This window comes from Actinoplanes sp. NPDC049668 (genome assembly GCF_044465445.1).
Classification (GTDB): Bacteria; Actinomycetota; Actinomycetes; order Mycobacteriales; family Micromonosporaceae; genus Actinoplanes.
Window position 1 is genome coordinate 123298 of record NZ_JBITLR010000004.1, and the last position, 56140, is coordinate 179437.

52 protein-coding genes (2 of these 52 running past the window's edge) are annotated in these 56140 nt (G+C 72.0%); 18 read left to right on the forward strand and 34 right to left on the reverse strand.

From position 1 onward, the window contains the following. The 14 genes from ACIBSW_RS17950 to ACIBSW_RS18015 form a co-directional block, all read right to left on the reverse strand. A protein-coding gene (locus ACIBSW_RS17950) for a cytochrome P450 (protein WP_354725982.1) crosses the window boundary here: on the reverse strand, positions 1–61 show its start. It extends 1070 nt beyond the left edge of the window; only the first 61 of its 1131 coding nucleotides appear in the window; it begins with the start codon at positions 59–61; the stop codon falls past the left edge of the window. After that, positions 58–1290, reverse strand: a complete 1233-nt coding sequence (locus ACIBSW_RS17955) for an acyl-CoA dehydrogenase family protein (RefSeq protein ID WP_354725984.1) — start codon at positions 1288–1290, stop codon at positions 58–60. Before ACIBSW_RS17955 ends, ACIBSW_RS17950 begins: the two co-directional genes overlap by 4 nt. Further along, on the reverse strand, positions 1290–3464 hold the full coding sequence (locus ACIBSW_RS17960) for an iron-containing redox enzyme family protein (protein WP_354725986.1): 2175 nt from the start codon (positions 3462–3464) through the stop codon (positions 1290–1292). Before ACIBSW_RS17960 ends, ACIBSW_RS17955 begins: the two co-directional genes overlap by 1 nt. A gap of 24 nt (positions 3465–3488) precedes the next feature. Further along, positions 3489–4415, reverse strand: a complete 927-nt coding sequence (locus tag ACIBSW_RS17965; protein WP_354725988.1) for a 3-oxoacyl-ACP synthase — start codon at positions 4413–4415, stop codon at positions 3489–3491. After that, positions 4412–5428 carry a C45 family peptidase gene (locus tag ACIBSW_RS17970; RefSeq protein WP_354725990.1) on the reverse strand — a complete coding sequence of 339 codons (1017 nt, stop codon included), beginning with the start codon at positions 5426–5428 and terminating at the stop codon, positions 4412–4414. The genes ACIBSW_RS17965 and ACIBSW_RS17970 overlap by 4 nt, the downstream gene beginning before the upstream one ends. After that, positions 5425–6030, reverse strand: coding sequence for a GNAT family N-acetyltransferase (locus ACIBSW_RS17975; RefSeq protein ID WP_354725992.1), 606 nt, complete (start codon positions 6028–6030; stop codon positions 5425–5427). The genes ACIBSW_RS17970 and ACIBSW_RS17975 overlap by 4 nt, the downstream gene beginning before the upstream one ends. Positions 6031–6085: 55 nt before the next feature. Further along, positions 6086–6346: an acyl carrier protein gene (locus ACIBSW_RS17980; protein WP_354725994.1), complete on the reverse strand. Its 261-nt coding sequence runs from the start codon at positions 6344–6346 to the stop codon at positions 6086–6088. Further along, entirely contained in the window at positions 6336–7841 is a 1506-nt protein-coding gene (locus ACIBSW_RS17985) for an AMP-binding protein (RefSeq protein ID WP_354725996.1), read from the reverse strand. The genes ACIBSW_RS17980 and ACIBSW_RS17985 overlap by 11 nt, the downstream gene beginning before the upstream one ends. After that, positions 7838–11089 carry an amino acid adenylation domain-containing protein gene (locus tag ACIBSW_RS17990; RefSeq protein WP_354725998.1) on the reverse strand — a complete coding sequence of 1084 codons (3252 nt, stop codon included), beginning with the start codon at positions 11087–11089 and terminating at the stop codon, positions 7838–7840. The genes ACIBSW_RS17985 and ACIBSW_RS17990 overlap by 4 nt, the downstream gene beginning before the upstream one ends. Further along, positions 11086–13302: a class I tRNA ligase family protein gene (locus ACIBSW_RS17995; RefSeq protein WP_354725999.1), complete on the reverse strand. Its 2217-nt coding sequence runs from the start codon at positions 13300–13302 to the stop codon at positions 11086–11088. Before ACIBSW_RS17995 ends, ACIBSW_RS17990 begins: the two co-directional genes overlap by 4 nt. Continuing rightward, complete coding sequence (locus tag ACIBSW_RS18000) at positions 13302–14333, reverse strand: FAD-binding oxidoreductase (RefSeq protein ID WP_354726001.1); 1032 nt, start codon at positions 14331–14333, stop codon at positions 13302–13304. The genes ACIBSW_RS17995 and ACIBSW_RS18000 overlap by 1 nt, the downstream gene beginning before the upstream one ends. After that, complete coding sequence (locus ACIBSW_RS18005; protein WP_354726003.1) at positions 14330–15637, reverse strand: SidA/IucD/PvdA family monooxygenase; 1308 nt, start codon at positions 15635–15637, stop codon at positions 14330–14332. Before ACIBSW_RS18005 ends, ACIBSW_RS18000 begins: the two co-directional genes overlap by 4 nt. A gap of 372 nt (positions 15638–16009) precedes the next feature. Further along, entirely contained in the window at positions 16010–17851 is a 1842-nt protein-coding gene (locus ACIBSW_RS18010) for a histidine kinase (RefSeq protein ID WP_354726005.1), read from the reverse strand. Between the two features lie 28 nt (positions 17852–17879). Continuing rightward, positions 17880–18485, reverse strand: coding sequence for a response regulator transcription factor (locus ACIBSW_RS18015; RefSeq protein WP_354726007.1), 606 nt, complete (start codon positions 18483–18485; stop codon positions 17880–17882). 105 nt (positions 18486–18590) lie between these two features. Here ACIBSW_RS18015 and ACIBSW_RS18020 point away from each other — a divergent pair, with 105 nt between their 5' ends. The 3 genes from ACIBSW_RS18020 to ACIBSW_RS18030 are packed head-to-tail and all read left to right on the forward strand — an operon-like array spanning position 18591 to position 21390. After that, positions 18591–19997 (forward strand): MFS transporter, encoded by a 1407-nt coding sequence (locus ACIBSW_RS18020; protein WP_354726009.1) that lies wholly within the window; start codon positions 18591–18593, stop codon positions 19995–19997. Next, a complete protein-coding gene (locus ACIBSW_RS18025; RefSeq protein ID WP_354726011.1) occupies positions 19994–20830 on the forward strand; it encodes an NAD(P)H-binding protein in 837 nt (278 codons plus the stop codon). Before ACIBSW_RS18020 ends, ACIBSW_RS18025 begins: the two co-directional genes overlap by 4 nt. Before the next feature lie 50 nt (positions 20831–20880). Beyond that, positions 20881–21390, forward strand: a complete 510-nt coding sequence (locus ACIBSW_RS18030; RefSeq protein WP_354726013.1) for a PadR family transcriptional regulator — start codon at positions 20881–20883, stop codon at positions 21388–21390. A 6-nt stretch (positions 21391–21396) separates the two neighbouring features. On the opposite strand, the gene ACIBSW_RS18035 is transcribed toward ACIBSW_RS18030, so the two are convergent. Further along, on the reverse strand, positions 21397–22269 hold the full coding sequence (locus ACIBSW_RS18035; protein WP_354726015.1) for a hypothetical protein: 873 nt from the start codon (positions 22267–22269) through the stop codon (positions 21397–21399). Between the two features lie 202 nt (positions 22270–22471). Between ACIBSW_RS18035 and ACIBSW_RS18040 the strand changes: the two genes are divergently transcribed. The 4 genes from ACIBSW_RS18040 to ACIBSW_RS18055 are packed head-to-tail and all read left to right on the forward strand — an operon-like array spanning position 22472 to position 25408. After that, a complete protein-coding gene (locus ACIBSW_RS18040; RefSeq protein WP_354726017.1) occupies positions 22472–23275 on the forward strand; it encodes a prolipoprotein diacylglyceryl transferase family protein in 804 nt (267 codons plus the stop codon). After that, the gene (locus ACIBSW_RS18045; protein ID WP_354726019.1) at positions 23272–23613 is read left to right on the forward strand and encodes a hypothetical protein; all 342 of its coding nucleotides are present in this window, start codon (positions 23272–23274) and stop codon (positions 23611–23613) included. The genes ACIBSW_RS18040 and ACIBSW_RS18045 overlap by 4 nt, the downstream gene beginning before the upstream one ends. Next, a complete protein-coding gene (locus tag ACIBSW_RS18050; protein ID WP_354726021.1) occupies positions 23610–25154 on the forward strand; it encodes a radical SAM protein in 1545 nt (514 codons plus the stop codon). The genes ACIBSW_RS18045 and ACIBSW_RS18050 overlap by 4 nt, the downstream gene beginning before the upstream one ends. Then, positions 25151–25408, forward strand: a complete 258-nt coding sequence (locus ACIBSW_RS18055) for a hypothetical protein (protein WP_354726023.1) — start codon at positions 25151–25153, stop codon at positions 25406–25408. Before ACIBSW_RS18050 ends, ACIBSW_RS18055 begins: the two co-directional genes overlap by 4 nt. Before the next feature lie 73 nt (positions 25409–25481). Here the strand turns inward: ACIBSW_RS18055 and ACIBSW_RS18060 are convergent, their stop codons facing one another. From ACIBSW_RS18060 to ACIBSW_RS18070, 3 genes are read right to left on the reverse strand one after another with little or no spacing between them, the layout of a single operon-like run. After that, positions 25482–25835, reverse strand: coding sequence for a hypothetical protein (locus ACIBSW_RS18060; protein ID WP_354726025.1), 354 nt, complete (start codon positions 25833–25835; stop codon positions 25482–25484). Further along, complete coding sequence (locus ACIBSW_RS18065) at positions 25835–26722, reverse strand: methyltransferase domain-containing protein (protein ID WP_354726027.1); 888 nt, start codon at positions 26720–26722, stop codon at positions 25835–25837. The genes ACIBSW_RS18060 and ACIBSW_RS18065 overlap by 1 nt, the downstream gene beginning before the upstream one ends. Further along, the gene (locus ACIBSW_RS18070; protein WP_354726029.1) at positions 26722–26991 is read right to left on the reverse strand and encodes a hypothetical protein; all 270 of its coding nucleotides are present in this window, start codon (positions 26989–26991) and stop codon (positions 26722–26724) included. Before ACIBSW_RS18070 ends, ACIBSW_RS18065 begins: the two co-directional genes overlap by 1 nt. 89 nt (positions 26992–27080) lie before the next feature. On the opposite strand from ACIBSW_RS18070, the gene ACIBSW_RS18075 reads away from it, so the two are divergent. The 4 genes from ACIBSW_RS18075 (at position 27081) to ACIBSW_RS18090 (ending at position 29162) form a co-directional block, all read left to right on the forward strand. Continuing rightward, complete coding sequence (locus ACIBSW_RS18075; protein WP_354726031.1) at positions 27081–27716, forward strand: TetR/AcrR family transcriptional regulator; 636 nt, start codon at positions 27081–27083, stop codon at positions 27714–27716. Between the two features lie 75 nt (positions 27717–27791). Next, positions 27792–28082 (forward strand): GlsB/YeaQ/YmgE family stress response membrane protein, encoded by a 291-nt coding sequence (locus ACIBSW_RS18080; RefSeq protein ID WP_354726033.1) that lies wholly within the window; start codon positions 27792–27794, stop codon positions 28080–28082. A gap of 21 nt (positions 28083–28103) precedes the next feature. Next, the gene (locus ACIBSW_RS18085; protein ID WP_354726035.1) at positions 28104–28637 is read left to right on the forward strand and encodes an SUKH-4 family immunity protein; all 534 of its coding nucleotides are present in this window, start codon (positions 28104–28106) and stop codon (positions 28635–28637) included. A 42-nt stretch (positions 28638–28679) separates the two neighbouring features. Next, a complete protein-coding gene (locus ACIBSW_RS18090) occupies positions 28680–29162 on the forward strand; it encodes a DUF1877 family protein (RefSeq protein WP_354726036.1) in 483 nt (160 codons plus the stop codon). Here ACIBSW_RS18090 and ACIBSW_RS18095 read toward each other — a convergent pair. After that, complete coding sequence (locus ACIBSW_RS18095) at positions 29156–29935, reverse strand: glucose 1-dehydrogenase (RefSeq protein ID WP_354726038.1); 780 nt, start codon at positions 29933–29935, stop codon at positions 29156–29158. The two genes, ACIBSW_RS18090 and ACIBSW_RS18095, sit on opposite strands and share 7 nt — an antisense overlap. Positions 29936–29986: 51 nt before the next feature. Further along, entirely contained in the window at positions 29987–32257 is a 2271-nt protein-coding gene (locus ACIBSW_RS18100) for a bifunctional diguanylate cyclase/phosphodiesterase (protein ID WP_354726040.1), read from the reverse strand. Between the two features lie 140 nt (positions 32258–32397). Between ACIBSW_RS18100 and ACIBSW_RS18105 the strand changes: the two genes are divergently transcribed. After that, on the forward strand, positions 32398–32883 hold the full coding sequence (locus ACIBSW_RS18105; RefSeq protein WP_354726042.1) for a hypothetical protein: 486 nt from the start codon (positions 32398–32400) through the stop codon (positions 32881–32883). Here ACIBSW_RS18105 and eis read toward each other — a convergent pair. The 6 genes from eis to ACIBSW_RS18135 all read right to left on the reverse strand — a co-directional run bounded on the left by eis (position 32880) and on the right by ACIBSW_RS18135 (position 38784). Next, complete coding sequence (eis, locus tag ACIBSW_RS18110) at positions 32880–34070, reverse strand: GNAT family N-acetyltransferase (RefSeq protein ID WP_354726044.1); 1191 nt, start codon at positions 34068–34070, stop codon at positions 32880–32882. The two genes, ACIBSW_RS18105 and eis, sit on opposite strands and share 4 nt — an antisense overlap. A 41-nt stretch (positions 34071–34111) precedes the next feature. After that, positions 34112–34894: a YhjD/YihY/BrkB family envelope integrity protein gene (locus ACIBSW_RS18115; protein WP_354726046.1), complete on the reverse strand. Its 783-nt coding sequence runs from the start codon at positions 34892–34894 to the stop codon at positions 34112–34114. An 87-nt stretch (positions 34895–34981) separates the two neighbouring features. Beyond that, complete coding sequence (locus ACIBSW_RS18120) at positions 34982–36121, reverse strand: cellulose binding domain-containing protein (protein ID WP_354726048.1); 1140 nt, start codon at positions 36119–36121, stop codon at positions 34982–34984. Positions 36122–36260: 139 nt separating this feature from the next. Then, the gene (locus tag ACIBSW_RS18125; RefSeq protein ID WP_354726050.1) at positions 36261–36686 is read right to left on the reverse strand and encodes a fibronectin type III-like domain-contianing protein; all 426 of its coding nucleotides are present in this window, start codon (positions 36684–36686) and stop codon (positions 36261–36263) included. Next, positions 36635–38146: a glycoside hydrolase family 3 C-terminal domain-containing protein gene (locus ACIBSW_RS18130; protein ID WP_354726052.1), complete on the reverse strand. Its 1512-nt coding sequence runs from the start codon at positions 38144–38146 to the stop codon at positions 36635–36637. Before ACIBSW_RS18130 ends, ACIBSW_RS18125 begins: the two co-directional genes overlap by 52 nt. A gap of 182 nt (positions 38147–38328) precedes the next feature. After that, positions 38329–38784: a hypothetical protein gene (locus ACIBSW_RS18135; RefSeq protein ID WP_354726054.1), complete on the reverse strand. Its 456-nt coding sequence runs from the start codon at positions 38782–38784 to the stop codon at positions 38329–38331. Positions 38785–38954: 170 nt separating this feature from the next. Between ACIBSW_RS18135 and ACIBSW_RS18140 the strand changes: the two genes are divergently transcribed. The 3 genes from ACIBSW_RS18140 to ACIBSW_RS18150 all read left to right on the forward strand — a co-directional run bounded on the left by ACIBSW_RS18140 (position 38955) and on the right by ACIBSW_RS18150 (position 42302). Continuing rightward, positions 38955–41165 (forward strand): hypothetical protein, encoded by a 2211-nt coding sequence (locus ACIBSW_RS18140; RefSeq protein ID WP_354726056.1) that lies wholly within the window; start codon positions 38955–38957, stop codon positions 41163–41165. A gap of 90 nt (positions 41166–41255) precedes the next feature. Then, positions 41256–41624, forward strand: a complete 369-nt coding sequence (locus tag ACIBSW_RS18145; RefSeq protein WP_354723416.1) for a DUF1801 domain-containing protein — start codon at positions 41256–41258, stop codon at positions 41622–41624. A gap of 111 nt (positions 41625–41735) precedes the next feature. Next, a complete protein-coding gene (locus ACIBSW_RS18150) occupies positions 41736–42302 on the forward strand; it encodes a Uma2 family endonuclease (RefSeq protein WP_354723418.1) in 567 nt (188 codons plus the stop codon). Positions 42303–42310: 8 nt separating this feature from the next. Here the strand turns inward: ACIBSW_RS18150 and ACIBSW_RS18155 are convergent, their stop codons facing one another. Continuing rightward, entirely contained in the window at positions 42311–43186 is an 876-nt protein-coding gene (locus tag ACIBSW_RS18155) for an intradiol ring-cleavage dioxygenase (protein WP_354723420.1), read from the reverse strand. After that, positions 43183–45315, reverse strand: a complete 2133-nt coding sequence (locus ACIBSW_RS18160; protein WP_354723422.1) for a CHAT domain-containing protein — start codon at positions 45313–45315, stop codon at positions 43183–43185. The genes ACIBSW_RS18155 and ACIBSW_RS18160 overlap by 4 nt, the downstream gene beginning before the upstream one ends. Before the next feature lie 420 nt (positions 45316–45735). Here ACIBSW_RS18160 and ACIBSW_RS18165 point away from each other — a divergent pair, with 420 nt between their 5' ends. Next, positions 45736–46179, forward strand: a complete 444-nt coding sequence (locus tag ACIBSW_RS18165) for an aKG-HExxH-type peptide beta-hydroxylase (protein ID WP_354723424.1) — start codon at positions 45736–45738, stop codon at positions 46177–46179. A gap of 1 nt (position 46180) precedes the next feature. Here the strand turns inward: ACIBSW_RS18165 and fxsT are convergent, their stop codons facing one another. Further along, a complete protein-coding gene (gene fxsT / locus ACIBSW_RS18170; RefSeq protein ID WP_354723426.1) occupies positions 46181–48712 on the reverse strand; it encodes an FxSxx-COOH system tetratricopeptide repeat protein in 2532 nt (843 codons plus the stop codon). 894 nt (positions 48713–49606) lie between these two features. On the opposite strand from fxsT, the gene ACIBSW_RS18175 reads away from it, so the two are divergent. Continuing rightward, positions 49607–49984, forward strand: a complete 378-nt coding sequence (locus tag ACIBSW_RS18175; RefSeq protein WP_354723428.1) for a tetratricopeptide repeat protein — start codon at positions 49607–49609, stop codon at positions 49982–49984. Here ACIBSW_RS18175 and ACIBSW_RS18180 read toward each other — a convergent pair. The 5 genes from ACIBSW_RS18180 to ACIBSW_RS18200 form a co-directional block, all read right to left on the reverse strand. Then, on the reverse strand, positions 49974–50618 hold the full coding sequence (locus ACIBSW_RS18180) for a response regulator transcription factor (RefSeq protein WP_354723430.1): 645 nt from the start codon (positions 50616–50618) through the stop codon (positions 49974–49976). The two genes, ACIBSW_RS18175 and ACIBSW_RS18180, sit on opposite strands and share 11 nt — an antisense overlap. 14 nt (positions 50619–50632) lie before the next feature. After that, positions 50633–51961, reverse strand: coding sequence for a sensor domain-containing protein (locus tag ACIBSW_RS18185; protein ID WP_354723432.1), 1329 nt, complete (start codon positions 51959–51961; stop codon positions 50633–50635). 17 nt (positions 51962–51978) lie between these two features. Further along, the gene (locus ACIBSW_RS18190; RefSeq protein WP_354723434.1) at positions 51979–52749 is read right to left on the reverse strand and encodes an ABC transporter permease; all 771 of its coding nucleotides are present in this window, start codon (positions 52747–52749) and stop codon (positions 51979–51981) included. Beyond that, positions 52746–53471, reverse strand: a complete 726-nt coding sequence (locus tag ACIBSW_RS18195; protein ID WP_354723436.1) for an ATP-binding cassette domain-containing protein — start codon at positions 53469–53471, stop codon at positions 52746–52748. Before ACIBSW_RS18195 ends, ACIBSW_RS18190 begins: the two co-directional genes overlap by 4 nt. Before the next feature lie 315 nt (positions 53472–53786). Then, the gene (locus ACIBSW_RS18200; RefSeq protein WP_354723438.1) at positions 53787–55307 is read right to left on the reverse strand and encodes a glycosyltransferase family 39 protein; all 1521 of its coding nucleotides are present in this window, start codon (positions 55305–55307) and stop codon (positions 53787–53789) included. Positions 55308–55534: 227 nt separating this feature from the next. On the opposite strand from ACIBSW_RS18200, the gene ACIBSW_RS18205 reads away from it, so the two are divergent. Further along, positions 55535–56140: the 5' portion of a sugar phosphate isomerase/epimerase gene (locus ACIBSW_RS18205; RefSeq protein ID WP_354723440.1), read on the forward strand. 486 nt of this gene lie beyond the right edge of the window; 606 of the gene's 1092 nt are visible here — the first part of the coding sequence; its start codon is at positions 55535–55537; the stop codon falls past the right edge of the window.

A 56140-nucleotide genomic window follows, 5' to 3' on the forward strand; every position in this document is an offset into this window, starting at 1 on the left:
ACGGATCGGCGGCGGTCACCGCGGTGATGGGGTTCAGGTCGGGCACGGTCGGTCCTCTCACGACTCACTCGTAACGTCGAAGATCGCGCCGCATTGCTGAGCGCGTCGCAGGTCCAACGATCCGGCGATGACGTCGCGCTGTACCTCGGAGGCACCCTCATAGATGCGGAGCGATCGGATCTGACGGTAGAGGCGTTCCGTGATGCTGTCAGCGACCAGCCCGGCGGCGCCGAACATCTGCACGCAGTCGTCGACGACGGACTGCGCCGCCTCGGTGGCGTAGAGCTTGGCGATCGCCGAGTGCCTCTGGTAGCGAGATTCCCGGTCGGCCTCCCAGGCGGCGCGGGCCACGAGCAGGCCCGCGGCGTTCAGGCGTACGTCCATGTCGGCCAGGGCCGCGCGGACCGTGCCCAGGTCGCCGAGCCGGCTGCCGTAGATCGCCCGGGTCCGGGTGTGCCGCAGGGCGCTGTGCGCGGCCCGGCGGGCGAACCCGACGGCGGCGGCACCGACCGTCATCCGGAACCGGTCGAGGACCTCGAGGGCGATCGCGAACCCGCCGCCGGAGCGGCCCAGCAGCGCGTCCGCGCCCAGCCGCACCCCGTCGAGGTGCAGGTGGCCGAAGGCGCGCGGCGCGACCAGGTCCGCGGGCTCGACCCGGAGGCCGGGCGTGTCCGCCGGGACGAGGAACATGCTGAGTCCCAGCGCGGCGGCGCCCTCACCGGTCCGGGCCAGGACCGCGTACACGTCGGCCGTGCCGGCGTTGGCGATCCACGCCTTGACCCCGTCGAGAACGAAGCCGTCGCCGTCGCGGGTCGCCCGGGTCGCGGCGGCGGCCAGGTCGGAGCCCGCCTGCGGCTCGGAGACGGCGAACGCGCCCTGCAGCGTGCCGTCCGCGAGGCCGGGCAGGAACCGCTCGCGCTGCGCGGGCGAGCCGTGCCGCAGGATCGGCGTCGCCGAGAGTGCCTGGATCGAGAACGCGAAGTCGGCCAGGTCGTCGGCGTAGGCGAGGGCCTCGCGGGCCAGGCACAGCGACCGCATATCACCGTCGTCGGCCGGGCCGCCCGGGTGCAGGAACGCCAGCAGGCCGGCGTCGCCGAGCTCGCGCAGCACGGTGCGGCCGTGCTCGGCGGGCGGGCACGGCAGGGGCCGGCGCCACAGCCCGGCGTTCGCGGCGGTCCAGGCGGTGACCCGCCCGGCCAGCTCGGTGTGCCGCTCGGTGAAGAACGGCAGCCGCAGCATCGCCGGGTCGAGCCCGGCCAGGGTCGGTCGTTCGGTGCTCAGCAGCGTCATCAGATCGTCATCTCCGCGGTGGCGGCCGGCGCGCTCATCGCCCGGACCAGGGGCACCTCGACGAAGTACGCGAACGAGGCGTAGCCACGCCAGATCCGCCGCCACTCGGGCGTCACCGCGTCGGCGCCGACCGTGCGCGCCACCTCGTCGAGGTAGCCGACGATGATCTCCGCCGACTGGCGGGCGTGCCCGGCCGAGAAGTTGTCGATCGACAGGTGCGCCTCCTCGTACACCGGGTCGAAGCCGTGGTGCTTGAGCTTCTGCATCTCGTGCAGGCGCATCTCGCCGAGGCCGAACATCTCGATGCCCAGGTTGTAGCCGAGGATCTCCGGATAGAACGTGTCCGGGAACAGCGCCAGGCTCAGCTGGTGGATCGAGAAGCCGTACAGGTGGTCGGGCAGGTCGCCCTGGTCCAGGAACGCGTCCTCGCGGATGTGCGGCACGTCGATGCCCATGCTGTGCAGCACCTGCACGATGAGCGTGATGTGGTTCTTGCGGATGTCGCCGCGGCCCATCTCGTCGGCGTAGATCGACGCCAGCATGCCGTCGCTGATCCGGTGGTAGCGGCCGACGTTGCCGATCCGGTGCGCCCAGGCGCCGTCGATGAGGCTGCCGAGGGCGAACGTCTTCTGGCCGAAGATGACCTCGTCCCGGTCCGGAATCTCGGTCAGCGGACGGTACGGGTCGACGAGCTTCTTCCAGTAGATCTGCTCCACCCGCTCGAGCAGCGCCTCGGGCGTGTAGTCGAACCAGCTCGCGTCGGTGAGCCGGCCGCCGGCGCCGAACGTGAACAGCAGCTCCGCCGCGGCCAGGTTCGCGGCCGCGTGGTCGCGGGCGATCGGCAGGGTGTTCGGGTACGACTCGATGTTGACGAGCCGGTGGAACAGCGCCCGGTCGTCGGCCGGCGCGGCGACGGCGTAGACGACGTCGTCGGGCTCGCCCGCGCTCAGCGCGTCCACCCAGCGGGCCGCGGCCTCGTCGCCGAGGGTGTTGACCGGCGGATCCGTGTCGGGCAGCGAGCCCTCCTGCGCCGCCTGCGCCCAGGCCCGGAAGACCGCGGCCTCCCGCTCGTCGAAGATGCCGAACATCGGGCCGCCGAACTTGATGGCGCGCACGAACCGGCTGTCGCCGCCGCGGATCGCCTTGAGCTGCCGCGAGTTGCGCATCATCCGGACGAAGGCGCCCAGGTCCAGCTCGGGGTCGTCCAGCAGGTCCGACAGCTTGCGGCCGGCGACGCGCACCTCGCCGTGCTGACGGCCGGCGAAGCGGGCGTGCCGCCCGATGATCTCGCAGACCTTGCCCTCCAGCGGCAGCTCCGCGTACCAGCGGGCGGTCGACTCGAGCAGCTCGACGTGCTCGCGCTCCAGCGCGACGACCAGGTCGGCGGCGGCCAGCATCCGCCGCCGGTCGGCCGGTCCGGCCGCCGCGGCGAAGTCGAGCAGCACCTCGCCCAGCTCGGCGTCGCTCAGCACGCTCGCGCGGCCCAGCAGCAGGTCGTCGACGCCGAGCAGGTGGTGTGCCACGTGCGCGCCGGTGGTCTCGGGCAGGAAGCTGGCGGACAGCCGGGACAGCGAGAGCTGGAACAGCCCGTGCAGCGCGGTCAGGTCCCGGGTCCGGGCCTGGGTGAGGAAGTCGACGGCGTCGACCGCGGGCAGGTAGATCCCGGCCTGCTCGAGGGCCCGGCGCCGCCGATGGTGGATGCCGCGCTGGTGGTTGCCCTCGCCGTGCAGGACGAAGTGCTGGCCGTAGAGCCGGTTCACGATCACCGCGGGCTGGGTGGCCGGCTGCGACAGCGTGTCCAGCCAGCAGCCGCCGATCAGGGCGAGCGGGGCGCGCTGGCGCAGCACGGCGTCGCGTACCTCGGCGTCCTCGATGGCCGCGAGCGCCCGCAGCCGGGGCGCGAGGTCGTCGCGGGCCCGCAGGATCCGGGCGGTGAGCGCCTCCGCGTCCTCGGCCGGGCCGGTGCGCGGCGCCGGCTCGGCGAGGAACGCCGCGACGACGCGGCGGGCGACCAGCAGGCCGACCTGGCTCTCCTGGTCGCGCAGCAGCCGGTGCAGCGCCTCGGCGGGGCGGCCGGCGAGGATCGCGCTCGCCGCCGCGGCGGCGGACGGGTCGAACTCGAACGTCCGAGCCGGCAGCGACGTGATCCTGTCCGGCAGTTCGAAGGCGGGCACTGTGGTCCTCCCAGGCAAGGGTGTTTACGGCGTGGTTCGGGCGCGCAGCAGGACGCCGTGGCGGGCGCCCGGAACGCTGACGGCGAGCAGGTAGGCGTGGCCGGCGGCGATGTCGCCGCGGCCGGCCCGGTCGGCGAGACCGATCAGCGGGTCGGCGGCGAAGCAGTGCCCGAGCCGGGCGATGTTGCCGGTGTCGAGCTGCGCGGCGGTGAAGCCGGCCTGGCGCTCCTTCATGGAGAGCAGCGGCAGGAACAGGTTGGCGGGCAGCACGGCGGACAGGTCGCCGGGCGCCACGCCGGTGAGCTTGGCCAGCTCGTCGTTGACCTGCCGGGACAGCTCCGGGCTGATCTCGTGTGACCAGTCCAGCTGCGCGTTGCGCTGCGCGCTCGCGCAGCCGAGCACCTCGAAGACGGATTCGCCGAGCGCGTCCTCGGTGACGAGGCAGCTCGCGGCGCCATCGCTGAACAGGGCGAACTGCTCGAAGCGGTCCTCCTCGGCGGCGACCCGGTCGGCGGTGACGACCAGGACCCGGCGGTAGCGCCGGGCCGCCACCCAGGCGGCGGCCAGGTCGATGCCGGCCAGCAGGTTGGTGCAGCGGTTGAGCGTGATACCGGTGCAGGCGGCGGCCGGCAGCCCGAGACCGTCCATGACCTCGGCGACGAAGCCGCCGTGCGTCTCGGGGCCGCCCTCGAAGCGGGTGCAGCACAGCAGGACGGCGTCGACCCCGGCCGGGTCGGCGCCGGCGGCGGCCAGGGTCGCGCGCCCGCTCGCCACGGCCAGCGCCGCGACGGACCGGCGGGTGCGCCGCACGCTGCCCCAGCCCCACAGCGCGGGCCGGTCCGGCATCCGGTGCTCCCGGAGCCGGTCGGCGAAGTGCGGCAGCTCGGCGTGGGCGACCTCGATCTCGCCCAGCTCGTACGCGGCCCCGCTCAGCAGCACGGTCGTGGTCATCGGAGCGTGAACACCTCCGTGTCCGATCGCGACGGATCGCCGGGTCGCACGTGCAGCTCCCCGCGCTCGGGCAGCGCGACGACGGCGGCGACCGTCCGCTCGCGGCGGATGTCGCCGTCGCCCGGCACCGTGATCGGCGCCCGCGCGAGCAGTTCCAGGTGCTGCTCCGCGCCGGCGCCGGCCGGCAGGTCCGCCAGCGCGGCCCGGCACGCGTCGAGGCGGCGCAGCGAGGAGTTGCGGGCGAAGACGTTCAGCTCGTCCTGCACCGCGAACTCCGGGTCGAGGAAGTGGTTGGTGTGCACCGGCCGCGCCGCCTCGTGGAACCGCAGCCGGCCGCCGAGCGCCTCGGCGTATCCGGCCCGGTCCCGGTCGCACACCATGAAGCAGCGGGAACTCGCCAGCGGCAGCGACGCCAGCTGCTTGACGGCGTCGCCGACGTTGTCGCAGGTGTCGAGCACGTGGCGGATGGCGAGGTAGGGCGGGACGCCCGGGCCCCACTGCCCGCCGAGCACCAGGTTCAGGCCGACCGCCAGGCCGCCGCCGTTGAGCCCGAGGTAGCCGAGCTGGCCGCCGAAGCTGAGCAGCAGCGAGCGCCCGGTGTTCAGCACGGCGAGCTGGTCGTCGAGATCACCGTTGAGGTCGACCGTCTGCGCCAGCACCGGCTCCGGGCCGGCGATCGCGTACGTCGTGCAGTCGCCCATCGCCGGCACCTTGGAGTAGCCGAGCAGTTCCCGGCGTACCTGCAGCAGCACGGCCTCGCGGTGGGTGAGCCCGGCGCCGTCGGCCAGCCCGCGGATCTCCTCCGCCAGCTCGGGCAGCGCGTCGGTGATCGCCGCCGCGTAGCGGTCGAGCAGCGGGCCCAGCTCGTCCCGGTCGACCGGCCGGGGCAGGATCCGGTCGAGCCGGGCCAGCCCGTCGTCCAGGAAGTCGCGCAGCGCGCCGGCGCGGGCGCTGCCGTGCCGCAGCCCGCGCTCGTACGGGCCGCCGGTCAGCGCTACGGACGGGATCGTCATCGGGCCACCGCGGCCGCGGCGGCGGCCAGGATCCGGTCGACACCGGGCCACTCCGTGCGGAGCACGCTGTAGAAGATCGCGTCGCGGCGCCGCCCGCCCGGCATCGGGTTGAAGCTGCGCAGCACGCCCTCCTCGACGGCGCCGATGCCGAGCAGCCCGGCGCGGGCCTGCTCGTTGAGCACGTCGGTCTTGAACTCCACGCGCTCGGCGCCCAGCACCGTGAACGCGAACCGCAGCAGCAGCCGCTTCGCGGGCCGGTTCAGGCCCTGGCCGCGGAAGTCGCGGCCGAGCCAGGACCAGCCGATCTCCATCCGGCCGTCGGCGTCGGCCAGGTTGCCGTAGCTCATGCTGCCCGCGATCCGGCCGGACGCCTTGTCGATCACGACGAACGGGATGCGCTTGCGGGCACGCAGGTCGGCCAGCATGGTCTCGAAGAAGGAGTCGAAATCCTGCTCGGTCTCCACCCGCGACACGAAGTAGCGCCAGATGTCCGGGTCCATCGCCACGTCCCGCACCGCCGCCCGGTCGCCGGCCTCCACCGGGCGCAGCAGGACGACGTCGTCCTCCAGCCTGGCCGCCGCGGCCTGCTCAGCCCAGGTCATGCTGTGCCCTCCTTTCGCATGCGCTCCTGGCCCTCGCTGCGCTCGGTGCAGTCGCTCATGCCACCGCTCCCTGCTGTGCGGCCAGCGCGGAGACCAGGTCGTCGCCGCTGCGTACGGCGGCGACGTCCTGCTCGGTGAAGCGCGCCACGTCCACGCCGGACTCGTCGCACACCGACATCACCAGCAGCACCTTGTTCAGCGAGGTGAGGCCGTACTGGTCCGCCAGGTCCGCGGACATGTCCAGCTCGTCCGGTGAGACATCGGTGAGTACCTGCGCCGTCCGGTCGCGGACCAGCGCCTCGAGATCAGTGGACATGCACACCATCGCCTTTCGCGGTGATCGCCGTGGAGTACCGCGCCAGAATCTGTGCCCGCCGCGGCTTGTACTGGGAGGTCAGCAGCCCGTTGTCGATGCTGAACGGCTCGGCGGCCAGCACCACCCGGCGGATCTGCTCGTCGCGTTCCAACGCCTCATTGGTCCGGGCCAGGTGCCGCCCGATCTCCGCCGGGTCGGCGTCGCCGGCCGGCGACACCACCGCGACCAGGTGCGTCTGCGCCGGGCAGAACACCACGGCCTGGTCGATCAGCGGGCTGTCGCGCAGCCGCTCCTCGATCGGCCGGACGATCACCTTCTTGCCGTTGTCCAGCACGATCACGTCGTCCGCGCGGCCCCCGATCCAGAGGAAGCCGTCCGCGTCGATGCGGCCGAGGTCGCCGGTGCGCACCACGCCGTCCGTGCCGAAGACGCGCTCGGACTCGCCGGGCGCGGCGAAGGTGTACCGCATGCCGACCGGGTCGTCGCCGCGGACGCTGACCCGCCCGTCGTCGTCGATGATGACGTGCTTGCCCGGCAGGACCTGACCGACGCTGCCGCGCCGGTTCGCCTTCGGGTGGTTCTTGCTCACGATGCACGTCTCGTTGAGGCCGTAGCCCTCGAAGATCGGCATTCCGCAGTCGTCGAAGAACCGCAGCGTCGCCGGGTCGGCGGGCGCGGATCCGGTCCACAGGTAGCGGATCCGGTCGCCGAAGAGCGCCCGCGCCGCCTCGGCGACCTCGATCGAGCGGCGCGCGGCCTGCTCCTCGATGTGCCTCTGCGCCGAGGCGAAGAAGCCCGGCACGCCCATGACCACGGTCGGGCGGGTGCGCCGCATGACCGCGAAGGCCGCGGCGTACGAGCTGATCGTCACGTCGTGGCCGTAGATCAGCGCGGAGTAGACCCAGTACCGCTGCTGCAGCAGCGACAGCGGCAGGAACACGAAGATGTCGTCGTCCGGGCCGTGCTCGAACAGCTCCTGCACCGCGCGCAGCGACGAGTCGATGCTGCCCACCGAGGCGGACAGGCCCTTGGGACGGCCCGTGCTGCCGGAGGTGAATTTGATCGTGGTGGCCTCGTGCCGCTGCCAGGGCAGCGCGATCCCGCCGGGACGCCGGGCCAGCTCGTCGACCTGTGCGATCGGCCTGATCCGGGTGTCGGGGGCGCCGGGAGCGTCGGTGAAGAGCAGGGCGAGCCCGTACTCCTCGATCGTCTGCGGTGTGGCGTCGAACTTGCCCGGCTCGAACCCGCAGGTCACCGCCTTCAGCCGCAGCGCGGCGAGATCCAGCAGCACCCACTGCAGGCCGTTGGCGGCCAGGATGCCGATCCGGTCGCCCGGGCGTACCCCGTCGGCGTACAGGGCCGCGGCGAGCCGGTCCGCCGCGGCGTGCACCTCGGTCAGCTCGATGCTCTCGTCGCCGCCGAGCCGGGCGATCCGCAGCCGGTGCCCGGGCGCCGGCGCGGTCGACACCAGCTGGTTGATCAGGTTGTCGGTCATCGCGCGTCCGCTCGCAGTCGCCGCGCCAACAGGCGTACGGTCCGGACCTCGTACATCTGCTCCAGCGGGATGGTGACACCGAAGTGCTTGCGTACCTCGGTGAGGATGCGGGCGGCGGCAAGGGAGTCGCCGCCCAGGTCGTAGATGCTGGCGTCCGGTGACACGGTCGGCACCCGCAGGATGCCCGACCACAGCTGGGCCAGCTCGGCCTCGACGGAGTCGGCCGGCAGGGCCGGACCGGCCTGCGCCGGTGTCGCGACCGGCTCGGGTTCCGCGGCCGGCGCGGTCTCGGCGAGCCGGCCCCGGTCGACCTTGCCGTTGCGGGTCAGCGGGAGGCTCTCGTGCCAGACCACCCCGCTCGGGATCATGTAGTCGGGCAGGTGGACACCGAGCTGCTCGCGCAGCTCGCCCAGGGTCGGCCGATCGGTGCCGGCGGCGACCAGGTGTGCCGTGAGCCGGTCGCCGTGCGAGCCGGAGCCCCGGACGACCACGGCCTGCCGCACCGCGGCGAGGGCGACCAGGCGGGCCTCGACCTCGCCGGCCTCGATCCGGTATCCGTTGATCTTGATCTGGAAGTCGCTGCGCCCGAGGATCTCGATCGATCCGTCCGGCAGGTACCGGCCCAGGTCGCCGGTGCGGTACAGCCCGTCGGCGAAGCGTTCCGCCGTCCGGGCGTCGTCGCCGTGGTAGCCGCGGGCCACCCCGGTGCCGCCCGCCCAGATCTCGCCGGCCACCCAGTCCGGCCGGTCCCAGCCCTCGGGCCCGCGGACGAACGCGGTGTTGTTGCGGTTCGGCCGCCCGTACGGCACCGGCCGGCTCCCGTCGTCGGCGGTGCCGATCGGGTGCAGGATGTTCCAGATCGTGGTCTCCGTCGGGCCGCCGAGCGAGACGACCTCGAGGTCCGGCTTCAGCCGCAGCAGCGCGGCCGGCAGCTCGGCCGGGATCCGGTCGCCGCTCATCATCACCAGGCGCAGGCTGTCCAGCCGGGACGGATCGGCGGCGGCCTGCTCGTGCAGCAGGGCGACGATCGCCGGCACCGAGTTCCACACGGTGACGCCGTGCCGGGCGCACAGGTCCAGCCAGTGCCCGGGATCCGCGGCCCGGTCCGCGTCCGGCAGCACGATCGCCGCGCCGACCGACAGGGCGCCGAAGACGTCGTAGACCGACAGGTCGAAGTTGAACCCGCTGATGCCGAAGAAGCGGTCGGTGGCGTCGACGCCGAACCGCGCCGTGCAGTCCGCGACCACGTTGGCCACGTTGCGGTGGCTGACCATGACGCCCTTGGGCTGCCCCGTGGTGCCGGAGGTGTAGAGCACGTAGGCCAGGTCGTCGACGTGCCCCCGGGCGGGGGAGTCGACGGTCTCGGCCGGGAGCACGTCGTCGAGCAGGAGCGCGTCGGGCTCCGCGCCGGGCGCGTTGGTCAGGACGTAGCGGACCTTGCCGTCCTCCAGCAGGAAGGCGCGCCGCTCCGCGGGCAGGCCGGCGTCGACCGGCAGGTACGCGGCGCCGGTCAGCAGCGTGGCCAGGATGCCGACGATCTGCTCCGGCCCGCGCCGCATGACCAGCCCGACGAGGTCGCCGCGGCCGACGCCGCGCTCGCTGAGCCAGCGCGCGGCGCCCTGCGCCCGGCGCACCAGCTCGGCGTAGGTCACCACGCCGTGCGCGGTGATGATCGCCGGCTCGCCGGGCCGCTCGGCCGCCCGGTCCAGGATGTCCTGCCAGAGCAGCCGGTCGGCCTCCGGCGCTTCGGTGGCGTTCGCCTGCTCCCGGCGCCGCCGCTGGCCGGCGGGGAGCAGGTCGAGGAGCGCCGAGTCCCACGCGGCGTCGTCGCAGAGGCTCTCCAGCAGGCGCTGGTAGCCGGACACGAGGTCGGCCGGCAGGCCGTCCGGGAACAGCTCGTCGACGGAGTCGACCTGGACGAGCAGTGCGCCGTGCTGCTCCATCGCGAAGACGTTGAGGTACACCTGCGGCGTCTGGCTGACCGAGAAGACCTCGGGCCCGAAGAGATCCAGGGCGGAGCCGTCGACGCCGGCCCGCACGTACCCGATGGCGCAGTTGAAGGTGTACGGCGCGCGGGCCGCCCGGCCGGCGCGGCCGAGCTCCTTGAGCACCTCGACGCCCGACACGTGCCGGTTCTCCAGGGCCTGGCGCAGGTTCCGCTGGATCGTCGCGCAGCGCGCGGTGAAGTCCGCGCCCGCCTCGACGACGGCCTCGACCAGCATGACGTCGGAGAAGTTGCCGATCGCGTCGAACACCCGGGGGTGGATCGGCGGACGGTTGGCCACCGTGGTGTTGACCGTGAACCGCTCGCCGGCACCCCAGTACGCCAGCGTCTGCGCGTACGCGGTGAGCAGCACGGCGTTCGGCGTCAGCCCGCGCCGCCGGGCGATCCCGGTGAGCCGCGCCCACTGCCCCTGATCGAGGCGGACCTCCCGCTGGGTGAAGCGGGGGCGCCGCACCGCGGCGGGGTTCGCCGCCAGCGGCAGCTCCGGCACCGGCGCCAGATCGTCCATGCGCTCGCGCCACCAGCTCAGCGAACGCGCCGCGGGCGCGGACGCCGCGGCCTGCTCGAGCTCGCGGGCGTAGTCGCCGAACGCCAGCTCGGGCCCGGCCGGCTCCTCGCCCTGGTACGCCTGCCACCAGGCCCGGAAGAACAGGAACATGCTGATCCCGTCCATCACCAGGCCGTCGTGGCTGACGTGCAGCACCATGAGGTCGTCGGTCAGGACGCTGACCTCGGCGTGCACCAGCGGCGGGCGGCCGAGCGGCAGCACCCGGTGCGAGGCACGCTCGCGAAAGGCGGCGCGGGCCCGCTCCCGGTCGCCGGCCGCCAGGGCGCGCAGATCACGGACCCGGATGTGCACCGGCACGTCGTCGTGCACGATCTGGCGCCCGCCGGCGGTGAACTCGGTGCGCAGCGCGGAGTGCCGGGCGACCACCGAGGCCAGCGCCGCCCGCAGACGCGGGACGTCCCAGCTGCCCTCGAACTCGTGATAGACGTGGCTGGCACCGCCGCCCAGCTCCGCCACCTCGCCGCGGCCGACGAGGTAACCGCGCTGCAACGGGGTGATCGGGTCGCCCGGCGGCGCCGCGAAGTGCGCCAGCAGGTCGGCCTTGGCGGCGCGGATCCGGGCGACCAGCTCGGTGTCCATCCGCTCGGTCGGTCCCTGCAGGCGCAGATCGCCGCCGGTGGCGGTGATGCTCAGCCCGCGCGCCCCGATGTCGCGCAGCAGCTCCTGAATGGTCATGCCGGCACAGCCTCGCGCTCCATGAGCGCCGCGAGCTCGGTGACGGTTGCCGCGCCGAGCAGCTCGTCGATGCTGATCTCCGTGCCGCTGTGCTCGAGGATCTGGTACTGCAGGGTGACGGCGTGCAGCGACGTCGCGCCGAGCTCGGTGAGGGTGTGCCCGGCGACCTCCTTGCCGGGGTTCAGCAGCGCCGTCACGGTCTCGCTCAGCCAACCGAGCTGCGCCGGCTCGGCGGTTCCGGGCGCCCGGAAGAAGACCCGGTCCGCAAGGCTGATCGTCGAGCCCGGCTCGACGAGGGCGACCGTGGTCGGCCAGGCCTCGATCGACTTCCCGCCGAGGGCCTCCGCGAGCTTTGCGGCGAAGCGCGGCATGACCGGCGTCGCGCAGGCCGCCAGGAGCTTGGCCGCGGCCAGCTCGAGGGCGATGGCGGTGCGGGCCTCGTCGCGCCAGCCCGCCGACTGCGCCACCCGGGCCTCCTGCGCCACGAAGCGGCGCACGTCGGAGACGATGCCGTCCAGCTCGGCCGAGGCCTGGTTGAGGGAGAACCCGTCCGGGCCCAGCGCGCCGGTCACCGCGGTCAGGCGGGCGGCCAGCCGGGCGAGGAAGGCGGTGTGCTCCGGCGTCCAGTTGCCGGCGTCGGGCGCGGTTCCGCCGTACGTCTCGGTGACGCGGCGCCCGAGGTCGTGCAGCCACTGCTGCCAGCCGCCGATCAGGGTGTCGCGCACCGCGGCCTCGTACGCGGAGAGCTCGAAGTTGGTCCGCCGCCCCTCGGACCGGATCCGGGAGAGGTAGTAGCGCACCGCGTCGACGGTGTCCGGGTTCAGGATCTCCTTGCCCCAGATCGCGTGCCGCCGGCTCGTGCTGAACTTCGCGCCGTCGAGAAGCAGGAACTCGTTCACGTGATAATCGATGTCCGGCGTCCATCCTGGATACGCCAGCTTGTACAGCACCGGGTAGAGGATCGCGTGGTAGAAGCTGTTGTCGTAGCCGAAGAAGTGGACGATCTTCCAGTCCGGCCGCGGCTCGTGCGCACGCCAGCCGGTGCCCAGCCGGTCGCCCAGCTCGGCGATGCCGTGCAGGAACCCGTAGGACATCTCGGGCCACACCCAGATGACCTGGTCGGTCACGCCGGTCTCGGCGGGCGGGACGCCCCAGCCCGACGGGTGGCTGACCGGCACGTCGACCCGGCCGCGGGCGAACAGCCGCTCGGCGAGCTCGCGCAGCCGGGCCGGAACCCGGCCGAGGTGGTGGTGCTCGGCGATCGCGGGGGCGTGCTCGTGCAGCGGGAGCAGGTAGCGGCTCTGCGCGCCGACGACCGGCGGCACCGCGGAGTGCCGGGTGACCGGGTCGACCAGGTCGTGGCAGAAGTTCGGCTCGCCGCACTCCTCGCAGATGTTGCCGCCGGCGCCCGATCCGCAGTGCGGGCAGCCGCCGGAGACGTCGACCTCGTAGAGGTAGCGGCCGGTCTCGCCGTCGAGCAGCGCGGGCGCGTCACCGGGCGCGATCCCGCCCGAGTCGACCAGCCGGGAGAAGAACGCCCGCAGCTGCTCGCGGTAGGTCGGGTCGGCGTCGGTCACCGTGTACTGGTCCAGCGGCACGTCGAGCAGTTCGAGGGTACGAGCGATCTCGGCGCTGTAGTGCGCGGCGGTCTCGGCCGGCGTGCGGCCCTCCCGGCGTGCGCACTCGACCACGTAGCTCTGGTAGTCGTCGCTGCCGGTCAGGTGCCAGGCCTCGTTGCCGATCAGCCGCTGGAAGCGCACGTAGACGTCGGCGCCGAGGTACGGGCCGGAGAGGTGGCCGAGGTGCAGGTCCCCGTTGGGGGTCGGCGGGGTGGAGAAGACGAAGACGGGACGGTCGCGCAGCCGGCCCCGCTCGACGGTGCCGGCCCGCTGGCCGGCCCGCTCGGCGTCCCGCCAGTAGAGCGTGGCGAAGATCAGGTCCGTCTCGCCGTCGTTCTCGATGACGTGCGTCTCGAACGGCTCGAACTGGGCGACCGAGCCGGGCTGGACCCGGTGCCGGCGCCCGTCGACGATCAGCTCACCGGAGCCGGCGACGATGACGAACGTCTCGGTCTCGTCGTGCTGGTGCGGATCGGAGCTGACCCCGGGCCGTACCCGGCCCCAGCCGGCACCGACGCCGAGGCCGTCGATGCCGCTCATGTCGATGCCGAAGGCATCGGAGAGTTCGGAAACGTCGTAGCTGCTGAGAATCATCACAGGCCTTTCGCGTCGAGCAGGTCCACGGCCTCGGCGGCGATCGCCGGCCCGAGGCGGTACCCCGACCCGTTGGCGCCACCGGCGAAGACGATGCGTCCGGCCGCGTCGAGGGCACGGACGGCGGGTTGACGGTCGGGGGTGTACGCGTCACAGAAGACGCGTCCGGAGGTGCAGCGGCCGGCCAGCTCGGGCGAGTACCGCTCGAGCACGGCGCGGGCCTCGCGCAGGTGGTTCGGCCGCAGGGCCGGTGCCGCGGCGCCGGGGTCGGCGTCCCACTCCTGGCACGTGTAGCTGAACAGCCAGTCGCCGCGGTGCCGCAGCGGCAGCAGGAACGCGTCCTCGTCGTGCATGACGACGCACGGGTCGGCCTCGCCGACCGGCTCGTCGACGTGCATCGCCACGATCCGCTTGATCCTGATGTCGAGCGGGGCGAGCAGCTCGCTCCACGCCGCGTCGCCCGTCCACGGGCCGGGCGCCAGCACGACCCGGCCGGCGACCAGCTCCTCCCCGGTGGACAGGCCCAGCCGCACGGCGTCGGCGCCGGGCCGTACCGCGGTGACGGCGACGCCCTCGCGTACCCCCGGCGGCGCCAGCCGGGCGGCGAGCGCGCCGACCTCGGCGTAGTGGCCACCCTCGACGGTCCAGGCCAGCGCGCCGGGCGGCACCGCGACGTCCGGCCGGCCGGTGCCGGCGGCCTCGGCCAGCTTCGCGCTCGGCAGGTACGCCTCCCGCACGGCGTCGGCGGAGCCGGCGTCGGCGACGATCGTCATGGCGAGCGGATGGATCGGGGCGCCGGGATCCTGCTCGGCGAGCCGGGCGTAGTACGCCTCGCTGTACGCCGACATGTCGCGGACCCGGGCCGAGGCGCCCCGGGGGAAGTGCAGGCCGGCGGAGCGGCGGCTGGCGCCGGAACCCGCCGCGTCGCGGTCGAGGACGACGACCCGGGCGGACGGGTCGCGGCGGCCGAGCTCGCGGGCGATCAGGGTGCCCACGATGCCGGCGCCGACGACGGCGACGTCGGCGTTCACGACGCCACTTCCTGCTTGCTCGACCACTCGATGAACGAGGGGGTCTGGTTCTCCGTCCGGACGCCGCGGATCTTGTCGACGATCCGCTGCGCGCGCCAGGCGAGCAGGCTCAGGTTGGGGTCGGCGAGCCCGCGCTGCCCACGCGCCGCGTTCTGCACGAAGATGTTGCGGTCGGCCGGGCCGTCCCAGGCCACCGCGAAGCTGTCGTCGATGCGCAGCTCGTCGCCCTCGCGCTCCAGCCGGTGCGCGATCGGGGCGAGGAAGTCCATCCGGGCCGGGCGGAAGCCGGTGGCCCAGACGATGACGTCGACGTCGAGCTCCTCGCCGACATCGTGCAGGTCGTTGTGCGCCAGCGTGATCTTCCAGCCCTTGTCCTCGGCGCCGGTCACCTGCAGCACCTCGCGGTTCGGGTACAGGGCGAACAGGTCGACGCCGCCGTGCACGAACCGGTGTAGGTAGGCGCGCTGGTAGATGTCGCGCAGCGTCTGCTCGGAGATGCCGTCGCTGGTGAGGATGTGACGGCGGCTGAACGCGTCGCGGGTGGTCCGCTCGAGCTTGGCGAAGTAGTCCGAGAAGGACGGCATGTAGTAGTCGTTGGTGAAGGGCGAGTCGTCGATCGGCAGGAAGTTGGGCCGCCGCGACACCCACGCCACCCGCCGGGGCAGCTCGCTCTCGGTACGCGAGATGAGGTCGAGGAACGCCTCCGCACCGGACTGTCCGCCGCCGACCACCGCGACCCGCTTGCCGGCCAGCTCGCTCGCGCGGTACATGTACTCGCTGATGTGGAACTGGGTGGGGCCGAGGGCGTCCCGGGCGTGCTGCGGCACCCAGGTCTCGGTGCCGACCCCGATCGCGATGTTGTCGGCCCGCATCGTGCCGGCGGTCGTGCGTACCAGGAACTCGCCGTCGAAGTCGACCGAGAGCACCTCCTCGCCGAACGCGATGTTGGCGTTGCGCTGGCTGGCCCACTGCATGTAGTTGCGGAACTCCTGCCGCGGCACGGCGTCGAACTGCGCGTTGATGAAGTGGTACAACCGGCCCTGCTCGTGCAGGTAGGACAGGAACGAGAAGGCGTTCGTCGGGTCCGAGAGCGTGACGAGGTCCTTCAGCGTCGACACCTGCAGGGTCGCGCCGGGCATCTGCTGTCCGTCGTGCCAGCCGAAGGTCGGCCGGCGCTCGATGAAACGGTTCGTGATCTCGGAGTGCCCGTGCATCAGGCTGGCCAGGCTCAGATTCGCCGGCCCCGCACCGATGCCGAGGCAGCGAAAGTGCCTGTCATCATCGTCCCGCGACTTGGCTTCCACGCTCAGAATCACCTTCCTGGTGCTGGGAACGCGCATTCGTGGTCCCGTCCGCAGGTTGGCGCCTCAACGGCGTCATGGAAAGCATTCTTTCCGCGGTTCCGGAAACCTTCGACGGGAAACTTAAGCCAGCCGCAATGGGGTGTCAACGAGCCTTATAGAGACGCTTAATTGCCGGTATGGAGACGCTTAAAAACGCTGGCACAGGCGCGTTTTTTGTCGTCCGCGCGACATCTCGGCGGCGCAGACTGCCTGCGTTAGCAGGCCGGTGCAACAGTATGAGTTCGCAACCAAAGCGGCGAGCCGGACATCTCCCGCCCTATTTTCAATTTCTTATCTATTTGCGACTATCAATTCGATACGCGTCGAGCCGGGTCATTGTTCGGCAAGGTCGGCGACGATGCGGAATCGGCCGTCGCCGCGGTGGCTGGTGAGGCGGCCGGCGGCGGCCTCGACGCGTGCCGTGAGGTTCGTCAGGCCGTGGCCGGCCGGAGCCTCCCGATTCGGCTGGTCGGACACGCCGTCGTTGCTGACGCTCAGGCGGAGCATGCCCGGGGTGGTGCGGGCCGTCTCGATCACGCAGTGCCGGGCGCTGCTGTGCCGCAGGATGTTGGTCACCGCCTCCCGCAGCACGGTGGCCAGCACGGCGTCGAGCTCGGCCGGCAGCGGCCCGTCGGCCAGGTCGGCGCGGACGTCGATGCCGGCCGAGGTCAGCACCGACCGGGCCACCGCGATCTCGGTGCGCAGTGACAGGTGCTGGACGCCGTCGGCGACCAGTCGCGTCTCGTCGCGCGCCGTCGTGCAGATCCGGACCACCTCCTCGATCTCCCCGCGCGCCCGGGCGTCGTCGTGATCGATCAACCGGTCGATCAGGACGATCTTGAGTTCGAGGACCGAGAGGCCCTGACCGAGCAGGTCGTGCACGTCCCGGGCGGTGCGCAGCCGTTCGCGGTGCACCGCCAGCCGGGCCGTCTCGCCGCGCAGGGCGTCCAGCTGGACGGCCAGGTCGGCCAGCCGGGACAGGCCGTACACCATGAGGCCGATCGCCGCCATGATCGCCGCCGAGTAGGTCAGGTACGCGGCCGACGGATTCTCGTAGACCAGGATCGCGCTGAAGCCGGCCAGGACCACGGCGAACGTCGCCCACGCCCATCGGCCGGGAAGCAGCAGCAGGGTCGAGCCGGCGAGGAAACCCAGGAAGATGAGCGCGGGGTAGCCGATGGCCGGGACCAGCGCGTACACCAGCAGGGCCTGAAGGGCGAGCGTCCAGGCCCAGCCGCGCGGGCGGCCGCCGTCCCGGATCGGCCGGGAGTGACGCAGCTGCAGGGCCATGATCGCGAAGCCGTTGGCCACGGCCCCGGCCCGGACGATCGCGGGGGCGTCGAGGAACACGAGATAGGCCAGGTCCAGGGCGAAGAAGGCGCACAGCATGACGACCAGGACGGTCCGGGCGAGCCGCGGCGCCACGGCGGCGTCGCCGCGCCGCGCGGGGGTCTCCACCGGCCGCGGGTCCGCGGTCACCGCCCGAACGTCGGCGAGCACCTGACGAGCCAGGACGCCCGCCTCCGTCATCCGCTCACGGGCCCGCGCCCGGTCGTCCGCCAGGGCACGCAGCGCGGCCTGACCGTGTTCGGTGACCGCGCGGAGGCGCTCGTCGAGCGCGGCCCGCAGCCTGCGGGTCGCCTGGAGCCGCTCCCGCGCGACCGCCAGGCGCGCGAACTCCGCGCGGGCGACGTGCAGCTCCCGCACCACGTCCGAGAGGCGGGCCAGGCCGAAGAACGCCAGCCCGGTGGTCACGAAGGCGACGCAGAGCCAGACCACGGCGTGGACCGCCGGCGCGTACGGCAGGCCGACCACGCCCATCCACAGCACACACTCCACCACGAGGAGCGCGGCGAACAGCAGCCACGATCCGGGCGCCGCGAGCGTGAGCAGCACCAGGCCGCCCAGCAGGCCCGACATGCCGCCGACCCAGTGGTTGCCGAACACGGCGAACGGCACGTAGGTCAGCGCCGCCTGCGCGGCCAGCAGCCAGAACCGGTGGCGGGTCCACACGCCCCGGGTGGCGGGGACGGCATACCCGAACGGCAGCACGAACGACGCCAGCACGAACAGGTAGCCCGGCCCGCCCTCGCTGAGGGCGTACGCCGTCCTCGCGACCAGCAGCAGGCACAGCACCGCGACGACGATCGCGCTGGCCCGCCGGGCAACCCTCATATCCTTCGACGCTAACGCCGCCGGCCGATCACAGCCAGCCCGCGTCGGTGGCGATGCGGATGGCGTCGACCCGGTTGCGCGCGCCGAGCTTCATCTCGGCGGCGGTGAGGTAGTTGCGCACCGTGCCGGTGGACAGCGACAGCCGCCCGGCGATCTCCGCGGGTTCCGCGCCGGTCGCGGCGATCCGCAGCACGTCGGCCTCGCGCGCGGTCAGCGGGCTGGCGGCGGTGTCCAGCGCCGCGAGCGCCACCTGCGGGTCGACCACCCGATCGCCGGCCGCGATCCGCCGGATGGCGTCGATCAGCTCCTGCGGCGGCGCGTGCTTGAGCAGGAAACCGCTGGCGTGCGCGCGCAGCGCGCGGCGCAGGTGTCCGGGGCCGGCCAGGCCGGTCAGCACCAGCGTGCGGCAGCCGGGCAGCCGCTCGTACAGCTCGGCGGCGGCCGTCAGTCCGTCCTGCCCGGGCAGGTCGATGTCGATCACCGCGACGTCGGGCCGGGTGCTCAGCGCGGCGCCGACGACCGCGTCGCCCCGGTCGACGCTCGCCACCACCTCGAGGTCGTCCTCGAGGGCGAGGACGGCGACCAGGGTCTCGCGGAGCATCCGCATGTCCTCCGCGACCATGATCCGGATCATCCCGGCCTCCATGAGATTTTCCCGGGGCCGGCGGCGAATTCCTCATGCCGGACTCGTGATCACGGCACTACCGACGGCCACCCGCCGGTTGCGAGGCTACCTGCCATGACAGCAACGGAAGCGCTCGCCGTCACCGGCGACGCCCGCGCGTACCGCTGGCGGTGGATGGCGCTCGCGGTCATCCTCGCGGGCTCGGCGATGGAGCTGCTCGACGCCACCGTCACCAACATCGCCGGGCCGGCGATGCGCGCCGAGCTCGGCGGCAGCGCCGGCCTGCTGCAGTGGCTGGGCGCCGCCTACCTGCTGGCGATGACCGCGGGCCTGCTCACCAGCGGCCGGCTCGGCGACATCGTCGGGCGCCGCCGGATGTTCCTGATCGGCGCCGGCGGCTTCACGATCGGCTCGCTGCTGGTCGCGACCGCGGGTACGCCGGAGACGGTCGTCGCCGCCCGGGTGGTGCAGGGCCTGTGCGGTGCCGCGATGGTGCCGCAGGGCTTCGGCCTGATCAAGGAGATGTTCCCGCCGCCGGAGTCGCAGACCGCGCTCGCCGCGTTCGGGCCGGTCATGGGCCTGGCCGCGGCCGGCGGCCCGGTGCTGGCCGGATGGCTCGTCGACGCCGACGTCCTCGGCACCGGCTGGCGGATGATCTTCCTGATCAACCTGCCGATCGGGGTGGCCACCGTGGCCGCCGCGCTGCGCTTCCTGCCCGCCTCCCGCGCGCCGCATCCGCTGCGGCTGGACCTGGTCGGCGCCGTGCTGGCCGCGGCCGCCGGCCTGCTGCTGATCTATCCGCTGGTGCAGGGGCGCGAACACGGCTGGCCCGCCTGGGCCTTCGCGATGATGGCCGGCTCCGCCCTGCTCTTCGTCCTCTTCGGATGGTACGAGACGCGCGCCGAGCGGGCCGGCGGCGATCCACTGGTGCTACCCAGCCTGTTCCGCAAGCGGGCGTTCACCGGTGGCCTGCTGGTCGGGGTGCTCCTGTTCGCGTCGATGGCGGGCTTCATGCTGGTGTTCAACGTGTTCCTCCAGGTCGAGGCCGGATACTCGCCGTCGGCGGCCGGGCTCGCCATGCTGCCGTACCCGATCGGCGTGATCGTCGCAATGGGCGCCCTGCCGTCGCTCAGGCGGTTCGGCCGGGCGGTGCTGCACGCCGGCGTGCTGGTCAACGCCCTCGGGATCGCCGGCGTCATCGCCACCGTCGCGGTCGGCGGCTGGCGGCTGATACCGGCGTTGCTGGTCGCCGGAGTCGGCGCCGCCCTGCTGATGGGGCCGTACCTCGACTTCGTGCTGGCCGGCGTCGAGCCGGCCGAGACCGGCTCCGCCTCGGGGACCATCACGGCCGTGCAGCAGCTCGGCGGCGCCCTCGGCCTGGCCCTGGTCGGCACCGTGTTCTTCGACTCCCGGGGCTCACTGACCCCCGCGCTGTGGTTGGCGGCCGGCCTGGTGCTCGCCGCCTTCCCGGCCGGCTTTTTCCTGCCCAGGCACACCGCAGACAAGAGGAGACCATCATGATCCTGGTGACCGCGGCCGGCGCGCCCGTCGGACGCTCCATCGTCGAGCAGCTCGTCGCCGCCGGCATTCCAGTGCGTACCCTCAGCCGCGACCCGGCCAAGGCGGACCTGCCGGCCGGCGTGGAGGTCGTCGCCGGCGACCTCGGCGACCCGGACAGCCTGGACGCCGCGCTGACCGGCGTCGAGGCCGCGTTCCTGCTCGCCGTCGTGCCGGGCGTCGGGCCGGGCTTCGTCGCCGCGGCGCAGCGCGCCGGGGTGAAACGCATCGTGTTCCAGTCCACGGCCGAGATCGACGACGCCGCCGAGCGGCAGCGCGACGAGGTGGCCGCCGCACACCACGAGATCGAACGGATCATCGCGGACGCCGGGCTGCAATGGACCTTCCTCCGGCTGGACGTCGCGTCGTCCGACGCGCTGCAATGGGCCTTCGACGTGCCGGGACAACTGGCCGCCGGCGACGTGGTGCGCGGGCCGTACGCCGAGGCGGCCGGTTCGCCGATCCACACGGCGGACTTCGCCGCGATCGCCGTCGCGGCGCTCACCGGCGAGGAACACGCGGGCCGCAAGTACCACGTGACCGGGCCCCGATCGCTGACCCACCGCGAGCAGATCGAACTGGTCGGCCACGCGCACGGCCGCGAACTGCGCTACGTCGAGCTCGATCCCGCCACGGCCCGGTCCGCGATGAGCCCGTACGCGCCGGCCGACCTGCTCTTCGCGACCTGGGAACGGCACCTGGACCGCCCGGCGCCGGTCACCGACACGATCTCCCGGGTCACCGGCCGCCCGCCGCGCACGGCTGAGGAGTGGGCCGCGGCGTACCCGGTCTGCTAACTTCTACAGCTTGTAGAAGTCCCGGTCGGCGAGTAGGGGTGTCTGCTCTGATGGCGGCCGCGTTGGGCGACATCCTGCTGGTGCTCCTCAGCCGCGAACCACGCAGCGTCCTCGACCTGCGGCACGGCTACGCCGACCTCTTCGGCGACAGCCCGGTGCCGGACCTGATCCGGATAGTCGCTGCGCTCACCCGGCTCGAGCGCGGCGGCTTCGTGCGGACGGTCGCCTGGGACCAGGGATCCAGGAGCGGGGCCCGGCGCGTCGTCGCGCTGACCCCCGCCGGCCTGCGGCGACAGCAGGCCTGGCTGCTGGACCCGCCGCCGGACGCCGACCGGCCGGAGGTCTACGCGCGGGCCATGCTCGCCGTCGCCTACGCCGACCGGGACACATTCGACGGTGCCATCGCCGCCTGCCGCGGGATCGTCGACCGCCAGCGGTCCGCGATCGAGGACCGACCCGCCGTCGCGGGCCCGGTGCCCGGAGCCCGCGCGTCGTTCGAGGTCGCCGCCCTCACCTCGCTCGGCGGCTGGCTGCACCACCTGCGCGACACGCCGCGGTGAGACCGCTCAGCGGCGTTGCGGTGGCAGGGCTCGCCGGGCCATTCGAACGGTGAACGACTTCGGCGGTTGCCAGACACCGCGATCCTCGAACGGCCACGCGTAGGTCAGGGCTCCATCGCGGATGTGGTCCAGCAGGCCCGGCGCCTCGAGTGTGTCGGCCGACCACTCATAGAGCTGCTGCAACCTCGGAGTGATGATCCCGTAGTCGAGGAGCCGGCCGAATCCGAGTTCCTCTCTCAGGTAGAAGCCGACCGTGTCGCGCAGCGGGTACTCGTCCGGGAGCACGCGGGAGAGCTGCAGGAAAATGCCGGTCATGCCCAGCCTCGGGTCACCGAGCAGCGGGGCGAGCGGTCCCAGCCAGCCCAGCGCGATCCGGGGCGCCGCGACCAGGGCGTGGGCGTACAGCACCCGGCAGAGCACGACGTTCATGAAGAAGCGCTCGGCCGCGTTCTCCGCCTCGGCCAGGTCGCGGTGGCCGAGGTAGGCGGCCACCACGCTGCCGTTGTGCGCCTGGTACCAGGTTCGGGCGGTCGGGTTGCCGGCGAAGGACATCCAGAAGTCGACCGTCCGCGAGGAGGCCGGCCCGGTGGGCTCCCCGCTCAGGGCGACCGCCTCACAGCCGTCCCGAAGGATGCGCTCGTTGACCGCCCGCCACCATGGGCTGCCGGGACGCTCGCCTTCGAGCGGGCCCAGCAGACCTCTGCGCAGTTGCCATCGCATGAACGACATCGCCGCCCTGCGGAACGGCAGGTGCCGCGGTGCCTTGCCGAGCGGGCCGTCGTAGCACCGCCGCATCAGGGCGATCCGGCCCGCCGGATCGTCGCGGACCGAGGCTGTCTGCTGCTCGGCCCAGACGGCAGCGGTGCCCCCGGGTCCCACGTCAGGCGGCGGTCTGCCTCGAATTCATACCGACATGATCGCACGCGAGCTAGAAGGAGCCGAAGCTGTCCACGTCGATCAGGGTGAGCACCTCGGCACGCACGGCCGGGCATTGATGGGAGTGTTCGGGATTCGCCGCTTTAGTCCGATTTAAACGGTAAGATGCCACTCGTGTCATCCCTGCTTCGGACAGCCCGCCCCCGTGCTGCATCCCATCCTGGCTGATCTGGGCCGCGTCGAGATCCGGACGCACGATGCCTGCGTCGCGGGTGGCATCCTCGTCGCAGGTCTGGTCTTCGGCGCCCAGGTCCGGCGGCGCGCCCGGCTGGGCCGGCCGGTCGACGACCGGATCTGGGTGGTGGTTGCCGGCGCACTCGTCGGTGGTCTGCTGCTCAGCCGCTTGGGCACCTGGCTTCAGCACCTCGACCTGCGAGACAACGCCACCCTGGCCGAGCAGTGGCTGTACGGCAGCCGAAGCATCCTGTCCGGCCTGGTCGGCGCATACGCCGGCGCGCTGCTGGCCAGGCGGCTGTGCGGTTACCCGGGCCGTACCGGTGACCTGTTCGCCCCGGCGGTCGCGATCGGCATGGCGGTCGGCCGAGTCGGTTGTCTGCTGTCGGAGCGACCGGGCACCCCGACGGCCCTGCCGTGGGGCGTGAGGTTGAGCCCGGAGGAGGCGGCGCAGGTGCCCGGCGGACCGGCCGGTGTCCCGCTGCACCCGTCGTTCCTCTACGAGATCGCGTTTCACCTGGTCGCGTTCGTGGTCCTGCTGTTGCTGCGCGACCGGACGGCCAGGACCGACGAGGGCGGGCTGTTGACGCTCTACCTCATCGGGTACGCCGTCTTCCGCTTCGCGGTCGAGTTCGTGCGCGGCAATGAAGTGGTGACGGCCGGCTTGACGCGCCCCCAGTTGTTCCTGCTCGCGTGCGCGCCGCTCGCGGGGTGGCACGCCGTGCGCCGCCACCGGGCGCGCGCCGCGGCTCATCGGACGGAGATCAGAGCGTGACCGCCTGGCAGCAGAACAATCCGGTGCCGCCACCGCAACGGCGCCCGATCGAGTCCCGCCGGGTCGCGATCGGGTTCGCGATCGCGATGGGCGTCCAGCTGTTGACCCTCGTGCCGATCCTGCTCGGGTTGACCACCCCGGACGGGCTGATCTTCGGCGGGCTCGGCTACCTCGCCCTTCAGGCCCTGCTCGTCCCCGCCCTGCTGGTCACCGGCATCGTGCTGACCGTCCGGCAGGACGGCGGCCGCGGCGTGGGTCTGATGATCGGGTGGGCGATCGGCGGACTCGTGTCGTTCGGCGGGTGTCTCGCCCTGCTGAACGCGGGAGGAGGGCAATGACGACGGGGATGGGCCTTCGAGGCGACAGAATCCGCCGGTACGTCAACGCGTTCTGCCCGCGGTGTCACGACGAGCAACCGAACCTTCCTCTGGAACGGGTCGAGCGGCTGTCCGGCTGGCTCGCCGAGCGCGACGATCGGGTCTGGCTGGAGCGGGGCTGCCGCACCCACGGTCTGGTGCGGACGCTGTACGACGAGTCGCCGGAGATCCTCACCTATCTCGAGCGGTGGACCGCGCCGACGAAGGCACACCAGCCCGACACGAAGGGGAACTTCGAGCCGGTGCCGGCCGGCTACCTCCGCGGCCTGCCGGAGATGCAGACCCAGCACACCTGCATCCTGCTCGCCGACCTCACCGACCACTGCAACCTGCGCTGCCCCACCTGCTTCACCGACTCGTCACCGGCGCTCGCCGGTGTGGTCCCGCCGGCGGACGTGCTCGCCGGCATCGACGTCCGGCTGTCCCGCGAGAACGGCCGCATCGACGTCCTGATGCTCTCCGGCGGCGAGCCGACGCTCCACCCGCACTTCGCCGAGCTGCTCCGCGAGGTGGTGGCACGCAACATCGTCCGCGTACTGGTCAACACGAACGGGGTCACGATCGCCCGCGACGACGGGCTGCTCGACCTTCTCGCCCAGCACCGCGATCGGGTCGAGGTCTACCTGCAGTACGACGGGCCGTCGGCGGCGACGAGCCGGCACCATCGCGGTGCGGACCTGAGCCGGCTCAAGGAACGGGCGATCGACCGGCTCAGCGAGCGCGGGATCTTCACGACGCTCACCATGACCGCCGCCCTCGGCGTCAACGACGACGAGATCGGTGCGGTGCTGAAACGGGCGCTGGACACGGCGTACGTCGGCGGAATATGCATTCAGCCGCAGTTCGGCTCCGGTCGGTCCCGGCCGATCGATCCGAACGAGCGGCTCACCCACACGGGCGTGCTGGCCCGGCTCGGTCCACAGACCGGCGGGGTCGTCACCTGGCCGGACCTCACCGCGCTGCCCTGCTCGCACCCGCACTGTTGCTCGGTCGGCTACCTGCTGCGCGATGACGCGGGTGAGTGGCGTTCACTCACCGCGCTCATCGGGCACGATCGCCTGCGGGAGTTTCTCGACCTGGAGCCCGACGCGGTGGCCAACCGGTTCGCAGACACGCGGCTTCCGGTGACGCTGCGCGCGGTGGTCAAGGATTCGTTGCTCGGCCTGCTCTCCGAGCAGTCCTCGTTGTCACATCCCAACGTCGGTGATCTGTGGCGGGACATCTGCGAGAACTGCGATCTCGGCATGTCCACGCTGACCACGCTCGCCTCGTCGGCGCTGCCCGGGGGCAGGGCGCGGCTGCGCAAACTGCTCGGCGAGCGGGTCAAGCGGGTCACCGTCAAACCGTTCATGGACATGCATACGATGATCGAGGAGCGACTGACCCAGTGCTGCGTGCACGTCGCCACCCGCGATCAGGGCCGGCACCAGTGCGCGCCGTTTTGCGCCGTCCAGGCCTGGCCGGCGCTGTCCGCCCAGCGCCTTCCCGGTACCCGGTCGTGAGCGGGCCGGGCGAGCCGTACGACCCGCTGCGACTGTGCGTATACGCCACTGTGGCACTGGTCGCGTGGGTCGCCGGCCCCTTGGCGGTCATGGCCTTCGCCGCGCTCGGGTTCGCCGGTTACTGGCGGGCACGCCGCGCCGGGCTGACCCGGTCCCGATGCGTGCTGCGCGACACCCGGCTGGTCCTGGGCTATCTCGGAGCACTCGCCTTGGCCGGCACGGCCGGCGTCGCCTGGCACGTAGTGACGTGGTGACCCGACATCGACAGCGCCGGCATCTCCGCCGGTGCCCGTCATCGTCGCCCGGTGAACCACGCTCCCGCGGCGGCTAGAACGAGGCGAAGCTGTCCACGTCGATCAGGGTGAGCACGTCCGTGCGCACAGCCGGACATTCCGCCTTGGTCGCCGCGTCCAGGACGGCGCCGTTCTCCGGCTTGCCGTGGGACTCGAAGAAGGTGGCCAGCTTGCCGGCCAGGTTGGCGTGCCGCCCGACCGGGCTGCCGACCTCCCTCAGCGCCGGGATCTCGCCCTTCAGGTACGCGCAGACGTCCTTCGCCGAGTAGGAGCCGCCCGCCGCCGCGGGTGGCCTGTCGTCCGCCGGGACGGCGGTATCGGTGCCGCCGCATCCAGCCGCGGCCAACAGCACCGCGACCGACAGGGTGTACAAAAACGGTCTGTTCATCATGCCTCGTTCTCGTCATATGCCGCTCCGGCCGAGCGGGCGGTGATCAACCAGAGCCCGGTCGGCAGTCGGTATCCGGTGCCGGCCGTGCGGAATCGTTCGAGCAGGCGTGCCGCCCCGGCCCGGGCGCGCCCCCGGTTGGCGGGCTCGGCCTCCCGGTAGGCCGCACCGGCGGGGCCGATCTCGATGAGCCATTCGGTGACCGCTTCCGGATCGTCCGGCGCGTCCAGCGCGACGTCGTACGGATGGACGCCGATGTCGGCGAAGCCGGCGGCGGTGAGCAGGCGGGTCACCCGGGTCGCGTCGGCGAACGCGAAGGGCCCCGGCTCGTCGCCGGTCGGCAGCGGCGGCAACGGTCCCAGGTGCGCCGCCGCACCGAGCATCGCCACGGGCAGCCAGGGGTTCACCCGGCCGTCGCGGAACACCGTCGCGGCCAGCCGGGCGCCGGCTCGCATCGACCGCCGGACCGTGGTCAGGCCGGCGACCGGATCGGCGAGCAGCATCAACGTCATCCGGGAGTAGACGGCGTCGAACGGCGCCCCGGGCACGGCGTCGAGCGTCTCGACGTCGCCGGTGACGAACCGCGGTCCCGCGCCGTCCGGCCCGGTGAACCGGTCCCGCGCCGCCGCCACCATCGCCTCGGCGAGGTCGAGACCGACCGCGCCGCCCGACGGGCCGACGGCCCGCGCGATCTCGGCGGTCGTGCCGCCACACCCGCAGCCGACGTCCAGCACCCGCTCACCGGGTCGGGGCCGCAGCCAGTCGAGTGCCACGGCGCCCAGCGGGCGGCCGATCTCGTCGTGCCGGTCGGCCTGATCGATCCACCCCCGCGCCATCCGGGCCCAGAGGTCGGCGTTGCGGGCCCGGAGCGTGGCGGTGTCGGCCATCAGAACGGCATCTCGGCGCCGTCGACGGTGGCCGACCGGAAGCAGGCGGCCTTGGCCGGATCGAAGCCCTCCTCCTGGGCGGCCAGCCCCGCGGCCCGGACCAGGCGCTCCGACTGGAACCTGCGGAACGCGGCCTCGTCGACCCAGACGTTGATGATCCGCCAGCCCTCGTCGGACGGGCCTGCCACGTGGGCCAGCAGGCCCGGCGGCCGGTCCGGGCCGAGGTGCTTCTCCACCTGCCGGTATTCCTGCTCGCTGACTCCAGGCATGTCTTGCACGACGCCGTACGGCATAAGCCGGCCCCCGTTGTTTAGTCGTTAGAGTGAAGCTCTATCGAATAGTGGACTACGCTGCACCCGTGGCTGTCAACCGGCGTTACGTCTCGCCCCGGCGTCAGGAACAGGCCCGACAGACCCGCCGAGCGATCCTCGACGCGGCCGCCGAACTCTTCGTGGACCCGGGCTACGCCGCCACACCGCTGACCGCCGTCGCCGCGCGGGCCGGCGTCGCCGTGCAGACCGTGTACGCGGTGTTCGGCAACAAACGCCAGCTGCTCTCCGATCTCGTCGACGTCACCCTGGCCGGCGACGACGAGCGGGTGGCGATGGCGGACCGGTCTTTCGTGGCCGACATCCGCGAGCTGACCGGACTGCGGGCGAAGCTCACCCGGTTCGCCCGCCACCTCGCCGAGACCCACGCCCGGCAGGTGCACGTGATGCTGGCGCTGGCCGGTGCGGCGACCGCCGACGCCGACGCCGCGGCGATCTGGCGCAAGAACCTCGAGGACCGGCGCCGCGGCATGATGATGTTCGCCGCCGACCTCGCGGCCACCGGCGAGGTGCTGGTGAGCCAGGACCGGGCCGCCGACGTGCTGTGGCTCGCGCAGGACGTCCGCAACTACGACTGGCTGGTCCGCGAGCGCGGGTGGCCGGTCGAGCGATTCGAGCGGTGGTTCGTGGACGGCGTCGCCGCCGTGCTCGGCGCGCCGGACTGACCACGCGGACCGATACCCGAAGGATCACCCCGTGCGGATGATGCCGGTGCGGCGAGGAGGGTCGAAGCTGGCCACATGATCGGTGCTTTGTTGCTCGGCTTCGTCGCCGGCGTCATCGCGAGAGTGCTCATGCCCGGCGACGTCTTCCGCAAGATGAGCGGGCCGGCGTCGTGGCTGGTCTCGGTGGGGCTCGGCCTGGCCGGCGCGATGCTCGGGTACGTCATCTTCACCCTCGGGATGGGCATCGGCGACGATGACATCTTCGACTGGGGCGGGATCCTGAGCGCGATCATCGGCACGTTGATCGTGATCCCGATCGCCGGCTGGCTGCTGCGCCGATCGGGCAGGGCCCCCGACACCCGGTAGGCGGCTCGTACGATCCTGGCCATGCCTGATCTTTCCGCGCCTCCGACGGTTGACGAACTCGAATCCTGGGCCGGACGCGGGCGCGTCGTGCGCGCGAACGCGACAGACGTGGCGGCATGGCGGCTACCGCGGTCGGCGAAGGCCGCGCTGATCTCCACCGGCGTGCCGCTGCTGGACGACCTCGTCCACAGAGTCGAATTCCGCGCCGCGCCGACGATGTACAGGCTGGCGTTCGAATCCGACGACGAGTGGGAGTACGGCGCCGTGCCGGAGACCGGCGAGGTTCGCCTGTGGCCGGCGGGTGGCCGGGGAGACAGCTCCTTCGTGAACTCCTCGATCAGTCGGTGGCTGTGCTCGCTGCACCTGGTCGGCCGCTGCTTCGCCGAGTCGACGGTCCTTGACTGCTGGGACGAGAGCGCCGAGGCGGAGGAGCAGGCGTTCGCCGAACTCGCCGACCTCCTCCGCCGGATCGAGGCCATCGATCCGGCCGCCATCGGGGACGGCGATCACGAGCGGCAGTACTGGCCCGGCGTGCTCGACCGCTGGCTCTATTGAGGTTCCGGGGTCGGGTACCGTGCGGCCGTGGGATGTCGAGGGATGTTCTTTGGGCTCACCGCCGAACAGGAAGCCGCGCTGATGGCGACCCGCGACGACGCCGAGGTTCGGGCGTTCGTCGAGGAGGTCGAGATGGGTGACTGGGACGGTGAGCCGCTGGACTGCGAGACCGACAAGGCCTGGGACGCCATGCACCGGTGCCTGAGCGACGGGACCCTGGGCAGCGGCCGGCGCCTGTCCCCGCTCGACCTGGCCGTGCTCGGCGGCGGCCACCACTACGAGGGCGACGACTACGTCGTGAGTCACGTGCTGGTCGACGAGGTGGCCCAGGTCGCCGCCGGCCTCCAGGCCGTCGACGAGACCTGGATGCGGCAGCGGTACGACCGCATCGACCCGGTGAGCTACCAGGGCGTGCTCGGCGACGAGGACTTCGAGTACACCTGGTACTGGTTCACGCGGGTGCGCGACTTCTACGGCCGGGCGGCGGCCGCCGGGCGGGCCGTCATCTTCACCGTCGATCAGTAGACGGTGTAGCCGCCGTCGATGACCAGGACGGAGCCGGTGACGAAGGCCGCCGCGCTGGAGCAGAGGTACACCACGGTGGGTGCGATCTCCTCGGGCATGGCGTAGCGCTGCTGCGGGGCGTCCTCGATCCACATTCTGCGCAGTTCGGGCCGGTCGACCGGGGCCATCTCCGTCTTGACGTAGCCAGGCGCGACGGCGTTGACCCGGATGTTGTCCGGCGCCCATTCCGCGGCGAGCGACTTGGTGAGCTGGTGTACGGCGGCCTTGGAGGCGTTGTAGGGCGCCTGCGCCTGCGGCCGGTTGACGATGAGCCCCGAGATGGAGCCGATGTTGACTATGCAGCCGCCGCCGGCGGCGCGCAGGTGGCGGCCGGCGGCGAGGCTGACCTTCCAGACCGCGCGGACGTTGAGGTCGAAGACCTGCTGCCACTGCTCGTCGGTGGCGTCCCAGGCCGGGTTGTGTATGCAGGCGCCGGCGTTGTTGACGACCGTGTCGAGTCCGCCGAGGGCCTCGACGGCCTCGTCGACGCCGCGCTGCACGTCGTCGTCGCGGGTCAGGTCGGCGCTGATGGCGTGCGCGTCGACGCCGGCCTCCGCGAGTCGTTCGACGGCCGCCCGGTTGGCGTCCGCGTCGCGGCCGATGAACGCGACCGCGGCGCCGGCGTCGGCCAGGGCCCGGGTGAAGGCGTACCCGAGGCCGCGGTTGCCGCCGGTGATCAGCGCCTTGCGGCCCTGCAGGGAGAACGCGGCCAGCCCGCGCGGGTAGTCGCTCACGTCGTCCAGGATCGCCGCGATCGCCCGCGGCGTCCAGACGGCGGCGGCAGATCAGCCGGCGGCGGCGGTACCCATCGCGACCACGGGTTGGGCGCCGCGCCGCTGGAGCGCGTCGAGCAGGGTCGCGACGGGCGCCGGGCGGGCGAAGTGGTAGCCCTGCGCCAGGTCGCAGCCGAGGCCGTTCAGCCGGTCGGCCTGGGTGGCGGTCTCCACCGCCTCGGCGATGGTCTGCAGCCCGAGAATGCGGCTCAGCTCCAGGATGGTGCGGATGAACGCGAGATCCTGCGCGGCGCCCTGCTCGATCTGCTCCGCGGTGAAGGAACCGTCCATCTTGAGGATGTCGACGGGCAGCTGGCGCAGGTAGGCCAGCGAGGAGTAGCCGGTACCGAAGTCGTCGATGGCGATCCGGACACCGTTGTCGCGCAGGGTCTGCAGCTGCTCGGTCGAGGTGGCGGCGTCGACGACCGAGGTGATGAGCACCGTCTCGGTGATCTCCACGATCAGCGCCGAGCCCGGCACGTCGTTCTGCCGCAGCAGCTCGAGAACGCTCTGCGCGAAGCGCGGATCGCGCAGCTGATGCGCGGAGACGTTCACGGTGACCGACAGCCCGTGTTCGTGGTGCAGGGTGGACAGGTCGGCGCAGACCTGGGCCATGACCCAGGCGCCGATGGCCACGATGGCCCCGCTCTGCTCGGCGAGCGGGATGAACTGCATCGGCGGGATGGAGGTGCCGTCGGGGCGGGTCCAGCGCAGCAGCGCCTCGGCGGCGACGATGTCGCCGGTGGCCAGCTCGACGACGGGCTGGTAGTGGACGCTGAACTCCCCGGCCTCCAGGGCGTGGTGCATGTCGGCCACGAGCTGGGTGTTGGCGAGGCGCTCGGCGTGCACGGCGGCGTCGTAGACGGCGTACTGCTTGCCGCCCTGGTGCCTCGCGCTGCGCAGCGCCAGGTCGGCGTCGCGCAGCGCGTGCGTGCGCGGTGCGTTCGACGGCATGGGCACGACCCCGATGCTCGCCGCGAGGTGCCGGGCCGTCATGCCCGGCAGCTCGTACGGGTGGTGCAGCGCGTCGAGGATGCGCTGTGCGACGGCCGGGCCGTCGACGCCGTCGCCGGTGGCGGCGAGGATGGCGAACTCGTCGCCGCTGATCCGTACCACCGTGGTGTTGTAGGGCACGACCGTGCGGAGGCGGCGCGCGGCCTCGAGCAGCACCGCGTCGCCGGCCTTGTGGCCGAAGCTGTCGTTGAGGTCGCGGAAGCCGTCGAGGTCGACCAGCAGCAGCACCTCGTCCGGGGGAGCGGCGTTGTCCAGGCGGTCCTGGAGCAGCGCCCGGTTACCGAGCCCGGTGAGGCCGTCGAGCAGGGCGCGGCGGTTCAGCAGCGTGGCGAGCTGCGAGAGCCGGAAGATCAGCAGGACCGACATGGCGCAGCCGAGCAGCTCCAGCACGACGGTCCGGGGCGAGCGCGGGCCCAGGTCGGCCACCAGGCTGTAGACGGTCAGCCCGCTGATGGCCAGGATGAGCGACACGTAGATCAGCATTCGCCGGCGCGGCGCCGGTGACGGATTGATGGCGACGTTGCCGGTGCTGCGTGACATCGAGGGGTGCAGCGCCGCGCCGCCGATGAGCACGTACGCGCCCAGCCAGCCGAGCGCGGTGAGCGTGTCGAGCTTCGTGCCGGACAGCAGGGCGGCGAAGTTCACGGTGTTGGTGAGGATGAGCAGGCACGCCGAGGAGGCCATCAGCCGGTAGGCGGGCGTGCTCACCCGGGACACCACGACGACGCGTACCGTGAGCACGAGAATGACCAGGTCGATGCCGGCGTAGAGCAGATAGCTGCCCAGCCGCAGGCCGCTGAAGCGGCCGTCGAACAGCAACGGTTCGATCACCAGCGCCCAGGAGAACGCGCCGACGCCGAGCGTGATGATGGCGGCCTCCACGGCGCCGCGGCGCTGCCCGGGCCGCACCCACCGGTAGACGCTCAGCGCCAGCAGCACCAGCGCCGCCGCGTAGAAGAGGTCGCCGACCGACGGGAACCGTGGCTCGCCGGCCGGAGTCAGCGCCATCGCCCAGCCGAGGTTGGCGAGCAGCGTGCTGCCGACTCCCGCGACGATCAGCCACCACGGTGCCGGCCACGCGGGCCGGTATCGGCGCACGCCGAACGCGATGGCGACCATCACGGACGCGGTGACCGCCATGTACACCCAGGGCCGGATCTGGGGACTGACCATCGACCCGACGGCCAGCACGATGCCGCCGATGCCGAGGTACCAGCGGTGACCGACGGCTGCTGCGGCGGCGGGGCTGGCCCGGGGGAGACTGGTCACGCCTCATGGATACCGACCGACGGGTGCAAACCCGTTGCCAACCCCGTGCAAAACGTATGTTGTTTGCCAGATCACGGTGCCTCGGGCAAGCGCTAGGGTGATCCGCACCATTGCGCTGAGCGTAGGGCGGGTCGAGGCTGGTGAGCCTGCATTACGAGTGGACGCTCTCGCTGCGTCTGCGGCCAGACACGCCCGCGTCGTTCCTGGATGAGGTGCGCTTTCACCTGGGCCTCACCGCGCAGGCGCCCGAGGAACCCGAGCTGGAGATCGACTGGCCCTGCCTGGTCACCGAGCCGGACGACACCCTGCCGGGCGGCGGCGTCCGGTCGCTGGTCGCCCAGCGGCCGTACCTGAACCGGCCGGGCTCGTTCGGCCTCTTCGTGCGCACGTTCGTCCTCGACGACGCCATGTACGAACTGATCCTGGCGGTGCCGGCGTGGCTGGCGCGGCGCTCGTCGACGCAGGGCTGGATCGGCCAGGCGCGCGAGGAGTCGTCGCTGCACCCGTCGTGGAACTTCTACGTACAGGACGGCCATGCCTATGCCGCCCGGCCCGGCGGCGGCGTGGAACCGCTGAACGGCTCCGCGCCGCCCTTCACGCTGACCTACACCTCGGACACCGACTAGAAGTAGTCGTGCAGGGTCGGCACCGGGCCGGCGGTCGCGGCGCGTAGCGCCTCGTCGGTGTCGGCGTCCCCGCCGGTGAGGAAGCCGCTGCGGCGCAGCTGCTGCGGCGTCGCCGCGCCCGCGTACCAGGAGGCCAGGCCCCGCGACGTCAGCCGGACCGTGCCCGCGCCGCCCGGCTCCAGCCGGCCGTCCCCGCCGGAGAGCACCAGCCGGTGCGGGCCCTGGTGCCACGGGCAGACGTCGTCGACGAGCTCCAGGTCGACCTCGGCGCTCAGGTGCCGCGGCCAGCCGCGGGCGGCGACCGCGCCAGGCGCGTCGACGACGCGCAGCATCCACGGCTGAGCGGACTCGGGCCGGGCGTCGCCGCGCGCCAGCAGCGACCAGACCGGGTCGGCGCCGCCCAGCCGGATCAGCGTGGTCGGCGCGACGCTGGCCCAGCCGCCCAGCATCGCCAGCAGCGTGCGCGTCGCCTCCGGCGTCCGCCCGATCAGGTCGTCGACGGTGAGCCGGCCGGTCGCGTCGTAGCCGGGGCCGCGATCCCAGCCGGCGTACCCGACGACGGCGCCGGCGTCGTCGACGGCGACGGTGAAGCCGTGGTAGTCGGCCAGCAGCTCCGCGGGGGTCGCCCCGAAGGCGGGCCCGGAACGCTCCATCATGCCGGTACCCGCGCGCGCCACCTCGCGGTAGATCTCGTACACGGCGGGGATGTCGGCCTCGGTCGCCGGCCGCAGCGTGGTCTTGGGATCGAGGCGGATCTCGGCCAGCACCCGGGTCGGCACCGTCCAGTAGACCAGCGCGCCGACCTCCTCCCAACCCAGCGCCCGGTACGGCGCCGGGACGGTGTCGAACAGGGTGCTGATCACCGCGCCCCGCTCCCGGGCGTCCCGCAGCAGCCGGGTCAGCACGAGCCGGCCCAGGCCACGCCCGCGCAGCTCGGCCGCGACCGCGACGCCGGCGACGCCGCTGGTCGGCACGGCCCGGCCGCCGAACCACTGGCCCTGCTCGCGGTCGACGGCCTTGGCGACCAACCGCCCGGCCGGGTCGAAGGCGCCGAGCGAACGCCGGCCGGATGCGTCGGGGTTCCAGCCCTCCGGCTTGGCCTGCCCGTGGTAACCGAACGCGAGACTGCCGAGGTCCCACGCCAGCTGGTGATCCTCCGGCCCGAGCGGCCGCACCTCGTACGTCACGCTGGCCATCATGCCAGCGGTCCCGCCCGGTCTCACCGCAATTAAAATTGCTCATTGCTCCAGGTCGCGGCGTAGCCGGCCAACAGGACCAGGTGGAGCAGGTAGAGCCACAGGCCGATTGCGATCATGCCCCCGATCTGATCGAAACCGCCGAACGGGGCACCCAGGTTCAGCGGCAGCGAGCAGAACAGCAGGAAGCCGTGCAGGAACCCCGACAGGTTCGCGGCCGTGAACGAGCCGATCAGCACGGTCGCCGTCCAGTCCGGGCGGCCCGGCCCGATATACCGGTACACCCAGATCACGACCGGGGTCAGCAGCAGCCAGCAGGCAAGAAAGGACAGTACGACCGCGAGCACCGCGTACCACCCGCCGCGTACCCATAGGGAACTCGTCGCGGGAAGCGCGAGAAACATCGCCAGGAGCAGCGCCGGCGCCGCCGCGAGCAGCGGCAGCCCGAGCAGCCGGCCCTTCCAGCCCACCGCGGTGTCCTGGCCCTGCGGCTCGCGCAGCGAGACGAAGGCCCGCCGCAGACCTTCGCCGTAGAGTGTGGCCGGCAGGAGGCTGGCCAGCACGAACAGCGGCGTCAGCTGCAGGCCCGCGTCGATCAGGGCGGCGAGCGCGCGCGGCGCGCCGATGTCGGAAGGCAGCGACGCGATGGTGTGCCCGGTCAGCCGGCGCACCCGGTCGGCGCCCGCGACCCGCCCGGCCGCCCAGATCGCCAGCAGCGCGATCGGCACCACCGCGATGCCGGCGTAGAACGTGACCGCGGCCGCTCGCAGCGCCACATCACGCCCGCGCAGCGGCCGGAACGCCCTTCTCCACATCCACACCAACTACCTGTACCCAGAAATCGCCAGGACGTGCCGGAGGCCCGCGGCGCCGAGGTGCCGCGGGCCCGTCGGGTGGCGTGGTCAGCCGAAGCTGAGGCTGTAGCTGTTGGTGGTGAAGGAGGACTGGCCGGCGGTGCCGGAGATCTCGTAGCCGAGCTGGAACTGGCCCAGGGTCACGTCGCCCCACCAGCCGTTGGTGCGTAGCCAGTTCAGCATCGCGAGCACGTTCAGCGTGCCGGAGTTGCTGTTCGAGGTGCGGACGAACGAGAACACCGCGTTGGCACCGTTGGAGCCGCGGTAGATGTTCCAGGTGGCGCCGCCCACGCTGACGTTGGCGGCGGTCGGCACCGCGCCGTTCTGGTCGTACTGCTCCGCGATCGGACCCACCGCGCCCTGCTTGTTGGCCCAGATCATGATCTCGTACGCGTTGTTGTTGGCCCAGATGTCGTACGCCGTCACGTAGTCACCGCTGGCCGGCACCGTCACGTTGTACGAGCTGTTGAGCGAACTCAGCGAGCTCAGCGTGCGGTTGAGGGTGTAGCTGACGTTCGGGTAGGACTTGATGCCGCTGGTGCGCGGGTGGTTGGCGACCACGCCCCAGTTGCTCGGTGACCGCGCCCACGTCGTCTGGGTGCCGGCGCCCGAGCCCCAGATGTTGTTGTAGATCGTGTAGCCGTTGGTGGTCCAGTTGTCCCACTGGCCGGAGCCGACCCAGACGGCGTCCGAGGGCACGCCGCCCGTCGGCGGGGGTGTCGTCGGCGCCGTGGTCGGCGGCGTTGTCGGCGTGGTCGTCGGGCCGGTGGTCGGCGTCGTGGTGCCGGTGCAGGCGGTCCCGTTCAGGGTGAACGCGGTGGGCACCGGGTTGCTGCCGGTCCACGAGCCGTTGAAGCCGAACGACACGGTTCCGTTGGTGCCGACCGAGCCGTTGTAGCCGGCGTTCCTGGCGGTGACCGTCGAGCCGCTCTGGGTCAGCGCGGTGTTCCACGCCTGGGTGACCGTCTGACCGGCCGAATAGGACCAGACCAGCGACCATGAGGTGAGCGCGTCGCCCAGGTTGGTGATGGTGACGTTGGCGCCGAACCCGCCCGGCCAGGTGCTGCTCACCGTGTAGGCGACGCGGCAGCCGGCGGCCGCGGACGCGGGGAGGGCGGTGACGACGCCCGCTCCCGCGGTGACGGCCACGGCGGCGGCCACCGAGAGCGCGATGTTAGGCCTTCTCATCTGCTTCCAATCTCGAGAGATGGCACCGCACGGCGGTCGTCGAAGCGCTTCGACGGTGGGCTCGCAACGTCGATGAGTGTCTATGCGGTATTGCGCAGATGCTAAGGCCCGGAGGCCGGTTGAGCAACGGCGGCGCCGGTCAGTGGAGAGTGAACCGGCCGGTCAGTGAGGTGTCGAAGGAGGCGCCGACCGTGATGCGGTAGGTGCCCTCGGCGGTGGTCCAGCGGCCGGTCCGGACGTTCCAGTACTGCAGCAGGTGCAGGTCGGCCAGGTCCGCCGCGGTGACGACGATGTCGACGGTGCGCGACTGCCCCGGGCGCAGCGTGACGTTGCGCCAGGCGAGCAGCCGCTTCGACGGCTCGCCTGCCGCGCGGGGCAGCTCGACGTACGCCTGCGCGGTCTCCGTGCCGGTCCGCCGCCCGGTGTTGGTCAGCCGGAAGCGGAACCGCAGGTCGCCGCCCCTGGTGGCCGACGGCGCGACGCGCAGCCGGTCGTACCGGAAGGTGGTGTAGGTCAGGCCGTGACCGAACGGGAACAGCGGCTCGATGTCCTGGCCGCGTACCACCGGTAGCCGACCCGCAGCCCCTCCTTGTACTCGACCTGGCGCGGCTCGTCGCTGCCGGGCGGCCGGACGATCGACCCGTCGGAGAACGTGCCCGGGTACCGCTCGGGGTCGCCGGCCGTCGGCAGGTCGGCCTCGGCGCGGGGGAAGGTGTGCGTGAGCCTGCCGGTGGGCGCCGTGTCGCCCCACAGCAGCGCCGCGACGGCCGGTCCGGCCTGCTCGCCGGCGTACCAGAGCTCCAGGACCGCCGGGACCTTGTCGATCCACGGCATGACGACCGGGCCGCCGGTCTGCAGCACGACCACCGTCGCGGGGTTGGCCGCGGCCACCGCGCCGATCAGGGCGTCGCCGTCGCCGTCGAGGGAGATGTTCGGCCGGTCGGCGAACTCGCCCTCCCGGTAGTGGCCGAAGACGACCGCCACGTCGGCGGCGGCCGCGGTGGCCGCCGCGGCGGCCGGGTCGCTGCCGTCGGCGTAGGTCACGGTGCCGCCGTCGGCGGCGGCGCGCGCGGTGATGCTGTCCAGCGGCGCCACCGCGGTGCAGGGCACGCTCGGCGCGGTGTGCAGGCAGACGCTGGACGCGTCGACGTCGCCGGTCGCCGGCGTGTTCGCCGCGGTCGGCCCGATCACCGCGATCGTCCGGCCGGCGCCGGACAGCGGCAGCACGCCGGTGTTCTTCAGCAGCACGGAGCCCCGCTCGGCCAGCCGGCGTGCCAGCGCCTCGCTGGTCGGGGTGGAGACGTCGGCGTCCGGGGCGGCGATCCGCGGCACGTCGAAAAGCCCGGCGGCGAGGTGCGCGCGCACGATCCGGTACGCGGCCTCGTCCACGTCGCTCACGCGCAGGCGGCCCTGCCCGATCAGCTCCTTGATCGCCATCGGCGTCCAGTACCGCCACGCGTTCAGCTCCTGGTCCAGGCCGGCCCGCAGCGAGGGAGGATCGGCGCTCAGGTAGTGCCGGGCGCCGAAGTCGGTGACCACCCAGCCGTCGAAGCCGATCTCCCGCTTGAGGATCCGGGCCAGCAGCTGCTCGCTGCCGCAGGCCCAGTCGTGGTCGACCTGGTTGAACGAGCACATGACCGAGCCGACGTCGCCACGGTCGATGGCGATCTCGTACGGCAGGGTGTAGATCTCCCGCAGCGTCCGGGCGTCCACGTTGGAGGAGCTGTTGGCGCGGTCGGTCTCCTGCTCGTTGGCGACGAAGTGCTTGAGCTGGGACTGCACCGGCTCGAGGCCGTTGGCGCCGACGCCGCGGCTGTACGCGCCGGCCATCAGGCCGGACAGCACCGGGTCCTCGCCGAGGTACTCGGAGGTCCGCCCGCTGCGCGGGTCCCGGCCGGAGGCGATGCCCGGCCCCAGCAGCACGTTGCGCTGCTTGCGCCACGCCTCGTGACCCATCGCGACACCCTTGTCGTACGCGAGCGAGGTGTCCCAGGACGACGACAGCGACACGTTCGCCGGGTACACGGTGACGCCCGCTCCCGCGCCCGCGATGGCCGACGGCGCGTCGGTGTACTGGATCGTCCGACGAGGCGGCGAGCAGGGCGCGGGCGCGCTGCCCGGGCGAGGCGTGCCGGTTCATCCACGGCATGGTGGCGCAGTCCTCGTCCGCGACGCACGGAATGCACCAATGGCCGCGACCCGTCGGCCTACCGCTCGTACCGGTCCACGGCGTACCGCAGGCGCTCGCCGGGTCCGCGGACGAACAGGCCGCGGAACTCGGTGAACGGGTTGCAGACCGGCGGGCGGTCCTCCTCGTCCTCGTACTCCGCCGCGGGGTCCTCCGGCAGCTGGACGAACGGGGTCTTCGGCTGATGGGGGTGGGTCGGCTCGACCGGGCTGCGGTGCCACGCGGTGCCGTAGTTGCGGTTGAGCACCTCGCCGAGGTACCAGCCGGGCACCATGACCGCGGGCTGCTCGGCCTCCTCGGCCGCGACCAGGTCGTCGCGGCCGGCGAAACGCTCGCGCAGCAGCCGCTCCAGGCGGTCCAGGGAGTCCACGGTGAAGTCCCACTCCTGCCCGGTCTCCCGGGACCAGGCCGGGAAGGCCGCCTGCTGGATCGCCAACCAGTCGTTCAGCCGCGGGTTGTCGGCCCAGTCGCCCATGCCGGGCCTCCGCTCTGCCTAGGTAACGAAAAGATATCTATATCGGTCGATCGTGCTGTATCGGGCTGCGCCGATACCGTTCCGTTCCATATGGTGCCACACGGCGCCGGGGGACCAGACGACTACAAACGGGGAGGTACCCGGCGTTTCCTCCCCGGACGGGGATCCACATGAGCTACCCCAGAGTCCGGCTCCGAACGCACCTGCTGTTCCGCGGCCTGGTCGCGGCCGTCTGCGCCGTGCTGCTGACCGCCGGCGCCCTGCCCGTCGCCTCGGCGGCGGCGCCGGCCGCGCTGACCGGCAAGCGCTGCGACGAGAAGTTCAAGCTGACCGGCAACCCGTCGAAGCCGGGCACGCTGCCGGGCGGTGACGCCAGCCGGGTCAAGTCGGCGTGGGACACCTACGACTACGTGAACCAGCGGCAGTCGATGGACGGGCTGGCGGCGCCGACGGCCGACGACATCGAGGAGGCCGGCACCGACTCGAAGAGGTGGAAAGAGGGCGACCCGCGCAGGGTCTACGCCAGCTTCAACAACCGGCAGACCGGCTCGAACCCCTACAAGGGCACGTTCCAGGACTGGCTCAACGACGCGTACATCGACAACGCCGCCCGCCGTACGCGCGGCGAGGCCTTCCACCGCAAGGTCGTGCAGGACCTGAACCTGGTCGGCCCCGACTGGCTCTGCGAGGTCCAGGTCAAGGACGCGGACGGCAAGGTCATCCGCCGGTACGACGCGGTCAACCAGCGGACCAAGGAGTTCGTCGAGATCAAGTCGGGTGGCGGGATCGTCGACGGCCAGCTGCCGAACGACCGTCAGGTGCTCAAGGACACCCGGTTCAAGGACTACTCGCTGCGTTACGTCTACGGCCAGGAGCCCGAGGCCCGCACCAACGTCAAGCTGGGCGAGCTCCGCGCCGAGGCCGGATCGCACCCGGACGGCAGGTCCCGGGTCACCGTCTACCAGCACCGCTCCACCCCGGTCGTGCGGTTCACCCCCGGCCCGCACACCAAGTTCGACCCGACGCTGAACCCGAACCCGCAGGCGAACTCCGGCTCGCGCGGCGGCCTCAACGACATGCTCAACCAGTCGAAGCCGACCCCGGAGAGCATGCGCCAGCAGATCGAGCGGATCCGGCAGGGCGACCCGACCGGCCAGCGCCTGCGTGGCCCCGGCGGCGTCGACTTCTCCACCCTCGAGCTGCGTTTCGTCGGCGCCCCGGTCAAGGGCGAGGGCCTGGACTACTCGTTCACCGCCGAGAAGATGCCCGACCCGGACACCAAGCCCGGCTTCGGCGGCCAGGACAAGGCCCAGCTGATCTCCGACTCGTTCTTCACCTGGCTGGCACTCACCCCGGAGAAGTTCTGGGTGAACCTCAACCCGGACGAGCCGCAGCGGGTGATGGACGCCAAGTTCGGCAAGACCGACGCCGGCCGGGTGCTGCTCGAGGCTGACCTGCAGATGAAGCACGACTTCGCCGCGTTCATGAACCCGAAGACCGACCTCGGCAAGCGTTTCTGGGACGAGAACCAGCTCAAGAACGGGCTGCCCTGCCTGCACGGCATCCGCAACTGGATCGAGCCCAAGCCCGCGCAGGTGCGTGAGCAGGACGGCGGCATCTACATCCTGGACGCCCCGCTCAAGGTCAACTCGGTGCCGCAGGAGTTCGACTTCGACCTGCCGGGCGAGGCGTGCGAGGCGACCAAGGCGCAGATCGAGCACAACCAGAAGGTTGTCGAGAAGCTGATCGTCCCGGCGGTCGAGAAGAAGATCGCCGAAGACCCCGCGTACGCCGACCTGCGCCGCGTGTACACCTCCCGGGTGGCGGCCGAGTGGATCCGGCTGCAGGACACGAAGAAGGCCACCGACTACCGCAAGATCATCAACAGCGACGACGCGTCGAAGTGGCCGATCCGCGGCGAGAAGTGGGACTTCAACGAGACCTGGCAGCGGTACCTCAAGTCGTTCCGCGACGGCGACTACACGTTCGAGTGGGAGGCCGGCGGGCAGGTCTACGTCTACACGATGGGTGGCGTCGACTTCTCCAAGTCGCCCAAGGAGAACGTGTCGAAGCAGAAGTTCACCGAGAAGCACCAGTACCTGCCGCGCGGCACGAAGACGTCGGTGCAGACGATGACCGACGACGCCGAGAGCGACGAGCTGCTGCTGCTCGGCGGCAACACCAAGGCCAAGCCGACGACCGGCGACGCCGGGACACCCCCGGCCGACGGCGGCGACGGCGGCGAGGGCGGCGGCCTGCCGATCACCGGCGACAGCGTTCCGGTGCCCGCGCTGCTCTCCGTCGCGCTCGCCCTGATCGTCGCCGGCGCGGCCCTGGCCTGGTGGGGACGCCGCCGGCGGCGGCGCACCTTCGTCAGCTAGAGCACCGGTACGCGCAGCGGCGGCATCGTTCCCGGTGCCGCCGCTGTGTCGTGCGGGCCGATCCGGTGCCGCGGGTGTCACGATGTCGGCATGGGTGAGGTGACCGACTACATCGCCGGCCGGGACGAGCCCGCCCGCTCGTTGCTCGAGCGGTACCGGGTGCGCGCGATGGCCGTCGTGCCGGAGGCCGAGGAGGGCAAGGGCTACGGGATGGCGGCGCTGCGGTACCGCGGCCGGCCGCTGATCAGCGTCGTGTCGACGAAGCAGGGCTACTCGGTCTTCCCGTTCAGCGCCGACGTCGTCGCCGCCGTGGTGGCCGAGCTCGACGGCTTCGACTCCACCAAGGGCGGCATCAGATTCACCGACGAGCGCCACCTGCCCGACGCGGCCTTCGAAGCACTCGTGACCCGCCGCCAAGCCGAGATCGACACCGCCCTCGAGCACCCCCGCCGCGGCTAGCCCGTACTGGATGCACATTTGCGACAATCGGCGCACGCGTATGAGAGGCTGCATGTCGCCGGAGCCGCGGTATCTTGAGTTCGTGGCCGATCACATTCCGGGGAGGTGTGCATGACCGTTGAGATGGTCGCGCCGGCCTGGATGCATGAGCCGGTCACGGCCGAGCAGTACGCGGCCTGGACCGAAGAGCAGTGCGCGGGCATCGAGATCGTGGACGGGATGGTCGTTGTGAGTCCGAGCGCGTCCAAGCGGCACAACCGCCTGGCCAGGCTGCTGGCGAACGCCTTGGACGCCGCCGCTGGGCCGGAATGGAACGCCGACACCGACTTCGATGTCCGGCTTCAGGATGTGCCGCTGAACAACCGCCGTCCTGACGTGACGGTGTACCGGGCGGAAACCATCGACGTCACTCCGACGCGACCCGAGCACGTACTTCTTGTTGTCGAGGTGGTCTCTCCCGGATCGGAGACGACCGACCGGATCGTCAAGGCCGATCAGTATGCGAGGGCCGGCATCCAGTTCTACTGGCGTGTCGAGCAGGCCGCCACGGGCGTACCTCTCGTCTACACGTACGTTCTCGATCCGGCGACCGGCCGCTACCGCGACACCGAGATCTTCACCGGCGCCGTGAAACTGGCCGCGCCCTTCTCCATGGAGATCGACCTGGGTCAGATCTGACCAGGTAGTCAGGAAGCGGGTGCGAGGACGATGTCGAACCGGACCCGGGTCCAGGCGCGGTCGCCGAGGTCGCGGCCGTCCGGTGCCGGTGTGCCGGACGGCTGTGGCTCGAAGTCCTTGATCAGGGAGTCGCGGACGCCGAAGACGCTGTCGGCGTCGAGCAGCTCGTCACCGCGTACGAAGATATGCGTGACCAGAGTGCGCAAACCCTCGGCCGCGACCATGAAGTGCAGGTGGGAGGCCCGCATCGGCGAGCGGTCGGTGGCCGCGAGCAGCCGGCCGACCGGGCCGTCGTGCGGGATCGGGTACGGCGTCGGCGCGATCGCCCAGAACCGGTAGCCGCCGTCGGCGTCGGTGTGCAGGTGTCCGCGGGCGGCGGTGCGCCCGTCGGCGTACTGGACGTCGTAGCGGCCGTCGTCGTCGGCCTGCCAGACCTCGATCCGCGCGTTCGGCACGGGCTTGCCGTCGGTGTCGGTGACCCTGCCCTCGACCCAGCACGGTCGTCCGGGCGCGCCGCCGGCGATGTCGCCGCCGAGGGCGACGGCGGGGGAGTCCTCGACGAAGAACGGGCCGAGCACGGTCGCCTCGGTGGCGTTGCGGTAGGCCTGGTTGTTGACCGTCACGGTCTGCATGGAGGCGCCGAGCACGTCGGAGAGCAGGATGAACTCCTGGCGGCGGTCGTCGGTGAGGTGTCCGGTCGCGGTCAGGAACGCGATCGCCTGCCGCCATTCGGTCTCGGTGAGCCGGACCTCGCGGACGAACGCGTGCAGGTGCCGGGTGAGCGCCTGCATCAGCTCTCTGAGCCGCGGATCTGGCGTGCCGTCGAAGGACGCGACCACGCGTTCGACGAGCCGCTGTTCGCGGTCCTGCTGCTCGTTGCTCATCGCGGTTCCTTGGTCTCGCCCCAGATTCTCACCGTGTTGGCGACGTCGAGGCTGGCGAGCAGGCGTCCGTCGGGGCTGAACGCCAACGACCGGACCTGGTGGAGGTGGTCGATCAGCGGCTGGCCGGCGGATCGGCCGGTGGTCGGGTCCCACAGCCGGATGGTCTTGTCGTCGCCGGCACTGACGAGCAGGCGCCCGTCGGGGCTGAACGCCACCGCCCACACCCAGCCGGTGTGTCCGGTGAGCGGCTCGCCGACGGGCTGGCCGTTGGCCGGGTCCCACAGCCGGATCGTCATGTCGTCGCTGGCGCTGGCGAGCAGGCGCCCGTCGGGGCTGAAGGCTATCGATCGCACCCAGTCGGTATGTCCGCTGAAGGGCTGGCCGATGGGTTGTCCGTTGGCCGGGTCCCACAGCCGTACGGTCCGGTCCGCGCCGGCGCTGGCGAGCAGGCGCCCGTCGGGGCTGAACGCCGCCGGCCACACCCGGCCCGAGTGTCCCTTGAGGGGCTGGCCGACGGGCCGGCCGGTGGCCGGGTCCCAGAGCCGGATGGTCTTGTCGTCGCTGGCGCTGGCGAGCAGGCGCCCGTCGGGGCTGAAGGCCACCGATCGCACCCAGTCGGTATGCCCGCTGAAGGGCTCGCCGGCGGGCTGTCCGGTGGCCGGGTCCCAGAGCCGGATGGTCTTGTCGTCGCTGCCGCTGGCGAGCAGGCGCCCGTCGGGGCTGAACGCCGCCGGCCACACCCGGGCGGTGTGCCCGGTGAGGGGATGGCCGACGCGCTGTCCGGTGGCCGGGTCCCACAGCTGCAGGGTCTTGTCGCCGTATGCGCTGGCGAGCAGGCGCCCGTCCGGGCTGAACGGCACCGACCCGCCGGCGAGCACAAGGTTCCGCTTCCACCAGCCGGCGGTCGCCACCTCGATGGTTCTCAGGCAGACCAACGACGGGGGATCTGTGTGAACCGGTTCCTCCCGGGCCGCAGGCGGGGCGGGGATGGGAGCGGGATCGGGCTCCGGCGTGGCTGCGGGAGTGGGAGTGGTGACGGAGAACAGGTGGGCGTTGTCGCCCCGTAGGTACAGGACGGGGGTGACCCATTCGAGGGTGTGCCCGCCGGTGCCGAGGATGCCGACCCGGCCGCTGTGCACGGCCTCGTCGACGCCGCGCCCGTGCGCGAGGGCGATGTAGAACGCGCGGGAGAACGCGATCGCCGCGCGGTCGGTGACGGAGAACTGCATGGCCGCCACCGCCCGGATCCCGCTGCGCACCAGGCTGGCCGCGGTGCCGGAGAACAGATCGTGTACGCCGGACGTGGCCGAAGCGCACGAGTTCAGCACGACCAGCCGGGGCGTCGGCCGGGCCTCGCGCAGCAGGTCGGCGAAGCTGCCGGCCGAGACGTGGTTCACCCGCCCGTCGTGCCCGACCAGGGCGAGGACGCCCTCGGCGTCGTCGACGTCGAAGTCGCCGTGCCCGATGAAGTGCACGACGTGCCACTGCTCGGTGAGCAGCAGCTCCTGAATGGTCTCCCAGGTCGCGGCCGGTGCCCAGCGGAGCTCCACCGTGCCGGCGCCGATCGGCGTACGCAGCGCGGACTCGAGCTGCTCACGCTCCCGGTCGACGTCGAGGGCGACGAGCCCGCGCGGCGCCGAGACGATGCCCAGGATCCGCAACGGCGCGTGCACCGACAGGGGCGTCAGCGCGCCGGGCACCGGCACCCGCCGGACCAGCGGCTCGCTGCGGCACAGGTATCCGCCGGCCTCGGCGTCGAACATCGCCTCCCACGGCAGCGCCGCCAGCTCCGGCGCGTTGACCCGCAACACCACCCGCAGCGCCTCGCCGCGGTCGCGGGCCATGGCCAGGCTGGCCTGGTAGCGTCCGGCCACGCCGGGCGAGGAGAACAGCGCCGCGAAAAGGTCCGTGCCCAGATCCCGCACCGGCTTCTCCACCAGCGTCAACCGGCCGCGGGTCGCCGCCGACGACGCCAGCAACGCGGCCTGGATCGGCCCGCGCTGCGCGAGCATCGCCTCGACGTCCACATCGAACTCCGCCGCGGCCTCGCCCGCCGGCGAGCGCACCACCTGTACGCCGTACGACCCGGACCCGGCCGCACGGTCGACGCTCAACTCGAAGACACTCATCCGCCGCACCTGCTCCACTCGATGCCCGACAGTATGGGGTCGGCGGCGTTCGGCAACCATGTGGTCGCCACTACGACAATGCAAGCGCTGGCCACTGTAGCCCGGGTCGCGGGGCAGATCAGCGGTGTCAGCCTCTCGGCGACCCCGGAAAGGGCCAGACGGCCACCCCGCCCGCACCGGCCGTCCGGGCTCGGTGGGCCCAGCCCGCGACGTCTACCGCGATCTCGTCGGCCCTGCGCCGCCTCGGCCGCAGAGCGCGCCCGGGATCGATCGCTGGAGGGACATGCTGACCAGCGAGTGGCGCCGTTCGGCGGCATTCTGCTGTCCGAACCGGGACGATGTCACCGAGCCAGCCGCCGCGCTCGTCCACGAGTGACAACATTTCAGGCTCAGCGCGCTGCTGCACCTGCTGGCCCCCTCGTGGAGGACGCGCACGGGCGCCGATACTACGTCGGGTGGCGAGACGACCCGGGACCGCTCAGCGGGCTCCTGCAGGGGCTGTACGCGTTCGCGGGCGTCACCGACTTCTGGCGCGTGCACCGGGAGCGTTCCGGCGCCCTCACCCAGTTCGAGTTCGCGCTGTGGCACCGGCAGACACTCGGCACCGCCGGCGTGCTGGGACCACGGCCGACGTCGACTTGGTCCGTGGCGGGACCTCGAGGCCAGGTCGGCCTACCTGGCCTCGGCCTGACCCTGGGCCGTGCGGACGATCCGGCCCGGCGCGCCCTGCTCGGCCGGACCGAACCGCTGCTGGCCACGGCCCGGGCTGGCGCCGACCCGGTCGCCGCGGCCGAGTGGCTCGGCCGCCAACTGCCGCAGGACGCCCTGGGCACGCCGCGACCCGAGGGCTGGCGTGTGACCTGACCTAGAGCGGCAGGGGGTCGATGTCGCAGTTGGCCCGGGCCCCCGCGCAGGCCGCCTTGGTGGCCGGATGTCCCTCGCCCAGCGTGGCCCGGAGCCCTTCCATCATCCGCTTGAAGAGCGTGCTCGCCTCGGAGACCCGGTCCAACCCTCGGAGGTCCATCGCGAGATTGACGCCGCACGCCAGCGTCGTCGGGTGGCCCGAGCCGAGGGTCTTCGCGCACAACTCGAAGCTCTCGGTGTCCAGCCGCGCGGCGTCGTCGTACGCGCCCATCTCGAAGTGGTCGCTCGCCAGGTTGATGCGGGCGGACAGGACCAGCGGGTGCGACGGCGACAGGCGCCCGACCAGGGTCTCCAGCGCCTGCTCGTCCAGCGTTCGGGCCTGGTCGTGCTCGCCGAGCAGCCGCAGGGTGACAGCCAGGTCCGACTTCGCGCCGGCGGTGTGCGGGTGGGCGTCGCCGTAGAGCGCGGTCAGGCCTTCGATCGCCTTCTCGCCGGACTCTCGTGCCGCCGCCAGATCGCCCGTCACCCGCTGGTCGATCGAGACGGTCAGCAGGGCGAGCACCGAGTCCGGATGGTCCGCGCCGTAGCGGTTCCGGTAGCGGCGCAGCACGTCGCTCGACAGTTCGAGGGCTTCCACGTGCCGGCCCGCCTTGCGGCGGAAGCCGGCCAGATGGTGGCTCTGGCGCAGCAGATCAGGATGGTCCTCGTACTTCAGCACCTGGCGCGCGGTGGCCACGACGTTCTCCTGGTCGGCGTGTGCCTGCGCGTAGTCACCGAGCTCGCGGCGGTCCAGGTTGATGCCGCCGTTGGTGTTGAGGCTCTCCGTGTGGTCGGTGCCGTAGGTCTGCACCCAGCGGACGTATGTCTGCCGGTCGAGCTGGAGGGCGCGGCCGTACAGCCCGGAGAGCCGCATGCTCACCGCGAGGTTGTGCGCCGCCCTCAGCGTGAACGGCGACTCGTCGCCCATGGTCGCGGCCGTCTGCTCGTGCACCTTCAGCGAGCGGTCCAGTGCGGTCGCGAAGTCACCGGCCACCCGGAAGTCGGAGGCGACGGCTCCCGCCGCGCGCAGGGTCTCCTCCGCGTCTTCGCCGAGCACCTGGCGGTAGATCTCGTAGGTGCGGGCGTTCAGGCCGGCCGCCGCGGCGTAGTCGCCGACCACGAAATTTAGATAGCCGAGCCAGAATGCCAGCAGCAGGGTCCTGAGATCGGTCTCGGAGGCCTGTTCGCGCCACACCGTGTAGGCGCGCTCGGCGAGGTTGCGGGCCTCGACGTGGTCACCCCACCGCCACAGATACTCGACCTCGTTGGTGATCATGTCCCGGACGAGGTCATCCAAACAACTTTCGGCCTTGGAGGCGATGATGTGCGGGTACAGCTCCGCGTAGCGGGTCCAGTGCTCGGGCTCCGCGGGCTGGTCCGGGTCGTTGCCGACGAGGAATAGGTGGGCGCTGTGCCGCACGGCCTCGCGGGTGTCCGGGTCCATCTGGTTGATCAACACCAGCTGAACCAGGCGGTGCATGTGGATCGAACCCGTGCGGTGGTCGAACCGCGCCAGCGCCAGCTTGCTGATGGTCTTGATCGCCTGATCTCGCCGGGCGGCGTTACGCACCAGCGGGTCGAGGTCCGGGTCGATCTCCAGTCCGCGCGGCTTGGAGAGCAGGACCTTGCCGATCGGCTCGGGCGCGAAGAACGCACAGAGCTGTAGGAGCCGCAGCGCCGAGGGATCGCGATCGCGCAGGCCGCTCAGTGAGACGTTCCAGACCGCGGCGACCGGCGCCGGGTAGGCGACCTCGGCGGCCGAGGTCTCCTCGTCCAGCTCGCGCCGGCTCTCCTCGAGCCGGACCAGATAGTCGGCGGCGGTCGTCCTCATGTCGGTGCGCCACGCCGCCGCCGCCTCGATGGCCAGCGGCAGGTCACCGAGCACGTCGGCGAGCCGGTCCGCGTCCTCCACGGTCAGCGCCGTGTCGCGGCGGCGCATCAGCGCGATGCTCTCCTGCCGCTCGAAGACGTCCACCGGCAAGGTGCTCGCCTCCCGTGCCCAGTTCGGGTTCCGCGAGGTGACCACGATGCTGCCGGGCCCACCCTGAGGGAAGAAGCGTTCGACGTCGTCGGGGTTCTCGGCGTTGTCGAAGACCAACAGCCAATTGGCGTACCGGCGACCGACGCGCAGCGCCTCGATGACGGCCGGCACGGCGGTGTTCGCCGTGGATGGCACCTGGAGGTTCAAACGCTCGGCGAGCTCGGCGAATGCGGACTGGATCTGGGCGGGCCGCTCCGCCGGGATCCACCAGATCAGGTCGAAGTCCTGCTGGTGCAGGTAGACGTACTCGATGACCAGCTGAGACTTCCCCACGCCGCCCGCGCCGTGCACGGCCTCGGGCAGCACCGCCGTGGTGCCCGCGCGCAACCGCTGGTGCAGCGCGTCGAGCAGCTCATTCCGGCCGGTGAAGTTGGGATTCCGCAGCGGCACGTTACCCACGATGGCCGGCAGCCCGCGGGGGACCGTCCGCAAGTGTTCGGTGGTGGCCAGCATGTTTCCTTCCAAATCGTGGCCGGGAAATGGCATCGATGACCCGCTATCAATGGCGTTCGGGAAACCTTTGGAAAGCAATGTCTCAGACATGGCGGACTCCATGTGGAAACCGGGCGAAGCCCGTCGGACGACGTTTTGGAGTTTTTGCGAGGACGGGCTAACAGATGGCCCGGCCCAGGCGTCGGGAGGCGTCCAGGTTGGGTCCGCCCAGCGTGAGGTAGCGGCCGGCCTACGTTGCGGGCCGGCTCGCACTCGATGATGTGCTGTATCTCGAAGATGTGGTCACGACGCGGCATTCCCGGGTTGCCGGCCAGTACCGTCCCACAAGATCGTCAAATCTGTGACGGCGCGTCCCTCCAGGACCTTCGGACTTTTTCTGCCGCGCCGCTTGCCTTAACTCTGCGACACGTAGCGGCAGTTGCGCTACACCCTGCGATGAGATCTGGCCGGGACTGGCCGATGCGCTCAAGTCAGCGTCGACGATCGATGTAACGACCTCGCACAGATCTCCTCGCCTTGCTTCAAGCCTGATCCCAGGATACCCATAAACCCTGACAAAACGGTAGGCCTGTCGCGCAAAGTGTTTGGTGGCAGCCTTTTCTGAGTGCGAGCATGGCGGCCACCGCCTTCTCCTCGAGCGTCGCCTCCGGCCGGACGTCGGCATTCCGGTAACCCGTATGGCTTACCACCGCACTCGCCACCCGGCGCCACTTGTCGGCGCGAAGGCGTTCCAGGCTGCGGATTACCACCGGTTAGTGTGTCGTCAACGCGACACTGATGCGAACGGGAACGCACGTGGCGCCGGCTCAGGTGCACTTGTGTCCATGATGGACAGATCGCCGCGACGTGGGAACCGGGTGTTGTGCGAGCAGTGTCGATCATTATTGTGCGCCTGTGGAGATCATCGAAGACCTCGTGGCCCAGGCCGGGGAGCTCGTTTTGGCCGGGCAGTATTCGCGCGGCCGGGTCCTGCTCGACCGGCATCTCGGCGAGCATCCCGACGATGCCCTGGCTTGGCACCGGCTGGCGGGCGCGCTCATCGGCCTGGGGCAATCGCGGGAAGCGGTGAGCGCTGCCGACCGGTCCATTTCCCTGAATCCGGACGATCCGGTCGCGTACCGGATGCGGGCCATCGCCCGTGGCGCGCCGCGGGACCGGGCACCGCTGCCCGGAAATGCCCCGGCTCGCGATCACGACGAGGCCGAGACCCTGGCGCTGCTGACCTGGGGCGTCCTGATGACCGACCGGGTGCCCCGGCGGGTCAGCCGCTGACGTGGCGCAGGACGGCCAGGACGCGGCGGTTGTCGTTGTCCGAGGCCGGTAGGCCGAGCTTCGCGAAGATGTTCGCCACGTGCTTCTCCACGACGCCGGGGGTGATGACCAGCGCCGCCGCGATGCCGGCGTTGGAACGGCCCTCGGCCATCAGGGAGAGCACCTCGCGCTCCCGCGGGGTCAGCGACGCCACCCCGGCCGTGTCCCGACCGGCCCGCATCAGGTGGCCGACCACCTCCGGATCCAGCGCGGTGCCGCCGGACGCCACCCGGGTCAGCGCGTCCACGAAGTCCGCGACGTCCGCGACGCGGTCCTTGAGCAGGTATCCGACTCCGGTCGGCCGGTCGGCGAGCAGGCGGGTCGCGTAGCGGGTCTCCACGTACTGGGAGAACACCAGCACGCCGACGCCGGGATGGTCGCGGCGGATGTCGATCGCGGCGCGCAGGCCCTCGTCGGTGTGTGTCGGCGGCATCCGGATGTCGATGATGGCCACGTCCGGCTCGGCGGCGGCGACCGCGGAGCGCAACGTCTCCGCGTCGGCGACGGCCGCGCACACCTCGAAGCCGCGGTCGGTGAGCAGGCGGACCAGGCCCTCGCGCATCATCGCGGCGTCCTCCGCGATCACCACCCGCATTGTTTCGCCTCCGTTCACGCGTGCGTCGGCAGTTCGATCTCGATCCGGGTGGGGCCGCCGGGCGGGCTGTGCACGCGCATCCGGCCGGCCACGACGGCGATGCGGCGGGCCAGGCCGGACAGGCCGGGGCCGTCCGGGTCCGCGCCGCCGGCGCCGTCGTCCTCGGCGGTCAGGATCAGGCGCTCGCCGGATCGGGCGACGCCGAGGGCGACCCGGGTCGCCCGGCTGTGCTTGGCCGCGTTCGTGAGCAGTTCGGCGGCGCAGAAGTAGGCGATGGTCTCGATTGCCGGCGCCGGGCGGTCGGGCAGGTCGACGCGGACCGCGACCGGGACGGCGCTGGTCGTCGCGAGGGTTGCCAGGGCGTCGCCGATGCCGTTGTCCAGGACCGGCGGGTGGATGCCGCGGACCAGGTCGCGCAGGTCGGCGAGGGCGTCCTTCGCGCCGCGGTGTGCCAGGGCGACCAGCTCGCGGGCCTGCGGGAGGTCGGGCGGCGGGCCGTCGGCGCCGAGCTTCTCGATCGCCATGCCGAGGTTCATCGCCAGGGTGGCCAGCCGGATCTGCGCGCCGTCGTGCAGGTCCCGTTCCAGCCGGCGCATCATCGTCGCGGCGTCGTCGATCGCGCGGGCCCGGGCGATCTGCAGTTCGCGTACCCGCTCGGCGAGCCGGCGCGGGCCGAGCAGCCGGCGCATCGCGGCGACGTCCAGGGCCGCGCCGGCCCGCATCAGCCACGGCGCGACCAGCAGCATGGCGAGGCCGGCCGCGGCGATGAGGAACGTGCCGGCGAACGTCCGCGCCTCGATGGTGCCGAACGGGGTCAGCGCCCGCACCGGCCCGAGGCGGGTGCCGGGCGGGTGGTTGCGGAACAGCGGCCACCACACCGGGTAGGTGAGGTTGACCAGGCCGAACACCCAGCAGAACGCGCCGTAACCCTCGGGGATCGCCAGCGGCACCTTGAGCAGGCCGTACCCGAGGGCGCGCCAGCCCGGCCCGTCGGAGACCACGGCGCCGATCCGCCGCGACGGCCGGGGCGGTGGGGCGTCGACGCGTACGCCGAGAAGCCGGTCCGCGAGGCGGCGCTGCGCGGCTCCCAGCGCGCGCCCGAACGGGGTGGCCAGCACGACCAGGAGCGCGACGGTGAGCGGGAACAGGACCAGGAACAGCGGCGCGACGGCCGGCGCGGGCTGGCGGGACAGCGTCCCGGTGACCCAGAGCATCAGGACGCCGAGCGCCGGCACGAGCGCGGGCACGGCCAGGATCGCGGCCGCGACGACCACGCCGGCGACGCAGAACACCGCCTGGCGCAGGGCCGGCATGGTGAACGGTGCGCGCAGCGCGGTCGTCATCGGCCCATTCTCGCTGGTCATGCGTCGCGGTGGCGCAGCAGCACGCCGCCGCAGAGGATCACTGCCGCCGCGTACCCACACATCAGCAGCACGCTGATCCAGCCGGGGAACAGCCCGGGTATCGGCGAGGTCACCGCGACCGAGTTGAGCAGCATCAACAGCGGGAGGAAGCGGCCGACCTGGATTCCGCTCTCGCCGAACAGGCCGACCACGATCATCGGGACGAACATCAGCGCGAACAGCGTGCCGATCGCGGCGCCCGAGTGCCGCACCATCGTCCCGATGCCGACCCCGATCAGTGCGGTGGCGGCCAGGTACCCGCCGGTCAGCACGACCGCGCGCAGGATCGCCGGGTCGCCGAGGTGTGCGGCCGGGATGGCGGTGCCGCGGATCGCGAGCTGCCCGCCCAGGTAGCCGGCGAGGCTCGCGATCAGGCCGACGGCGAGTGCCGCGCCGCCGCACACGGCGGCCTTCGCGAGCAGGACGGTCCGGCGCCGGGGCACCGCGGCGAACGTCGAGCGGATCATCCCGGTGCCGTACTCGCCGGTCACCGTCAGGACGCCGAGCGCGCCGAGGAGCAGCTGGGCCAGGACGGCGCCGCCGAGGCTGTTGTTCAGGATCTGGGCGGCGGTGGCGACCGGGGTGTGCGACCGGTAGCCGAGCCCGACCCCGGCGCCGACCGCGGCCATCGAGGCCACCGCCGCGATCGCCAGCCACCAGGTCGACCGGACGCTGGTCAGCTTGATCCGCTCCATCCGGGCCGCCTGCCGGAATCCGTACCGGTTCATGACGCCTCCATTCCGCGATAGTCGGTCTCGGGCGAGGTGAGCCGGAGGAACGCGTCCTCCAGGCTGTCGGCGCCGGCGGAGAGCTCGGCGACGGTGGTCTCGGCCAGCAGCCGCCCGCGGCCGATGACCACCAGCCGGTCGGCGGTCAGGGCCATTTCGGCGATCAGGTGGCTGGACACGAAGACCGTCCGGCCCTCGGCGGCGAGCCCGCGCAGCAGGTCCCGGAGCCAGCGGATGCCCTCCGGGTCGAGCCCGTTGACCGGCTCGTCGAGCAGGAGCACGCCGGGGTCGCCGAGCAGCGCGACGGCGACGCCGAGCCGCTGGCGCATGCCGAGCGAGTACGTGCCGGCGCGCCGCGTCGCCGCGCCGGACAGGCCGACGGTGCGCAGCACCCGCTCGACCCGGGAACCGGGGAGGTCGTTGCTCGCGGCCAGCGCGGCCAGGTGCGCGCGGGCGCTGCGGCCCGGATGGAACGCCCCGGCGTCCAGCAGCATGCCGACCGTCCGCAACGGCCAGGCCAGCTCCCGGTACGGGACGCCGCCGATCAGTGCCTCGCCGTGGTCCGGTGCGTCCAGGCCCAGGATCATCCGCATCGTCGTCGACTTGCCGGATCCGTTCGGGCCCAGGAAGCCGGTCACCGCACCCGGCTGTACCCGGACGCTCAGCCCGTCGACGGCGACCCGGCCGCCGTAGCGTTTGGTCAGCTCACGTAGTTCGATCACACGAAAGACGCTAGGCAGCGCCGCCGGCCGTCGTAAGCCGGAAACCATCCGGCTCCGCCTGGGGGTTTTCCACCGCCCCTCGCACGGCGGATCGACGAGCATCGTGGTCGCCTGCGCCGCCCGGACGAGATTCTGAAGTGTGGCGTGGCGCGCAAACCGTGATCAAGGACAAGACCAAAGGCAGGACCATGTCGTGCCTGGTTGCATGGTGCTGACCGTCGCTCACGCCGAGACCGGGCGGGGGCGGCCAATCGCCTGGCGGCTCATGAGCGGCCACCCCCACCCTGCCAGGTCCGTGCTCGCAAGACCCGGGTGTCAGCCGAATCGGCGCAACCGACCCCACAGCTGGGACCACGGCGCCCGGAGGTCGCGGCAGATCCAGATCGGCGTCCCCTGCTCCTCGTTGTCGACGCCGTAGAAGTTGTCGACCCGGGCCGCGACGGTCGCCGACCCGCAGTACGGTGCCAGCGACTCGGCGGTCCAGCCGCCGACGAAGATCGCCGGGCCGGTGGCGGTGTCCGGCGGCGGCCCCCACCGCCAGAAGTTCAGATGCCCGCTGTACGGCGCCGGCAGCTCGAACGCCGGCCCGTACCTGTCGATCGCGCCGGCCTCGCCGTAGTTCTCCGTGACGATCACCGTCGTCGCCCGCTCGGATGCGGGCAGCGACGAGTAGACACCGGCGACCGTGTCGACCAACTCCGGCCAGCCGATGGTCTCCGCGGCGTCGTCGTTGAGCGCCGCCTGGACGGTGTCCGGGAACCAGCGGACCGGGTAGACGGGCAGCGCGATCGCGACGGTCGTCACGGCGTTGACGGCGACCAGGGTGACCAGCAGCGCCCGGCGCAACCCGAAGGCGGCCCGCCGCACCCAGCCGACCGCGGCGATCGACCCGGCCGCCATCAGCGCCGGGTACGCGCCGGCCGGGTAGTACTCCCGGCCGCCGGTCACCAGCACCAGGCCGAGCACCAGCAGGAAGGTCAGGCCAAGGAAGCGGTACGGCCGGGCCTGCGGGTTGCGCAGCAGCCGCCACAGGCCGGGTACCCAGACGAGTGCGAGCGGCGGACTCATGATCAGAAACTGGGCCGGGAGGATCCCGATCCGCCCGCCGAAGTTCGCGTCCTCCCGGATGAAGCCGGCCATCGTGAGCTGCGGCCAGTCGTGCGTCGCCTGCCACCAGAGGTTCGGCGCCCAGATCGCGGCGGCGACCGCGGCGGCGATCCACAGCGCCGGCCGGCGCAGCAGCTCGCGCGGGCCGGCGATCAGGATCGCGCCGGCCAGGGCCGCGACGAACAGCACCGGCAGGTTCTTGGCGAGCAGCCCCAGCCCGACCACCGGCCCGAGGGCCAGCAGCAGCCGGTCGTCGCGGGTGCGCACCCAGCGGGTCACCAGCAGCGCGATCGCCGCCCAGAACAGCAGGTCGAACGGGGTGGTGCTCAGCAGGTGGCCGGAGACCAGGACGACGCCCGAGGTCGCCCAGAGGGTGGCGGCGAGCAGTTGCGCCCACCGGTCGCCGCCCAACTCCCGGGCGAGCAGCCCGACCAGCAGCACGGTGGCGGCCACGGCCAGCGCGGTCGGCAGCCGCAGGGCGACCAGCGAGCCGCCCGACAGGACGTCGGTCAGCCGGGCCAGCGCGGGCACCAGCGGCGGCTGATCGTCGTAGCCCCAGGCGAGGTGCCGGCCGGCCACGAGGTAGTAGAGCTCGTCGCGGTGGTAGCCGTACCGGCCGCTGAAGATCACCAGTAGCGCGGCGGTGGCCACGGCGACGGCGCCGAGCGGCAGCCAGGCGACCGGCGGGCGGGCAGTCTCGCCGGTCCACTGCGGACTGCCGCTGCTCACGGGGGCACTGTAACAGCGATTCGTGGACTTTTGTCTTTGCTGAGGAAAGTTAATTCTGATGTGGACTATCTTTCGTTCGGCGCCAGCGATACGGTGTGTCATCAAGTCGTAACACGCGTGAATCGGCGCCCTCACGCGCCGGCGCTTCGGCAACGCCGGCCACTTTTCCCTATGGACGTAACCCGGCAGCGACCCACCGTGGGCCGCCGTTGGAAGGTGGAGAAGTCATGCCCGAGCCGCAACGAACGACCACGAACGCACTCACCCGCCGCCGCCTGCTCGCCGCGTCGGCCGGCGCCGCCGCGGCGCTGGGCGCCGCCGGCTTCCCGGTACTGCAGACCGGTTCCCCGGCGATCAGCCACGGCCGGCTGCGCGCCGAACCGCTGGTACCCGCCCGGAACCGGGGCATCATCCTGTTCAGCGTCCGCGACCGGATCAACGCGGCGCCGGACGACTCCGGCGTGCCCTACGGCTTCGAGCGGGTGCTCGCCCGGCTCGCCGAGATCGGCTACAAGGAGATCGAGTTCGCCGGCTACAACCAGCACACCTCTATCCTGGGCCGGCAGATCACGCCCGCCGAGATCCGGAAGATCCTCGACGACAACGGGCTGGTCGCCAACGGTACGCACACCCAGATCAACGCGGCGACCTTCGAGCAGCAGCTCGACATCGCCGAGACGCTGGGCATGCGGCACATCGGCACCGGCTCGGATCCGACCGGCAGCGCGTACCGGCCGGACTGGGACGCCGCGGCGGACCTGTGGAACGAGCTGGGCCGCACGGCCCGCAAGCGGGGCCTCAAGCTCTACACCCACAACCACGACGCCGCGTAC

Bases quoted from the DNA above. Each gene is read 5' to 3' on its own strand.
- ACIBSW_RS18160 (WP_354723422.1), bottom strand. From the start codon at position 45,315: ATGAGTGTCTTCGAGTTGAGCGTCGACCGTGCGGCCGGGTCCGGGTCG.
- ACIBSW_RS18115 (WP_354726046.1), bottom strand. From the start codon at position 34,894: ATGTGGAGAAGGGCGTTCCGGCCGCTGCGCGGGCGTGATGTGGCGCTG.
- ACIBSW_RS17990 (WP_354725998.1), bottom strand. From the start codon at position 11,089: ATGACCATTCAGGAGCTGCTGCGCGACATCGGGGCGCGCGGGCTGAGC.
- ACIBSW_RS17995 (WP_354725999.1), bottom strand. From the start codon at position 13,302: ATGATTCTCAGCAGCTACGACGTTTCCGAACTCTCCGATGCCTTCGGC.
- fxsT (WP_354723426.1), bottom strand. From the start codon at position 48,712: ATGCTGGCCACCACCGAACACTTGCGGACGGTCCCCCGCGGGCTGCCG.
- ACIBSW_RS17980 (WP_354725994.1), bottom strand. From the start codon at position 6,346: ATGTCCACTGATCTCGAGGCGCTGGTCCGCGACCGGACGGCGCAGGTA.
- ACIBSW_RS18020 (WP_354726009.1), top strand. From the start codon at position 18,591: ATGACAGCAACGGAAGCGCTCGCCGTCACCGGCGACGCCCGCGCGTAC.
- ACIBSW_RS18065 (WP_354726027.1), bottom strand. From the start codon at position 26,722: ATGGCCGACACCGCCACGCTCCGGGCCCGCAACGCCGACCTCTGGGCC.
- ACIBSW_RS18085 (WP_354726035.1), top strand. From the start codon at position 28,104: ATGCCTGATCTTTCCGCGCCTCCGACGGTTGACGAACTCGAATCCTGG.
- ACIBSW_RS18150 (WP_354723418.1), top strand. From the start codon at position 41,736: ATGACCGTTGAGATGGTCGCGCCGGCCTGGATGCATGAGCCGGTCACG.
- ACIBSW_RS18190 (WP_354723434.1), bottom strand. From the start codon at position 52,749: ATGAACCGGTACGGATTCCGGCAGGCGGCCCGGATGGAGCGGATCAAG.
- ACIBSW_RS18180 (WP_354723430.1), bottom strand. From the start codon at position 50,618: ATGCGGGTGGTGATCGCGGAGGACGCCGCGATGATGCGCGAGGGCCTG.
- ACIBSW_RS18030 (WP_354726013.1), top strand. From the start codon at position 20,881: ATGGCGGCCGCGTTGGGCGACATCCTGCTGGTGCTCCTCAGCCGCGAA.
- ACIBSW_RS18120 (WP_354726048.1), bottom strand. From the start codon at position 36,121: ATGAGAAGGCCTAACATCGCGCTCTCGGTGGCCGCCGCCGTGGCCGTC.
- ACIBSW_RS17970 (WP_354725990.1), bottom strand. From the start codon at position 5,428: ATGACGATCCCGTCCGTAGCGCTGACCGGCGGCCCGTACGAGCGCGGG.
- ACIBSW_RS18140 (WP_354726056.1), top strand. From the start codon at position 38,955: ATGAGCTACCCCAGAGTCCGGCTCCGAACGCACCTGCTGTTCCGCGGC.
- ACIBSW_RS18050 (WP_354726021.1), top strand. From the start codon at position 23,610: ATGACGACGGGGATGGGCCTTCGAGGCGACAGAATCCGCCGGTACGTC.
- ACIBSW_RS18090 (WP_354726036.1), top strand. From the start codon at position 28,680: ATGTTCTTTGGGCTCACCGCCGAACAGGAAGCCGCGCTGATGGCGACC.
- ACIBSW_RS18135 (WP_354726054.1), bottom strand. From the start codon at position 38,784: ATGGGCGACTGGGCCGACAACCCGCGGCTGAACGACTGGTTGGCGATC.
- ACIBSW_RS18070 (WP_354726029.1), bottom strand. From the start codon at position 26,991: ATGCCTGGAGTCAGCGAGCAGGAATACCGGCAGGTGGAGAAGCACCTC.
- ACIBSW_RS18080 (WP_354726033.1), top strand. From the start codon at position 27,792: ATGATCGGTGCTTTGTTGCTCGGCTTCGTCGCCGGCGTCATCGCGAGA.
- ACIBSW_RS18185 (WP_354723432.1), bottom strand. From the start codon at position 51,961: ATGACGACCGCGCTGCGCGCACCGTTCACCATGCCGGCCCTGCGCCAG.
- ACIBSW_RS18015 (WP_354726007.1), bottom strand. From the start codon at position 18,485: ATGATCCGGATCATGGTCGCGGAGGACATGCGGATGCTCCGCGAGACC.
- ACIBSW_RS18155 (WP_354723420.1), bottom strand. From the start codon at position 43,186: ATGAGCAACGAGCAGCAGGACCGCGAACAGCGGCTCGTCGAACGCGTG.
- ACIBSW_RS18025 (WP_354726011.1), top strand. From the start codon at position 19,994: ATGATCCTGGTGACCGCGGCCGGCGCGCCCGTCGGACGCTCCATCGTC.
- ACIBSW_RS17965 (WP_354725988.1), bottom strand. From the start codon at position 4,415: ATGACCACGACCGTGCTGCTGAGCGGGGCCGCGTACGAGCTGGGCGAG.
- ACIBSW_RS18145 (WP_354723416.1), top strand. From the start codon at position 41,256: ATGGGTGAGGTGACCGACTACATCGCCGGCCGGGACGAGCCCGCCCGC.
- ACIBSW_RS17985 (WP_354725996.1), bottom strand. From the start codon at position 7,841: ATGACCGACAACCTGATCAACCAGCTGGTGTCGACCGCGCCGGCGCCC.
- ACIBSW_RS17975 (WP_354725992.1), bottom strand. From the start codon at position 6,030: ATGACCTGGGCTGAGCAGGCCGCGGCGGCCAGGCTGGAGGACGACGTC.
- ACIBSW_RS18060 (WP_354726025.1), bottom strand. From the start codon at position 25,835: ATGAACAGACCGTTTTTGTACACCCTGTCGGTCGCGGTGCTGTTGGCC.
- ACIBSW_RS18010 (WP_354726005.1), bottom strand. From the start codon at position 17,851: ATGAGGGTTGCCCGGCGGGCCAGCGCGATCGTCGTCGCGGTGCTGTGC.
- ACIBSW_RS17955 (WP_354725984.1), bottom strand. From the start codon at position 1,290: ATGACGCTGCTGAGCACCGAACGACCGACCCTGGCCGGGCTCGACCCG.